The sequence below is a fragment of the Lentzea sp. NPDC102401 genome, from assembly GCF_044765805.1.
In the GTDB taxonomy this organism is placed as follows: domain Bacteria; phylum Actinomycetota; class Actinomycetes; order Mycobacteriales; family Pseudonocardiaceae; genus Lentzea; species Lentzea sokolovensis.
In genome coordinates this window covers 282503-327898 of record NZ_JBIWKS010000012.1, presented here as the reverse complement: position 1 = coordinate 327898, position 45396 = coordinate 282503, and the positions used below count along the sequence as shown (strand labels likewise).

Here is a 45396-nt window from a genome sequence, read left to right as displayed (position 1 = left end):
GCATCCGTATCGGGCTTGACCTGTCCAGGCCGCGGCATCCAGGCACCTCCTGAATGCTCAACTTACCGAACCAACCCTTAAGTCACCGGTATTGGGCCTAGCGGTCGTCCTGGTGGATGCGCCGATGCAGCGACTCCATCCGGTCGTCCAGTTGGGCCGCGATCATCGCCGTCGACATCAGCTCGCCCACGAAGTCCGCGGGCGGGCTGTCGTCGTACTTGTAGAACAGCTTGTGCTCCAGCGTGGCCCAGAAGTCCATCGCGATGGTCCGCAGCTGCACCTCGACCTTCACGTGCTCGACCCGGTCCGACAGGAACACCGGGATGCGCACGATCAGGTGCAGGCTGCGGTAGCCGTTCGGCTTCGGCGTGGCGATGTAGTCCTTGGTGCGCAGGATCTCCACGTCGTGCTGGCGCGCGAGCATCGCCTTGACCCGGTAGACGTCCGAGACGAACGGGCACACCACCCGCACGCCCGCGATGTCGTCGAGCCAGTCGCCGATCGCGTCGAGGTCGAGCGGGAAGCCCTTGCGCTGCAGCTTCTCCAGGATGCCTTCCGGCTTCTTCACGCGGTTGGTGATGTGCTCGATCGGGTCGTGCTGGTGGACCGAGTCGAACTCCTCGCTGAGGATGCGGAGCTTCGTCATGAGCTCCTCGATCGCGAACTTGTAGACGAGCAGACGTCGTTCGAGGTCGCGCAGCAGGCTCAGGTCGTCGGCCAGGTCGGTCACCACACCAGAGTACTGATCACCCCGGGTCAGAACTGGGCCACGGCCTCCGGCGCGTACCCGTAGAAGCCGGGAAGACCACCCGTGTGGAGGAACACGACCGGTACGTCGCTGTGCGGGGCGATCTCGCGGAACTTCACCGCGGCCTTGCCGGTGTAGACCGGGTCGAGGATCACGCCCTCCGTCCGCGCGAAGAGCTTCAGCACGCTCCACATCTCCGGCGTCGGCACGCCGTAACCAGCCCCGATGGTGTCGTCGGTGACCGTGACGCCGGCGAGCTCCGGGGCGGGTAGCCCGAGCAGGGCGGCGGCGTCGGTGGCGAGGTTCCGCAGTTCCTGCTCGGCGTCCTGAGCGGTGTGCGAGACGCTCGCGGCGTGAACGGTGCCGGGCCAGCCGAGCAGTTCGGTGCCGAGTGCGATCCCCGCCGCCGTGGCGCCGCTGCCGTCCGGCACGACGATGGTGGCGTTGCCGATGCCGCGCTCGTTCAGCTGGCCCACGAGTTCGATGGCCGCCGCGACGTAGCCGAGCGCGCCCAGCCCGTTCGAACCGCCCACGGGCAGCGTGACGGCCTTGTCGTGGTTGATCTTCTCGTACGCCTGGACGGTCTCGTCGGCGTCCGCGCAGACGTGCACGTTCGCCCCGAACATGTGGTCCAGGACGACGTTGCCGGACCTCTCGTACGCCTCGCCCTTCATCGGCACCTTGGCCGTGAGGACGAGCTCGCACCGGAGGCCGAGCTTCGCGCACGCCGCCGCCGTCTGCCGGCCGTGGTTGGTCTGCAGCGCGCCGAACGTGATGATCGTGTCCGCGCCCTGCTCGATGGCCTGGCCCAGCAGGAACTCGAGTTTGCGCAGCTTGTTGCCGCCCGCGCCGAGACCGTTCACGTCGTCGCGCTTGATCAGGACCGGCGGGCCGCCGAGCTCGGTCGCGAGCCTCGGGGCGTCCTCCAGCGGGGTCGGCCAGGTGCCCAGTGAGACTCGGGGGAACGCGCTCAGGTCCATGGTTCGAGCTTAATCGCCTCGGTTGTGGAGGGCTTCTGCCCGATTCCGTGCAGAACGTGGGCGAGGACCTCGATTCCGCGCACCACGCGCGGGCCCGGCCGGTTGAAGTACGACGGTCCATCCAGGACCCACGTCTCGGGCAGCGGCTGGTCCGGGAGCTCCTGGAGCGTCCGTTCGACCGGGAAGCCGCACGGCATCAGGAGGGCGATGTCCGGTCGCGCGTCGTGGACGGTCTGCCAGGTGATCGGCCTGGTGTGCTCGCCCTTCTCCGCGATGAGCGGGATGCCGCCCGCCGCCGCGATCTGCTCGGGCACCCAGTGGCCGGCGGGCCACACCGGGTCGAGCCATTCGATCGCGGCCACTCTTGGGTGCGCGAGATCTCCGGTCTGGCGCTCGAAGTTCTCGATGCGGTGTCGCAGCGCGGCGATCTTGTCCGTGCTGTCGACGCCGAGCACGTCGCCGACGGTCTTCAGACAGCCCAGCGCTTCGTCCAATGTGGAGGGTTCGAGGCTGAGCACTTTCGGGCCGACGTCCATCATCCGGACCGTGTCGGTGACCTTGCGGTACGAGATCGCGCAGACGTCGCAGAGGTCCTGAGTGAGGATCACGTCCGGCTTGAGGTCGTTCAGCAGGTCCGCGTCGAGCCCGTACAACGACGACCCGTGGTGGACGGTCGAGTTGATCTCCCGGCTGCTCAGGGTGTTCTGGTCGATCCCGGTGCTCGTGACGACGGGGACGCCCGCGGCCTCGGCCGGCCAGTCGCACTCGTGGGTGCGTCCCACCAGGTGCTCGACGAGTCCCAGTTCGGCGACGACGTCGGTGGCCGCGGGCAGCAGCGAGACGATCCGCATCAGACCTCCCGGCCGAACTCGGCGTACCGCGTGGAACCGCTCTCCAGGGCCGTGACGGCGAGGGTGAGCCGCCGGTGCAGTGAGGGGTAGACGCGGTGCCGTGCCTCGTCCAACGTCAGGTACAGCACGCCCTCCAGTTCGGGATCGCACGCCGCCGCGTCGTCCACGACGCCGCCGTCGAACACGAACTGGTGGCAGTCGCGCCAGACCCCGTTGCGCGGCGTCCAGTCGACCACCAGCAACGGCCCGAGCGTCAGCGACAGACCCAGTTCCTCGTGGATCTCCCGCAGCGCCGCCGCCTTCGGGGACTCGTCGTCCTCGGTCATGCCGCCGGGGATGTCCAGCACCGCCTTGTACGTCGGCACGACGAACAGCACGCGTCCGGTGGAATCGCGGATCAGCGCGCCGCCCGCGCACGTCTTGGTGGGGCGTCGTGACGCCACTCCCGGCACGTGCTCCAGCTCGGCCGGACCCTCTTCGAGAACATCGGCGGCGAATGAGGCGGGATTCCCCGCGTGCAGTGCGGACACCAGTTGATGATCACACCACCGGGTGAATCGCGCACGTGCTGTGCAGGGGTTTCCCGCCGGTGGGCGGATGTCCGGAAAATGACGGTCTGCAACCAAACGACCGAGGAGTACGCTTGGACCTGTAACTCCGTGCGATCAATCGCCGATGTCCACGACAACATCGGTGGAGGTGACGCCAATGGGGGCAACCGGTGCCGCCAAGCGCAGACACGAGGGTGGTTCCGCCCCGTGGTCGGTGGTCGGACTGACCGTCGTGTTCGTCGTGGTGGCCCAGGTCCAGTTCGCCATCGCTGTCGCGGAATCGGTCTGGTGGCCGGCCGTGCTCGGGATGTTGCTGCTGGTCGCGGCGGTCGTGTTCGTGAAGACGGCGCGCAGGCTGCGTTGGGAGGACAGCGACTCGTACGAGGCGCCGCCCGAGGTGGCCCAGCCGCTTCCGGCGCGGTACGAGAGCCACGTCGACGCCGACGGAAGCCTGGCACGCGCGGTCGGCGAAGTCGTCCACGCGTCCCGGCGCTGGCGGGCCTGACGGCCGCGTGGTGCGGAGACCGGGTCACACGTGGCCCGGTCATTTCGCCGTGTCGTCGACAATGGCGCCATGCCGACGTCTGCCGAGTGGCTCGAAGTGCGCGCCCACCTGCTCGAACACCGTCACGCGCTGGCCCTGAAGGCGGTCTCGGAGTACCCGGACGTGCCCAGGGTCGCGGGGACGCCACTGCTCACGTCGCCGGGCTGGACGCCGGCCGCGCCGATCCCGCTGGCCGATCTCTCGCTGGAACTGAAGGCCTCTGCCGAACTGCCCGAGGTGCCCGAGGTGCCGGCCTCCGTGCTGCCCGACGGGTTCGGAAGCTACTCGGCGGCGATGGCCGCGCTCGCGTCGCCCGCGGTGTTCCAGAACCGCGAGACCTATAGGCTGCTGGACTTCTCCGGCCGGCACCTGACGTTCGGCCTCGGCACCTACTTCGACGGCATCGACGTGGGCGAGGCCTGCGCGCACGAGTACGCGGCGCGGGAGCTCGGCCGGATCGGCGCGCTGCCATCGCGTTCGGCGGTCGGCGACCCGTGCGATCCCCGGCGCCGTCCGGTCAACGTCGCCATCAGCACCCTCACCCTGCGGCACGACGAGGCGTCCGGGGAGGCGACGTTCTTCCTGCACTGGCGCGACCCGAAGCGCGTCGGTCACGCGGGCGGCATGTTCCAGGTGCTGCCGGTCGGCGTGTTCCAGGGCTCGTCCGAGGACGACTTCTCGTTGTGGCACTGCATGATCCGCGAGTTCGCCGAGGAAATGCTGGGCGCGGAGGAGATCCACACCGTCGACTACGCGGCCTGGCCGTTCGCGCGGCGGCTGACCGCGGCCGCGCGGGTGTTCTACCTCGGCATGGGCGTGGATCCGCTGACGTTCGCCACCGACGTGCTGACGGTCGCGGTGATCGAGGCGGGGGAGTTCGACGAGTTGTTCGGCGATCTGGTGTCGCACAACGAGGAGGGCGAGGTGCTGCGCGGGCTGCCGTTCACGGCGGAGAACGTCGAGCGCTTCGTTCATCAAGAACCGACGCAGGCAGCCGGTGCCGCGCTGTTGACGCTGGCGTGGCGGCACCGTTCGGCGTTGCTCAGCGCCTGAACGGGTTGGGCAGGTAGGCCCACGCCTCGGTCTTCGGGTCGAGTCGCATCAACGTGAGCGGCTTGGCGGGCAGCGGGTCGTTGAGCAACGCGTGCCGGTCCGGCGTGTCCGGGACGGTCTTCGCCACCACGTCCCACAGGTCGGCGTCCGGGGCGTCGAGCGTGCCGACCAACCCGGTCAGCGCGGTCGCGAAGAACGTCGCGAACGTCTTGGCGCGCAAGGCTTCCGGGTCCGCGTGCAGTCGTGCCGGCAGACCTGCGCGCTGGCTGACGCGGATGTCGGCCAGGTCGCGGTAGATCACCCGGCTCGGTCTGCCGTTCACCAGGCCCACCAGCAGGTTCTGTTCGTGCGCCTCCAACGCGACGCCGCGCGCCAGCAGTGTCATCAACGGCGGCACGGTCAGTTCGGCGAACTCGGCGAGCCACTCGATCGGGTCGGGGATCCGCCAGGCGCTCAACGCGGCCAGGGGCAGCAGGGTCTCGCCCTCGCGTGGCACGGGCTTGTCGCGCAGGATCACGCCCAGCCGGCGGTCCGGTTCGCCGTTGGTCAGCACCGCGGCCGATGCCCGGTTGTGCTGCAGTTCGATGCCCTCGACGGTCGCGCTCAGGAAGTCGGAGACCGACGTCGCGGTCGCGATCGAGCCGCCGGAGATGTCCCGCACGGCCGAGGTGATCTGGGCGCTCAGCGTCGTTTTGACGTGCCAGGAACCGGTCGAGAGGGTGCGCAGCGCCATCAGCGGGCTCGCGTCCAGGGTGCCCTCCGTGGGCACGTTCAGCCGGTCCGCCTGCCACGGGTGCACCGGCAGGAGGATCCGCTCGCCGTCGCGAAGCTCGTCGGGCCAGTCGCCGAACACCACGTGACTCGGCGCGGAGTGCAGTCGCAGCCGGACGATCGGGCGGTGCTCGGGGCCGTACGCGAGGTGGTCCTGGGCGGTGAACCCGGTGCGGTTGCGGCAGCACGGGTGCAGCGGATGGCCGTCGACGACGCTCTGTTCGTGCTCCTCCAGCGACCTGCTCAAGAACGGGGTCGTGAGCGGGCTCGTCGTGCGGGACAGGGCCAGTCCGGCGACGCTGTGGGCGACCTCCGTGACCAGGCTCTCAGCGCGGCTCCAGCGCAGTGCGGTGAGGAGGTCAACCGGGTGTAGGTACTCGGCCGGATCCACGCTGACCTGCGGCAACGGCTCGATCGCGAACGCCCGGCGCAGGCGCGCGAGGATCGCCGCACGGGCTCCCGGCAGCGCCGCGATGAACCTTTCGGCACGTCTTTCGTCCAGCGCGGCGGCGAACTCGGACTCGACCGGTGTCTGCGTCAGAATGATCTGATCCTGACACATCCCCACAGGGAAGCGGACACCGGTGGACGCCAGCACTGACCCCGACGCCGTCACCACGACGGCCCTGCTGAACTGCCTGCGCCGCGAGGTGGGGGAGTGGGCGGACGGCACGCTCCGCCTGCCCCGCACCGGCGTTCTGCTGCGGGTGCGGGAGGGGCGCTGGCTGTCGGATCCCGAGGTGTTCAGCGGATCGTGGCAGCCGTTGTCGTGGCACGAACTCGCCGTGCTCATCACGAAGGAGCTCGGCGATCCGCCGGTCGGTTTCCTGGACGAGATCGCCGGCTCGCGGTCGGCCATCGCCGCCGTGCTGGACGCCCGCGCCGCCGCACCCGCCGACCTCTACCGGCGCTCCGAGCAGGCGTTGATCGCCGGCCACCGCTACCACCCCGCGCCGAAGGGCCGCGGTGGCCTGCCCGCCTCCCAGTGGCTGCCGTATTCGCCCGAGGTGCACGCGAGCTTTTCGCTGGCACACCTGGAAGGTGAGTTCATCGACGACGGCGAGGTGCCGCTGCCCGCCGGTGTGCTGCCCGCGCATCCGTGGCAACTTTCCTTGCTGGGCCTCACGGGTGCGGTGGCGGAGCACGAGGTGTGGCCGACGTCGTCGGTGCGCACTGTCTACGACCCACCCGCGGATCTGTTCTACAAGTTCAGCCTCGACGTGCAGATTACCAACGACGTGCGCCGGTTGTGGGAGCACGACCTGCGGTGGATCCCGCCGCTCGCGCGCCTGCTGAGACCGGTGTTCGCGGACATCGCGGCTGACTTCCCCGGCGCGGCCTTCCTGATCGACCGCGGCTACCGGACCTCCCCGGACTCGTTCGAGGGTCTGGCGGTCGTGGTGCGCGACGGCGTCCGGCAGCACGTCCTTCCCGGTGTGACCCCGCTGCTGGCGGCCGGGATCAGCGAGGGCTTCGACGGGAACCCGTTGGACGGACTGGATTCCGAGAGCGCGCTGCGCTGGTTCCGGCAGTACGTCTCGGTCGTCGTTCCTCCAGTGCTGCACGCGTTCTTCGCGCACGGCGTCGTGATGGAGTGCCATCTGCAGAACGTTCTGGTGGGCGTGGACTCCGCGGGCATGCCGGTGCAGGCGATCTACCGCGACCCCGAGGGCATGCGGCTGCTTCCTCGCCACGCCGACCTGCTGTCCTCAATGGACGGACTGGACGGGGCGCGGGGAGTCTCCGAGGCGAAGGGCTGGGAGCGGCTGCGGTACTGCCTGATCGTCAACCACCTGATCGAGATCGCCGGCGCGGTGCTGGTCCGGCACCCCGGCCTCGACGTGTGGGCCGAGGCACGGTCTGTTTTCGTTGCTTATGCAAGAGATCACGGATGTGAACAGGTCATGTCGTTGCTGGAGAACCGGTTCGTGCCCGCGAAGGCGAACCTGCTGCTGCGCTGGACGCGCGCGGAGGGCGCCGCGAGCCGGTACGTCGACTGCCCGAACCCGTTGTACCGGAACTAGCTCCTTTCGTTGACACCGTTTTCATCGCGCCCATACGTTCAGGGACATGACACGTCTGCCGGCGTTCCTGCTGCCGCTGCTTCTGCTCTCGGCGATGTTTGTGGGCACACCAGCGGCTTCGGCTTACGCGCCACCGGTGACACGCGCGCAGGTGAGCCTTGACGCGGGCTGGCGGTTCCTGCGCGCGGACGCCGCCGGGGCCGAGGCGCCGGGATTCAACGACGCGGCATGGTCGCAGGTCAGCGTCCCGCACACGTGGAACGCCACCGACGGTCAGGACGGCGGGTCGAACTACTACCGGGGAATCGGCTGGTACCGCAAGCACTTCACGCCGTCCGCCACGCTGGCCGGGCGTCGGCTGTGGCTGCAGTTCGACGGGGTGAACCAGGTCGCGGACGTCTGGGTCAACGGCGTCAAGCTGGGCCAGCACCGCGGCGGCTTCGCCGGGTTCCGGTTCGACGCGACGGCGGCGCTGAAACTGGGGCAGGACAACGTGATCGCGGTCAAGGCGGACAACGCCGCGAAGGCCGACATCGCCCCGATCTCCGCGGACTTCACGTTCTTCGGCGGCATCTACCGGGGTGTCTCGCTGACGGCGCTGGACCTGCTCGCCGCGCGCATGGGCGACTCCGGCGGCCCCGGTGTGTATCTGCGGCAACGGTCTCTGAGCGACGCGTCCGCGAGCGTCGAGGTGACCACCAAGGCCTGGAACAACCGCGCCTCCACGGCACGGGTCAAGATCCGCACGGTCGTCGCCGACCACGCCGGTGTCATCGTCGGCGAGACCACGTCCGCGACCCGTTCGGTCAACGCCTCCACCGGGTTCGACACCGTGCAGACTGTCACGATCGCGCGCCCGCACCGGTGGAACGGCAAGGCCGACCCGTACCTCTACCGCGCGAGCGTGGAGATCATCGACGCCGACACGAACGTGGTGAAGGACGTCGTCACCGAACCGCTCGGCCTGCGCACCACCGCCGTCGACGCCGACACCGGATTCTCGTTGAACGGCAGGCCTTTGCGCCTCAACGGCGTGAACGCCCACCAGGACCGGCTGAACGCGGGCTGGGCCGTGACGCCCGCGAACCAGCGCCAGGACTTCGACCTGATGGACGAGATGGGCGTCAACGCCCTGCGCACCGCCCACTACCAGCAGGCCGAGCAGGTCTACGACCTCGCCGACGAACGCGGGTACGTGGTGTGGACGGAGATCCCGCTGGTCAACGAGATCACCGACAGCGCGGCGTTCCGCGCGAACGCCCAGCAGCAGCTGCTGGAGATGATCCGGCAGAACTTCAACCACCCGTCCATCGCGTTCTGGGGCATCGGCAACGAGCAGAAGACCAGCAACACCGCCACCAACAACCTGCTGCGCGACCTCGCCGCCGCCGTCCGGGCCGAGGACTCCGGCCGGCACTCGACCTACGCGAGTCACATCGGCGATCTGGACCCGGTGTCGGGCCACGCGGAACTGGCCGCCTACAACAAGTACTTCGGCTGGTACGACACCAGCAGCACCGGCCCCGGCGGGTGGGCGGACCGCCTGCACGCCCGTGACCCGGCCCGCAAGATCGCCCTGAGCGAGTACGGCGCCGGCGGCAGCATCGCGCAGCACGAGGAGAACCCGCGCCCGCCCGTGACGACCTCGCGCCGGCACCCCGAGGAGTACCAGACGCTCGTGCACGAGAACCACTGGGCGGACATCAAGACGCGCTCGTACCTGTGGGGCACGTTCGTCTGGAACATGTTCGACTTCGCCGTCGACAGCCGCTCCGAGGGCGACACGCTGGGACGCAACGACAAGGGCCTGGTCACCTACGACCGCAACACCCGAAAAGACTCCTTCTACCTGTACAAGGCGAACTGGACGAACACCCCGTTCGTGCACCTGAACAGCGCCCGCTGGACCCAGAGAACGGTCGCGGCCACCACCGTTCGCGCCTACGGCACGACGGACAGCGTGCAGCTCACGGTGAACGGCGTGGCCGTCGGCGCACCGAAACCGCCGGCCTCCGACCACATCTTCACCTGGCCGATCACCCTGCGGCCGGGCGCCAACACGGTGACGATCACCGGCACGCGCGACGGACGGACTTACGCCGACACGGCAACCTGGACGCTCGCTGCCGCGTGAGTGTTCCGGAGGTGGCGCCGGGTGTTGCGTCTTCTGGGAGAAGTGAGCGCGGGAGCGGTGGACCTGGGGCCGCCCCGGCAGCGGTGCGTCCTGGCGGCGCTGGCGGTCGACGCGGGGAAGGTCGTGCCGGTCGATCGGCTGGTCGACCGGGTCTGGGGCGTCGACGCGGCGCCCCGGTCGCGGACGACGTTGCACAGCTACGTGTCGCGGCTGCGGCGCGCGGTGGCCGGGATCGGCGGGCTGGAGATCGCGCACCGGTCCGGCGGGTACGTCCTGACCGGTGACGCCATCGACCTGCTGCGGTTCCAGGACCTGCGGGCCCGTGCGCGGGACGGTGACGCGATCGGGAAGCTGTCCGAGGCGCTGGCGTTGTGGCGGGCGGAGGCGCTGACCGGCCTCGACGGCGAGTGGGTGCGCGAGGAACGCGACCGGCTGGAGCAGGAGCGGCTGGCGGCCTCGAACGAACTCGTCGACGCGCGGCTGGCCGCCGGCGAGGGCGGGGAACTGGTGGCCGAGCTGTCCGCACGGGTCGCACGGAATCCGTTGAACGAGCGCGTGGCGGGCCAGTACCTGGTGGCGCTGCACCGGTCCGGGCGTAGCATCGACGCGTTGGAGCACTACCGGCAGGTCCGTGAGCGGCTGCTGGCGGAGCTGGGCGCCGAGCCCTCCGCCGCGTTGCGCGAATTGCACCAGCGGATCCTCGTCGGCGATCCCCTGCCGGCCGCGGCCAGGACGATCCCGGTGGTGCCGCGGCAGTTGCCCTCGGAGCCCGCGACGTTCGTCGGGCGCCGGGACGAACTGGACCGCCTCGACGCCACCCGCACCACGGCCGTCTCGGCGATCGCGGGCACCGGGGGGATCGGCAAGACCAGTCTCGCGTTGCGATGGGCGCACCGGCACGCCGGCCGGTTCCCCGACGGTCAGCTGTTCGTCGACCTGCGCGGCTTCTCCCCGACCGAGGAGCCGATGACCGCGGGGGAGGCGCTGGGAGGCCTGCTGCACGCGCTGTCGGTCGAACCCGGCCGCATCCCCGCCTGCACCCAGGACCGCGCGGCGTTGTTCCGCTCGCTCGTCGCGGGCAGGCGGATGGTGCTGGTGCTCGACAACGCCGCCTGCACCGACCAGGTCGTGCCGCTGCTGCCGGGCAACGACCTGTGCGCCGTGATCATCACGAGCCGCAACCGGTTGCCCGGCCTGATCACCCGGCAGGCGGCCCAGCACCTGCTGCTCAGCGAGCTCACCGAGGCCGAGGCCCGTGCGCTGCTCACCGACCGGCTCGGCGCGGGCCGGCTGGAGGCCGAGCCGGTCGCCACCGACCGGCTGATCGCGGTGTGCGGCGGATTCCCGCTGGCGCTGAGCATCGTCGCCGCCCACGCCCAGATGAGGCAGGGCCTCCCGCTGGCGACTCTCGCCGCCGAACTGGACGAGGCCGTCATCGACGTGCTCGACAGCGAGGAACCGTCCGCCAGCCTGCCCGCCGTGCTGTCGTGGTCGTTGCGCGCTCTCTGCCCTCGGCTGCGCGACGCCTTCGCGCTGCTGGGCATCGCTCCCGGTCCCGACATCGGCCTGGCGGCGGCGGTGAACCTCCTCGGCGTCGCACCGGCACAGGCCAGGCAGGCGCTACGGGCGTTGGAAGAGGCTTCCCTGCTGCACCAGGACGTTCCGGGCCGATGGCGGATGCACGACCTGGTCCGCGCCTACGCCACGACGGTCGTCGCCCGCGCTGTGCCGGAACCGGTGCGGGAGGACGCTTCGCGGCGGGTGCTCGACCACTACGTGCAGGCCGCGCGGGTGGCGGAGGAGGTAATGGACCAGATCTGCTTCCCGTCGCCGCTCGACCACGTCACGCGCGACGTCCACCTCGACCCGGTGCCTGACGACGCGACGGCGCAGGCTTGGTTCGAGGCCGAGTTCGCATGCCTGGTCGCCGCCCAGCAAAGCGCACTCGACCAGCGGCGATACGCCGTCACGTGGCTGCTGGCGTGGCACCTGCACACGTTCACGGTCCGGCGAGGGCTCGTGCGGGCGAGGCTCACGACGTGGCGGCTGGCCGCCGAAGCCGCCGGGCACCTGGACGATCCGGCCGTGCTCGCGAACACCGAACGCATGACGGGTGTCGCCCACATCTCCCTGGGACACCACGAGATCGCCGTCGAGCACCTCCACCGGGCCCTCGCCCTGGCCGAGCACTGCGACGACACCGTGCACCTGGCCGGGGTGCACTACTCGCTCGGGGTCGCCTGGGGACAGCAGGACCCCCGGCAGGCGCTGACGCACGCCCGCCAGGCGCTCGAGCTCTACCGGGCCGTCGGGGAACCCCGGTGGGAGGCGCGTGCGCTCGCGCAGATGGGCTGGCACGCGGCCGCCCTGGGACGGCTCGACGCGGCGCGCGGCTACAGCCGCCTCGCGCTCACGGGGCACCGCCGGCACGGCTTCCGCACCGGCGAGGCGGCCGTGCTGACGTGCCTCGGTCTCATCGCCCACCGGCGCGGCCACTACGAGGAATCCGCCCGGTACTACGAGGAGTCCATCGCCGTGGTGCGGGAACTGGGACATCTCCTCGGGCTCGCGGACGGCCTCGAACGGCTGGGCCACACCCTCGTCGCCCTCGGCCGGCACTCGTGCGGCGAGGCCGTGTGGCGGGAAGCGCTCGGCATCTACCTTCATCGTGGAATGAAGGCGGAGGCCGAGCGCGTTCACCACCTGCTCGCCCGGTGAAGGAGAAGATCCCCAGCCGGCGCAACGCCTGCCGCGATCACAGGAGCCGCTTGATCTCTCCCCTCGCGCGGTAGAAGCCGCCGCTCGCCGACGTGTGGATCTCGGTCACCAGGTAGCGCGCGCCGGGGACGCGGATGTCCTTCGGGAACTGCACGGCGCGAGTGCGGTCGTACCCGTCCGAGATGACGTGCACGCGCAGACGCCCGCCGTCTTGCACGCACTCCACGACGACGCCACCGGCCGGAACCGCGCCGGCCACCACGGTCTCCACCGCGGCCGTGGCCTCGACGCGCTGCCAGTGGTCGGCCTTGATGTCGCTGCGCTGCGGCAGTTCTCCTTGCTCGGCGGCGTGAATCGCCGCGGGACTGGCGTCGATGCACGCCAGCGAACCATCGGTCGTGACGATGTACAGGCGCTCGTCGCGGTACTGCATGGAGTACGCGGAACCGCAGCCGGTGCCGAGCTTCCACAACCGCGTGCCGTCGGCCGCGAAGCAGTACACCGACGAGTGATTGTCGCCCGCGAACACGTAGTCACCGCCCGGCGAGGTGGCGCACGAGAAAACCGCTGCGTCACAACGGTAACGCGCCTTCTCGGCGCCGTTCGAGCGAGCTAACCGGTGCACCCAGCCGCGGCTGGTGCCCGCGAACACCTCGGTCGGCTCCTGCCAGCCGAACAGCACGGCGCCCACCGTCTCGGCGTGCCACACGGGATCACCGCTGCGCGCCGCGTAGTGCGTGACGCCGCGAGAATGCCCGTGGAACACCCCTTCCGGCGCGCACCGCACCATCCACGCGCTGTCGCCCGTGCTGCGGCGCGACCACTGGAACTCGTCCTCGTGGTCGACGATCGTGATGCCGCCCTGCCGGTCCGACACGCCGAGCACGCCGTCGTCGATGTCGAGCCAGTAGATGTCGACGTCGTTGGCGATCTCGTAGGCGACGCGCGGAACCTTGCCGCCCAGGTCGTACACGCGGCCGTCGTCGCAGCCCGCGTAGATCCAGAAGTCGTCGGCGACGATGCACTTCACGCCGTCCGGCAGGCCGTACCGCCCCGTCACCCGGCCGTCGTGCGCGAGGGTGAAGACGTCACCGCGTTCGTTGCCGACCCACGCCTCGTCCTCGCCGATGAAGATGCCGAAAGCCGGTGCGCCGGAGTGGAAGCGCCACAACACGGGCGCCTGCCGGGCACTCGACCGCACGCTCGTGATCTCGCGTCGCGTGATCGCCCGCCGCGCCCGCTGCCCCTTGACCGCGGGCGCGTACCCCTTGCGCACCTTCTCGCCGATCTTCTTCTCGGCCGCGCTCACCGCCTTCGCCTCGTCGGCGAACGTGGACTCGCGAGTGGACCCGCGCTCACCGATGCGGCCGAACGTGATGGTGACCGTCGTGCCGGCCACGACCACCTCGTAGAACTTGTGCGCACTTCCGCCGGACTCCGACAGCTCCAGGTACGTGGTGGCAGCGGCCACTGTCTTTCCCCCTCGCGTTGATCAGCTGAAACCGACCGTAGCAAGGGGGTCCGACAATTCCGGAGACCGCGATGATCAGCCGACGCGGCAGGAGACGCTCGGCCAGTTCCAGTTGCCGCCGTGCTGGATGGTGAAGCCGAACGTGTTGCCGTTGCCGTTGGGGCGCGCGGTCATCACGTCGGCCGAACCCCATGTCGCGCTGGTGTTCCAGGTGGCGATGATCCGCTGCGGCGAGCTGACGGTGACCGTGACGATCCAGTTGTCCGTGCCGGTCACGGTGACGTTGCCGTTGAAGCGGTCACTCCACTTCTCACCCTCGGAGTAGGTCGCCGTGCAGCCCCCGCCGCCGGGGTTGGACGACGTCGTGGTGGTCGTGGTGGTGGTGCTCGTCGGTCCGGGGTCCGTGCCGCTGTTCAGGGCACTGAGGACCGAGTTGTACGCCGCCTTCTTGTTGCCGTTGCCGTCGAACAGCAACGGGGTGCCGGAAGCACGCCACGAGTCCGAGTCGCGGATGCCCCACACGGTGATGCCGGTGCACCGCGAGACGGCGAGACAGGCCTGGGTGACGCCCTGGTACTGCTGGGCCTGCGAGCTGCCGGAGCCTTCGATGTCCAGTTCGGTGATCTGCACGTCCACGCCGAGGGCGGCGAAGTTCTGCAGGGTGGTGTGGTAGTTGGACGGCACCGGGTTGCCGCTGTTGAAGTGCGCCTGGAAGCCGACGCAGTCGATCGGCACGCCGCGGGACTTGAAGTCCTGCACCATCCGGTAGACGCCCTGGGTCTTGGCGTGCGACCAGTTGTCGGTGTTGTAGTCGTTGTAGCAGAGCTTCGCGTTCGGGTCCGCCGAACGGGCCGCGCGGAACGCCGCCTCGATCCAGTCGTTGCCGGTGCGCTGGAGGTTGGAGTCACGGCGCCCGCCGCCGCTGCCGTCGGCGAAGGCCTCGTTCACGACGTCCCAGGCGTAGATCTTGCCGCGGTAGTAGGTCGCGACCTGCGTGACGTGGTTCAGCATCGCGTTGCGCAGCGCGGAACCGGACATGTTCTGCATCCAGCCCGGCTGCTGCATGTGCCACGCCAGGGCGTGCCCGCGCATCCGCTTGCCCTGGTTGCGCGCCTGGTTCACGATCCGGTCGGCGTTGCCGTAGCTGAACTGGCCCTGGTTGGGCTCGGTCGCGTCCATCTTCATCTCGTTCTCGGCCGTGACCATGTCGAACTCGCGGTTCAGGATCCCGGTGTAGGTCGAGTCGCCCAGCTTGCCCGCGGCCACCGCGGTGCCGAAGTAGCGGCCGCTCTGCTGGGCCGCCGCGCCCAGTGTGGAGGCGGCACCACTGGCGGGCGACGCTCCGATGATCGCGGCACCCGCGACGGCGGTGAGAAGGGCTGACACGAGCGTGACTCGTGCGACTGACTTCGCTGTCAGCGTCATTTTCGGCGCTTTCTGAGAAGCACCCGCGAGAGGCGGGTGGAGTGGATCGGTCAACACACCGTTCGGTGCGAGCGGCAGGGATTGCGCCAAATCCACATACCGCCCGAATCGAACTTCCAGCAGTGTCGACCGGACCCCTCCAGCGGATCAATAGCCGTCGAACCCGTCGAATGCGCTGTCGAATTCGTCGAAACTCCAGGTGAACGCCCGGCCCGGCGTCGCGGTGAAGGACGTCGAACGGCAAAGTTTCGAAACCGCCATCGACTTCAGTTCACCGGACAGGGCGAGAACAACCTGCGGGTGCCGGGACCGCTGTAGGCGGCACGATCGGAGAACCGGCAACCGAAACCGGGCGCGGCGACCGCGTCACGATCGCCGATCGCGTCACCGGCGGGCTTGCGGCCGCGGTCGGTCCACGCCACGAGGTCGTCCCACGCCGCGCCTGCCTCCGCCGGCGAGAACTCGCAGTGGTCCACCGTGCGGATCGCCCGCTGCACCAGCAACTTCGACTGACCGTGGCGGGCGACGTCGGCCCGGTAGTCCTGTTCCATCGAGAACGGCACGAAGAGGTCGCCCAGGCCGTGCAACGAGAGCACCGGAACCTGTGGCCTGCCCGCGATGCCCGGCACCTCGGTGAGCGCGGGGGAGAGGCGGGTCCGCCAGTCGCGCGGCGCGACCCTCTGCACCGCGCGGTCGAGGTCGACCGGGGTGTTCGGCCGGTAGCGGGTGCCGAGGTTGGTCGCCAGCCGGCCGGGATCGAGCGCGAGCGGCGCGCTGTCGTTCGCCGGCGAGGCGAGGCTGAACAGGAAGTCCTTCCAGTACGCGAAAGCAGGCGTCGAGCCGGGCCGCGGTCCGCCGCTGAGCTCGACGACGTTCGCGCGGAACTGGGCGCCCCGGTCCGTGACGGTGTCCGGGCCGCCGGGCACGAGTCCGGTCAGCCCCAGCTTCTCCTGGATGCGCGGCACCACGGCCGTCGGGTAGTCGGCCGGGATCGGATGGGCGCGAATCCCGGCGAGCGCCTGCGACGTCAGCTGGTAGTCGAGGAAGAAGTCGAACAGCTCGTGGTCGCCCAGCACCCCGCACATGGGCAGAGCGCCGTCGTAGAAGCCCGGATACTGCTCCAGCGAACGGCCGATGACGTGCCCGCCCATCGACACACCCGCGACGAACACCTCTTTCGGCCTGGCGACCAGCGTGCCGAAGTGCTGGGCCAGGTCGTGCGTCGCCGTGACGCCGGCACGGACGTCGTAACCGTTGCTGTAGTAGGAGGACGCGGCCCAGGCGTAGCCCTGGCCGAGCATCCGGGTGCGCAGGCCGTACGCCGGCGGGTCCACGGTGAGCACGGTGCCGGTGCCGCGGTAGCCGTGCGCCCACATGGCCAGCCGGCCGTTCCACTTCGCGGGCACCTCGACGACGTACGCGGAGTGCCGGTGGACGCCCTGCAGCACCCTCGTCGGCCGCCCGTCGATCACCTCCGGCGCCAGCGGAGGGTTGACGATGGTGTAACCGGGCAACGGCTGGTCGCCGGGAACGTGCAGCGGTTCCGCCACCGCGGGCGCACCACCCGCGAGAAGCACGAGCCCCAGCAACGACACCACGAACCGTGTTCGCATGGCACACCTCCGTTGGCGACTCCGCCGGATCATTGGACCCCGGCGGAGCCGCCCCGGTCACCACTCAACGGCCCAATGAGGCCCCGGCAGGAGCTTCCTGCGGCAGGCGGCCGAGCTCGGCCGTGGGACGCTTGTACGTCTCGCGTCCCGTCGCGATCGCCGTCGCACTGAGCGCGCACACCCCGGCCGTGAAGATCGCGACGCCGATCCAGTCGTCACGCCCGGAGCCGATCGCCGCCACCACGCTCGGCGCGAAGCCCGCGATGGCGAACCCGATCTGCGTGCCGATCGCCATGCCGGACAGCCTGACCTCGGTGCTGAACATCTCGCCGTACAGGGACGGCCAGATGCCGTTGATCGCGGAGTAGCACACGCCGAACAGCAGGATGCCGAGCGCGAACACCAGTCCGTACGCGCCGATGGAGATCGACCACAGGTACGGGAAGATCAGGATCGCGCACGCGCCGCAGCCCGCGAGGAACACGGGTTTGCGGCCGATCCTGTCCGAAAGCCCTGCCAGCAACGGGATCGCGGCCAGCGCGACGACGTTGGCCAGCACGCCGACCCACAGCATGGGCGTGCGCTCCAGGCCGATCGTGTTCACCGCGTAGCTCAGGGCGTAGACGGTGAAGATCGTGCTGACCGAGGCGATCGTGGCCGCGAGGACGACCCGCAGAACGTCGGCCCAGTGCGTCCGGAACAACACCGCGACCGGGAGCTTGGCCGCCTTGGTGCGCTTGAACTCCGCGGTCTCGTCGATCTTGCGGCGGATGACGAAGCCGACCACCACGACGATCGCGCTGCACCAGAACGGCACGCGCCAGCCCCACGACAGCAGGTCCTCCTGCGGAAGTGCCGCCACGGGCAGGAAGATCGCCGTGGCGAGGATCTGGCCCGCCTGCGTGCCGCTCAGCGTGAAGCTGGTGAAGTACGCCCGCCGGTTGTCCGGGGCGTGCTCCAGCGACATCGAGTTCGCGCCCGCCTGCTCGCCCGAGGCCGAAAGTCCCTGCAGCAGGCGGAGAAGGACGAGCAGGATCGGTGCGAGGACACCTGCCGTGGCGTAGGTGGGCAGGCAGCCGACGGCGAACGTGGCCACGCCCATCAGCAGCAGCGTGAAGACGAGGACCTTCTTGCGGCCGAAGCGGTCCCCGACGTGGCCGAGGATGAACGCGCCGAGCGGTCTGGCCAGGTAGCCCACGCCGAACGTGCCGAGAGCGAGCAGGGTTCCCGTCGCCGGATCGGCGGCGGGGAAGAAGACCTTGTTGAAGACCAGCGCGGCGGCGGTGCCGTAGATGAAGAAGTCGTAGTACTCGAGGGCGCTGCCGATCCAGGCTGCCAGCGCAGTCTTGCGGGCCATCGATGTGGTCACGGCGTACTCCCATGTACGACCTAGTTAGTTAATACAAGGTCGGATATGTGACCCCCGTGTGTCAAGAGTGAGATTTCAGCTGGTCAGATAGTCGATCAGCATGTCACCGAGCATGCGTCGGTAGTGCTCGCGGCGGCCGGGGTCGAGCATGTCCCTGCCGAAGATGGCGGCGAACGTGTGCCGGTTCGCGAGCCGGAAGACGCAGAACGAGCTGATCACCATGTGCACGTCGAGCGGGTCGGCGTCGGCGCGGAACCGGCCGGAGGCGCGGCCCCGTTCGAGGATCTGCGTCAGGCCGTCGAGCGCCGGGTTCGCGAGTCCGGCGAGGACTTCCGAGCGGGCGATGTGCTCGGCGCGGTGGATGTTCTCGATGCTGACGAGCCGGATGAAGTCGGGGTGCGCCTCGTGGTGGTCGAAGGTCAGCTCCGCGAGCCTGCGGATGGCGTCCTCAGGTTCGAGGTGCTCGACGTCGAGTTCGGCCTCCAGCGCCCGGATCTCGAGGTAGGCCTGCTCCAGAACGGCGATGTAGAGCTGTTCCTTGCCGCCGAAGTAGTAGTAGATCATCCGCTTGGTCGTGCTGGTGCGCTCGGCGATCTCGTCGACCCGCGCCCCCGTGTAGCCCTTGTCCGCGAACTCCCGCGTGGCTACGTCCAGGATGTCGGCGCGGGTGCGGTCCTTGTCCCGCTGGCGCTCCTCGGATGACGGCGGTGCGGCCACCGAGCCCCCTTCGATCTGCGGATGACCAGCCAACTCTAGTCCAGCACTTCCTGCGGGCGACTCGGCGCGCTAGAGTGAACTCACTAGTTCGTACATTAAGTGGAGGCCGGGTGACCACCTACCAGATCGGGCTCATCGGCTCCGGCATCGGCCCGTCGCTGAGCCCGGCGCTGCACGAGCGCGAGGCCGCCGAGCTCGGACTGCGCTACTCCTACCGGTTGCTCGACCTCGACGTCATCGGCCTGCCGCTGAACGAGGTGCTGGCGCAGGCCAGGGCCGAGGGGTTCGACGGCCTCAACATCACCCATCCGGCGAAGCAGGCGATCCTGCCGCACCTCGACGAACTCGTCCCGCAGGCCGCCGCGCTCGGCGCCGTCAACACCGTGGTCTTCGAGAACGGCAGGGCGATCGGCCACAACACGGACGCGACGGGTTTCGCCCGCAGCCTGAGCCGGGGCCTGCCAGACGCCGGGATGCGCGACGTCGTCCTGCTCGGCGCGGGCGGGGCGGGCGCCGCCGTGGCCCACGCACTGCTCTCGCTCGGCATCGGACACCTCGGCGTCCACGACGTCGACCAGGAACGCGCCGCGAAGCTGGTGACGGCGCTGGAACGCAGCTTCGGCGCAGGCCGGGCCTCCACCTGCACCCCTGAGGCCGTGCGCACGGCGGACGGTCTCGTCCACGCGACCCCCACCGGCATGGCGGCACATCCCGGCCTGCCGCTCGACGAGTCGTTGCTGCGGGGCGAACTCTGGGTCGCCGACATCGTCTACCGGCCGCTGGAGACCGCACTCCTCGCCGCCGCGCGCGCACGAGGCTGCCGGTTGCTGCACGGCGGCGGGATGGTCGTGCTGCAGGCCGCAGAGTCGTTGCGGCTGTTCACCGGCGTCGAACCGGACGCGGACCGGATGCTCGCGCACTTCGAGGAGCTGGAAGGAGAGCCCGCTCATGCGTCCTGACCTGCGCACCGCGATCGCCACCGTGTGCCTGTCCGGCACGTTGGACGACAAGCTGACCGCGTCCGCCGAGGCGGGTTTCGACGGCGTCGAGCTCTTCGAGAACGACCTGCTCGCCGACCGCCGCGGTCCGGCGGAGATCCGGCGGCGCTGCGCCGACCTCGGCCTGAGCATCGACCTGTACCAGCCCTTCCGCGACTTCGAGGCCGTGCCGCCGGACGTGCTCGCCGCCAACCTCCGCCGCGCCGAGCAGAAGTTCGACGTCATGGCCGAACTGGGCGTGGACACCGTGCTGGTGTGTTCTTCCGTTTCGCCAGAAGCCATCGACGACGACGATCTCGCCGCGGAACAGCTGCACCTGCTCGCGACGCGCGCGGGCGAACGCGGCCTGCGCATCGCCTACGAGGCGCTCGCCTGGGGCAGGTACGTCAACGGCTACGAGCACGCGTGGCGGATCGTGCGCCGCGCCGGGCATCCGTCCCTCGGCGTCTGCCTCGACAGCTTCCACATCCTGTCCAAAGGGGACGATCCCAGGGCCATCCGCGCGATCCCGGGCGAGAAGATCTTCTTCCTGCAGCTCGCCGACGCGCCGACGCTGCCGATGGACGTCCTCCCGTGGAGCCGCCACCACCGGCTCTTCCCGGGACAGGGCGACTTCGACCTGACCACGTTCACCCGTGACGTCCTCGACGCCGGGTACCGCGGTCCGCTTTCTCTCGAAGTGTTCAACGACGTCTTCCGCCAGTCCGACCCGCACCGCGCCGCGGTCGACGCCATGCGGTCGCTCGTCGGTCTGCAGGACTCCTTGCGGCTGCTGGACGTTCCCGCCGCGCCCGTTCCGACCGGCTACGCCTTCGCCGAGGTCGTGGGGGAGTCGGACCTCGCCGTGCTGGGCTTCACACGGGCAGGCGTGCATCGCTCGAAGCCGGTGGAACTGTGGACGCAGGGCGAAGCGCGCGTGCTGGTCAACGCGGAGGGCGAACTCGGCGCGATCGGTGCGCTCGGCGTCTCCGTGCCGGACCCGGCCGCCGCCGCGGTGCGCGCGAAGGTCCTGCTCGCGCCCCCGCTGGCACGCGAGGCCGGTCCTGGCGAAGCGCCGCTGACGGCGATCGCCGCACCGGACGGCACCGAGATCTTCCTGTGCGCGGACGACGACTGGCTCGGCGACTTCGTGCCGACCGGTGAGTCGGCGCCGGAAGCCGGCATCACCGGCATCGACCACGTCGCGCTGACCCAGCCGTTCGACAACTTCGACGAGGCGGGCCTCTTCTACCGTTCGGTGCTGGGTCTGGAACCGGGGGTGACGGCGGAGTTCGCGGCGCCGTTCGGCCTGGTGCGCGGGCGCGGCGTGAGTGGCGGCGGCGTCCGGCTCACCCTGGACTGCGCGCTGGTCCGGCGCGGGGGCTGGGCGCCGGCGGTGGAAGAACCCCAGCACATCGCGTTCACCTGTACCGACGCGGTCGCGTGCGCGGAAGCGTTGCGGGAGTTGGGTGCACGGCTGCTCGACATCCCCGGCAACTACTACGACGACCTGATGGCGCGCACGAACCTGCCGGCCGACCGGGTCGGCGCGCTGCGGCGGAACTCGGTGCTCTACGACCGCGACGAGTTCGGTGAGTACCTGCACTTCTACACCGAACTGGCCGGCGCGAGGGTGTTCTTCGAGGTGGTCGAACGGATCGGTGGCTACCGCGGGTTCGGGGTGGTCAACGCGCCCGTCCGGATGGCCGCCCACCACGAGGCGCGGCGGTTCGCCCGCACCTGATCACCTCGGCACCGGCGGGTGCTCCCCGAAGATGAGCTCCCACTCCAGCTCCCGCTCGGGTGCCGGGCGCGGTTCGGGGATGTGGCCGTGCGTCGGGACGATCGAGCCGTTGAGGAACTGCCACACCTCGTCGCCGGCGCGCTGCTGCGCGGCGGCCTTCCTCGGCAGCGGAACGCCGGTCGGAATCGTTGCCACGAAACGGATTCCGCGGAACCCCTCGGCGTCGGTGGCCTCCAGCGTGCCGTGGTGCCTGGTGGCGATGCGCCGGGCGATCGCGAGCCCGAGACCGGCGCCGCCCGCGGCACGGGTGCGGGCCTCGTCGAGCCGGGTGAACCGGTCGAAGACGCGTTCCCGGTCCGCTTCGGGGATGCCGGGTCCGTCGTCGATGACCTCCAGCGTCGCGGAAGGCCCGCCGCGCAGCCGCACGACGACCGCGGTGCCCGCGTGGCGTTCGGCGTTGTCCAGCAGGTTGCCGAGCAGCCGGGACAGCTGGGCCTGCCGTCCGGGAACGAGGACCTGGTCGTCGGCCTCCAGGGTGACCGTCCCCCGGCGGGAGACCTCCCGCCGCACCACGGCGGTGAGGTCCACGGTGTCCTGCCTGTCCAGTGCGTCGGCGTCCAACCTGGCCAGCAGCAACAGATCCGTGGTCAGCTCCTGCAGCCGTTCGGTGTCCTCCAGCGCCGCTTTCACGACGGTGGTCCAGTCGGCCAGGTGCGGGTGGGAGAGCGCGATCTCCAGCTCGGCGCGCAACGCGGCCAGCGGGCTGCGCAGCTCGTGCGAGGCGTCCCCGACGAACCTGCGGGTGTCCTCGACGGCCCGGTGCATCCGGTCCAGGGTCTCGTTCAGCGTCTTGCCCAGCCGGGCGATCTCGTTGTCGGAGGACGGCACCGGGACGCGCCGAGTGAGGTTGTGCTCGTTGATCTCGGCCACCTCGGCCCGCATCGCCTCCACCGGCCGCAGCACCCGGCTGGTCGCGGCCAGCACCGTGACCGAAACCAGCGCGATGATCGAGGCGAGCACGCCGAACAGGACCAGCGTCGCGTTGTTCAGCTGCTGTTGCGCCTGGTCGACGATCGTCAGCGCCTCTTCTTCGTTGGGACGCCACCCTTCACCGATCACCTGGTACGGGGTCTCGCCGGGGCCGGTGAACGGCCAGATCGACAACTCCGGCCGCACCTCGGTGCTCGCGTACCGGACCAGCACCCCCGGTGTGGGCGCGGTCGTCCGCTCGCTCAGCCGGACGCAGTTCTCGGTGCTGGAGCACATGTAGTGCACGCGTGAGCTGTCCGCGGTCTGGTCGGCGATCTGCTGGCGCTGTGCCGTCAGCATCAGCGTTCCGACGAGCCCGATCAGCACCGCGGTGATCACCGTGGCCAGCACGGTCACCTTGACCTGCAAGGACTTCATCGGTCCACCAACCGGTAGCCGACGCCGCGCACGGTGGTGATGCTCCGCCGGTCGAACGGCGTGTCGATCTTGCGGCGGAGCGCGCTGATGTAGACCTCGACGAGGTTCGGGTCGGGGTCCTGCGCCGCGTCCCACACGCCGTCGATGATCTCCGACTTGGTGACGACCTCGCCCGCGTGCCGCAGCAGGAAGCTCAGCACCGAGAACTCCTTGGCCTTCAGGTCGATCCGCGCGGTGCCCCGGTGGCACTCCCTGCTGACCGGGTCGAGCACCAGGTCACCGGCCCGCAACAGCACCGGCTGGGAGGTGCGCGACCGCCGGGCCAGCGCCCTGAGCCTGGCCACCAGCACCACGTAGGAGAACGGCTTGGTCAGGTAGTCGTCCGCGCCGGTGTCCAGGCCCTCGGCCTCGTCGAACTCGCCGTCCTTCGCGGTGAGCATCAGGATCGGCGTCCAGACGCCCGCGTCCCGCAACTCCTGGCACACCCGGTAGCCGTTGAGACCGGGCAGCATGATGTCCAGGACGATCACGTCGTACGGGTGCTCCCGCGCCCGCCACAGCCCGTCCGTGCCGGTGCGCTCCACGTCGACGGCGAACCCTTCGGCGGTCAGGCCGCGGGTGAGCAGGTCGGCGAGACGGGGGTCATCCTCCACCACGAGCACGCGCATGGGAGCAGCGTGCCGCATCCCTCATGATCGCGTCCTGAAATCCGGTTCAGGTTCCTTCAGCGTCTCTTCAGGTTCACCCTGGCAGGCTCTGCCGCGTGGAGGAGGGGATCCACGATCGGGGGAGAAGGTGGCGGCGCAGCGGGGGGAGCGGCGCTGCCACCTTCTGGTCACCTCACGAGGTGAGCGGACAGGGGACCAGCGCCCACACGGACTTGCCGACCCTGCGCTGGACCACGCCCCACTGCTTGGCCAGCTGGTTCACGATCACCAGGCCGCGGCTGCGCACCGAGTCGGGCGAGACCGGCTGCAACACGGGCTTCGACGGGGAGGCGTCCTCGACCGCGATGGTGACCGTGCACGGCTCGTAGGACTTCCGCAGTTGGACGCGCGCCGGGAACCGGGCGTGGTCGTAGACGTTCGACACGAGTTCCGTGACGACCAGCAGCACGTCGACGAGCTCGTCCTGGTGCAGGCCGGCCAGGGCGGACTCGGTCCACCGGCGAATCCTGCCGAGGTCGGTGGCGTCGCGGTCGAGTTCCAGAACGTGCGCGGCATCCGAAGAGGTCCTGCCGTTCATCACTTCGCCCTCACTTCGCGATGTCACGCCGTGTACGCCGGTGATGGGATGCCCGCTCACCGAAGCGATCAACCGTTGCCCGGCTCACCTGAGCGAGTGACGGTCTTCAGCAGGGTGACGGCGACCTGGCGGAGCTTGACGTTCTCGCGCTGAGAGCGTTCGACCAGCATCGTGAAGGCTTCGTCCGCCGTGCACTCGTACGCGGCCATCAGCGCGCCTTTGGCCTGTTCGATGACGGCACGCGACTCGAGCGCCTGCTCCAGGTGCTGGATGTGCTTGCGGGAGCGCTGCCACCGTTGCGCGCTGGTGACCGTGGCGGAGGCCGCGGTGGTGAAGAGACGCATCAGGCTCTCGTCGAACGGGTCGAAAGCGTCCGCGGTGCGGCTGTAGATGTTGAGCGAGCCCACGTGCTGCGCCTCGGACCTCTCCGACGCCGGCAGCACCACTGGCACGGACAGGTAGGCGCGGATGCCGTGTGCCGCCGCGGCCGACTCGAACTCGGGCCATTCGTCGAGGTGTTCTCCGACCACCGCGCGGACGGCTGTCAGGGTGCGGGCGGCCTCCAGGCACGGGCCGCGGTCGGCGCTGTACTGCTTCTCGTCGACCTCGGCGAGAAGCTTGTCGGTCGCGGCCGCCGTGTGCGTCTGGTCCAGCTCGAGCACCGAGACCGTCACCGCGTCGGCGTCCACGATCGCCTTGACCGCTGTCTCCGCCAGCCGCTGCAGCGCCTCGTCCAGGTCCTCCTCGCCGGTCAGCGCGTCGCGCAGCACCGCGAGTGCTTCCGTCGTCTCGTCGAGACGTTCGACGGGATCAGGCCGATCGTCGGTCGAGGGAGCCGGTGACGGCGGGAACGTTCCTGGTTCGTCGGCCATGCCGCCGCGCTCCTTCTTCGCCTGGGGGAGTACACGGCGGCGCAGGCTGCTCGACGCTCGCCAGAGCATCGTAGGGCTGTTCACCGTGCCAGGTTCGGTCTCGCCTCGGTGAACTTGGGCGGATGCGGTCTGGGGCGCAGCGCGAGGACGCAGACGTCGTCGCGACCCTGTTCGGGAGCGACGGCGCTGATGACCGCCGGCACGAGCTCGTCGAGGCGTTCGGGCAGGTGCGGCGCCGTCACGGCGGCGCACAGCTTCTCGACACCCGTGTCGATGTCGTCGTGGCGATGTTCCACGAGCCCGTCCGTGTAGACGACCAGCACGTCGTCCGGGCGAAGGGACGTCTCGAACGCGAGGTACTCGGCGTGCTTCACGGCGCCCGTGATCAGCCCGTGCCGGTGCGCCATCGGACGGGCGACGCCGTCGCGGACCAGCAGCGGATGAGGGTGACCGGCGTTGGCGTAGCGGAGAGTGCCGTCCCACGGCGTGTAGACGCCGTAGAACACCGTCGTCATCGTCATGTCATTTCCGGAGTGAACGAGCAGGTTCAGGTCTCGCAGCACGCGCTCGGGAAGCGGGTCCAGCATCGCGTAGGCGCGGATGGCGCTGCGGACCCTGCCCATCGTGACCGCGGCCCTGATGTCGTGGCCGATCACGTCACCTACCGCGATCGCGAGCCTGCCGTCGGCCAGCGGGAAGGCGTCGTAGAAGTCGCCGCCCACACCGGCCGAGCTGTTCGCGGGCTGGTAGGCCACGGCCAGCTCGGTCGCCTCGACGGCCGGAATGCTCGGCGGGAGCAGGGCCCGTTGCAGCTGGAGCACGATCTCCCGCTCGTCCTTCAGCTGCGCCGTCATCTCGTCCGCTCGCACCACGGCCGCCCGCGCGTCGGCCTCGGCCGTGCGCCTGGCGGTGCGGTCGACGCACATGCCGCGCAGTGCGACCACGGTTCCGGTGGCGTCCGCGACCGCCTCGGCGATCGCGGAGATCACGACGACGCGGCCGTCGGGCGTGCACAGCCGGTATTCGATGTCGGGTGTGGGCGTGTGCAGGGTGAGGCCGGTGAAGGACGCCCTGGCCGGTTCGAGGTCCTCGGGATGCACGAGCGCGAGGACTTCCTCGAGCGTGTTCGGGGAGTGGGTGACACCGGCGATGCGGCAGAGGTTGGCCGACCACACGATCCTGCCGCTGCGCAGGTCGATCTCCCAGGAACCCGTGCCGCCCGCGCGTTGCGTCCGGTCCAGCCGGTCGGTCCACTCGGCCTCCACGCGCAGGCCTTCGAGCTCGGCGACCTCGTGGGACCTGGTGAGGTCCTGCACCGCCACCACGGCGGCGATCACCTCGTTCTCGTGATCACACAGCGGGAACAGGTTGAGCAGGAGCTGTTTCCTGGTGTTTCCGACGTCGGCACGGGTCTCGACGTCGCGGTGCACGGCACCGGCCCCGAGCACCTCGGCGACGTGGGGTTCCAGCGTGGCCTCGTACGCGGGGGAAACGACCTCGCTCATCGTCAGCCCGACGTGGTCACTGCCCGCCAGGCCGTGCATCGACACGAACTCCGGGTTGGCGTAGAGGAACCGCATCCGCTCGTCCACCACGGCGAAGCCCACCGGCGCCCGCTCGATCATCGCCGCGATCTCCGGCAGCGACCGGCCCGACCCGGCGAGGCCGCGGGCGAGGTCGATGGTGCCCGCCGACGCGCCGTTGAGGAACTCCGCGTTTTTCCCGTTCACGAACCACATGACTGGTCGTTCCTCCTGTCTCACCACACAGGCTCGGCTCCAAGTTCCTTGGCATGGCGCTACTTCCGGCAACCTTGATACCCGGCTATCGGAACGGATAAACACGGAATCAGCCTGATGAGGGCACGGCAGGTCCACAGAGGACGTGCGGGGTGAGCGCGCGGTGTTCGAGCCGGCGCGGGTTACAGGTCGGGCTGGATGATCATCAGCTGGAACGTCGCGGACGGCGATTCGCGCCCGCACGTCTGCAGCATGTGCCAGGCCAGGTTGCCGGGGCCGTTGCCGGCCTGCGGCAGCCGCTCCCTGCTGATCCCGAGGACGCCGTCCGGGCTCTCGTCGAGGATCTCCGGCGTGCCGACGAGCACCGCCAGGCCGAACGCGAGGACGTCGGCGCGCAGGCCGTCGTCCAGGTCGTCGGTGAGCCCGATCTTGCACTGCGGCTCGCCGTCCGGGCCGGAGCCGACGCCGACCAGGCCCGCGAGTCCCGCGCTGTGCGCCACGGGCACCTCGAACACGCGGACATCCGTACCCATCGCCAGCGCCATCATCCTGGCCAGCGGCGTGGTGAGCATGGGGTCGTCGATGACGGCGTCGCCGTTGCCCGCGGGGTCTTCCGTGCCTTCACCCATGATGCGCCGGATCATACCGCCGAACGCCCAGGTGGGACGTGGCCGAGCAGCCAGAGGACGGGTGCCCAGGGGGTGTCGGCGGCCACGAAGTAGCGGACTCGGGTGAAGTGGTTCCGCGCGGAGTTCACCAGGTCGACGCGGCCGTGGTCGAGCAGCCACTGCCTGATGGTCATCGAGTGATCTCCCGTGCCCGGCGCGTCGGTGCCGGTGAGGAGCACGGCCAGTGGAACCGCGGTTCCGCGCAGTTCGGTCAGCGCCTCGGTCACGCGGTCGAGCACTAGTTTCGGGTCGGGGGCGGCGAACGGATCGATGACGAGGATCACGCCGCCGGCCAGTCCGAGGGCGGTGGCGTGCTCGAACGTGTCGCCGACGGTGTCGTGGAGGTGTACCCGGCGCCGGGAGTTCTTTTCTCCCAGGAGAACGCCGTGCGGCGGGACGGCCTCGACGAAGGCCGACCGTCCCACCGCGCTACCCACGATCGCGAGGTGCACGGCGGGGACCGACTGGGCCAGCGGTGGCAACGGGGTGTGGCACCGGCCGCAGCTCGCGGGCAGGGAGTGCTTGCCGTTGAGCAGAAGCACCGGCAGGCGGTGGCCGCACAGGCAGGTTCGCTGGAGGACGCCCTGAGCGCCTGGGGTGAGGTCGTGGTGGACCCGTCCGCACGTGCACGTGTACGCGGGGCGGACCCGTTGCTCGCACGTGCCGCACTCCGTGGTGACGCCGCGCAGGGTCAGCGTGATGATCTCGAACCAGCGCAGGCAACCCGCCGTGGCTCGCACGGCCAGGACGATCGTGCCCGCCAGCACCGCGTGCAGTGCCGTGACGGCCGCGATCAGCAGCGTCACCGTCAGGAAACCCAGCGCGTACCCGCCTGCCAGGCCCGCGGGCGGGAGGATCAGCGGCCCGTCCAGGTTCCTGATCGACCGCCTGCGCCACATCCTGGCGAACATCGAGTCCGGGAACTCCTGATCCGGCAGTGCCACGAGCCGGCGGTAGGTCGCGTGCACGGCGGCGCGGCTCAGTCGCCCCACGTCCTGGAAAGCGGGGCCTGCCAGGTAGATCCGGTGTGCGGGATCCTCGCCGGCCCGGTGCGCCGGTTCCCGGCGTGCCGGGCTGCGGATCGCGGTCGCGATGCCGATCGCCGTGCTCGCCGCGAACGCCACGACGAACGACACGAGGGCGAGCGGCGCGAGTACGACGAACGCCACGACGGCGAAGACGCCCATGGCTCAGGCCCTCGTCGCGCGGAGCTGGGAGAGCAGCCACAGCAACGGTTCCGCCACCCGCTGTCCGTCCACGGCGGACAGTGCGAAGCAGCGATGACCGGACGGAGTCCCGATGCCGCCCCAGCGGGCCAGCCAGGCCTCGACCTCGTGGTGCACGTCGAGGCTGTCCGACTCCACGTGACCGCGGTCCTGCGGGCTGGGGCGCCGCAGCGGAGAGCCGTCGGTGAACATGTCCCGGATCAGGTCGAGCTTGCTCACCGTCATCGCTGTCGGGGCGTGGTGCGTCCACGGCAGTGGTCGCGGTAGCTGGGGTTCCAGGCCGAACAGCGTGCGAACGCCGGGGAGCCGTACCGGGTCGATCACCCGCACCACCCCCGCCGCGGTGGCCATGACGTCCGGCGGGCAGTCGTCCTCCGGCAGTTCGTACAGCGCGAGCACCGACGGCTTCGCGCTCACCGACCGGATGCTCATCAACAGCGGCTCCGTCGTCGGGGTGCCCAGATCCGCGTACCGGTTGCGGGAACTCTCGCCGAGCAGGTGCACGGACAGTCCCGCCAGCGCCGCTTCGCCGGTCTCGAACTGGCGGACGGCCGCCGAGATCCACGTGCTCTTGCCCGCTTCGCGTTCTCCCACCACGACGATCGCGCGGCCCGGCGCCTCGGCGTACTCGCGGGGAACGGCGCGTCCGCAGGCTGGGCAGACCCGCCGGGCGAGTGGAACGCGGCCGTGCGGGCATCGGTTGCGCCGCAAAGCTTTCACCGCGAACGGTGGTGCGGACGCGCACAGCGGACCGCAGCTCATCAGCAGTTGGTCCCCGGCGCACCGAGTCCGGCAGTACGGGCAGATCACGACGCTCCGATCACCGCACGACGAGGTCGCGCGGGTCGGGATGGCACACCCACATCGAGTCGTCGAGCGCGAACGCCCGCAGGTGCACCGGTCCGCGCAGTTCGGCGGGCACGGTGAACTCGGCCCGACCGGCCCGCTGCCCGCCCGGCACCGTCGCGAGCACGACACCGTCGTCGGGATCCAGCGGCCGCCGAGCCTCCTTCCCGAGAACGACGACGTCGGGAAGGTCCGCATCGCACTCGACCTCCACCGCGAACGTGCGCGCCCGTCCGTGCAGCCGGTAGCGCAGCTGGACCGGGCAAGGCGACTCGACCGTCGCAAGTGGACCGAGCTGCCCGTCGTCGAGGACGCACACCCCGAACCAGTGACTGCCCGCCTCGGCCGCGTTCAGTCGCGCCCCACGGGTCAGGTAGGCGGTTCTCGTGACGCGCCATCGGTGTGCCGCCGGGTCGTCCGGTCCGGCGAGCGGGCCGCCGTGCCGCCACACCACCAGCACCTCCCGCGCCCATGCGGGCCAGTGCCAGGAGAGCTGGACCTGGGGGCCGAGCCGCACCGCGCGCAGGCCGGTCACCTCCACGGACGAGATGTCGACGGTCGCCGGTGTGCCGATGGTGGCCACCGGTCCGGACACGGTCACCGGTACCAGCGTGCGCCCGCCCGCGAGGCCGGCGGCGGGCACCCGGACGCGTCCGCAGCGGCTCGTGGCGACGACCGGTCCCGCCAGTGCGGCCTGGTCGAGCCGGACCACGCCACCGGGCGCGGCCTCGGGAGCGGTGAGCAGCCGGATCTCGACCTCGTCGCCGTGCGGAGGTGTCCAGGTGAGGTCGACGACGTCGCCCGCCGCCACGGCCCGCAGGTCGGTGACGGCGTCCGGCTCGCCGAGGCAGACCACCCGGACGTCGACGCCGGGGCTGCGGAGCGTCGCGTACTCGACCAGCACCCGGTAGGTGTACGCGGTTCCGGGCTCCACGTCCCGATCGGTGAAACCGGTCTCGTCCGCGGGCACGCCGGAACCGGTGCGCCGGACGACCGCTCGCAACGCCCCCGGCGGCAGCGTCCACCGCCCGAAGACGACTCCCGGTTCGGTGACGAGCCTCAGATCCGTCACCTCGGACAGCACCGCGACCGGTTCGGCGGACGCGGCTCCTCCCGGCACGCCATCGCGCAACGCCGTCACGGTGTAGATCAGGGGCACGCCGACTGGCGCTTCGAGGTCGACGAGTGGTGCGGTCGCCTGCTCGGCCAGCAGCGTCGTCCCGCGGCTCACCCGGTAGCCGATGTTGCCCGCTGCGGACGGCGATGGCTGCCAGTCCACGACAACCGCGGCACCGTCCACAGTGGCCGAGACCGCGGCGGGAGCGGCTGCCGGGCAACGCAGGAGACCCTCGTCGACAGCCGGGTCCGTCAGCTCGCGGCCGATCGCCAGGTAGCGGGCGGCGGCGTCCTCCGGGTTCGCGGCCTCCGCCTCGTGAGCTTGGGCAAGACCTGCGAACAGACGGTCGAGCCGGACGCGCAGCCCGTCGCGGACGCGGGCCCACGAGTCGGGCAGCGGGCGTGACTCCAGCAGGTCCAGCGCGGCGGGGAGCCGGTGTGCGTCGACCGCCGCGAAGTAGGCCTCCGTCCACGCCGCCTCCTCACGGGCGCACCAGACGGCGTACGCCACGGCGTCGGGAGCGGCGGAAAGGGTTGCGGCGCAACGTTGTGGTGAGGTCAGGTCACGTACGGCCTGATAGCCGCACACCGTCGCGGCGGCGAGTTCGGCCAGCAGGTCGTGCGCGAGTGCGGCGGACAGGCCACCGGGCGCCGCCGCCCACAGCCGGACGAGTGCGAGAACGGCCCGTTCGGCGTCCGCGGCCCGGTCGCGCGAGACCCGCAAACGTTGTCGCCGCGTCTCCACCTCGGCCGGGGTGGTGTCCGCGCCGCGCAGTTCCGCGGTGCGGGACAGGTACTCCCACAACGAGTCGTGCGGAAGGTCGGCCAGGTGCTCGCGCAACGTCTGCCAGCGCTTCGGCCGGGGTGTGCGCGGCAGCGGCACGGGTTCGCGCACGGCGGCGCCGACGGTGTGCAGCGCGGCCACCACGTCGGGAGTGCTCCACCGGCCACCGGCGACGCGCACCACGGCGGCGACGTCGTCACGGGTCAGGGCCGGCGCTCCGTGCAATCGGTGGCGGACGACCTCGACGAGGGCGTGGTGCTCGCGTTCGACGAACTCCCGGTGCCGGGCGCGGGCGGCGGGGTCGCCGAGCACCGCGGTGGCTGTGGCGTGGCAGGCGTGCAGGCGTTCGCAGGCCACGGTGTGCAGGCGCAACTCGGGCGTTCCCCACCGTGCGGGCAGGTCGGCCAGTGCCGCGTCGACCTCCGCCTGACGAGGGTGTGCCGGCAGGCGGTACACCCGGAAGTAGTTGCGGTGCGGAGACCAGCCGGTCCGCACCGGCACGAGCACATCGTCCACGTAGGACTCTTCGCTGAAGGTCATGTCAGCGGCGGATTCCCGGCAGTGGCGCGCTCATCTCGATCTCGGTCATCGCCCCGGCCACCTCCGCGTCGAGCCGCAGCGACGCGCCGTTGCCCGCGCGGGCGTGGACCCGCAGGACGCCGTCGGCCTTCAGCTCGAAGCAGATCTCCACCGGCTCGCCCTTCGGCAGACCGGCGGGCAGTCCGGTGATCTCGCCCGCGACCAGGCTGACGTGGTCGGCCGGATCGTCCGCGAGGTCCCCGTGCACGAAACCGGTCGCCGACTCGTAGACCCGGATCGCCATGCGGCGCTGGTCGTCGCGGATCGTGCACACCTGATGCCGTTGCACCGCGGGGGCGTCCGCGCCGGGCGGGATCATCCACAGCACCCCGTGCCCGAGCGCGGGACGGGCCGCGTCGCGCACCACCGCCACCCCGTACCCCTTGGCGGTGACCGTGCTGATCTCGTCGGTGGTGTCGTGTCCCAGGGCGTGCCATGCCAGCCGGGCCGCGCCCTTGGCGACGGTGTGGTCGGCGTCGTGGGCCAGCCGGGCGGCGGGCAGTTCCGGCAGTTCCTCGGCGAGCCTGCGCGCCACGGCCGGGGTGCGGGACATGCCACCGGACAACAGCAGGTCGTCGATCTTCTCGACGCCATGCGGGCGTGCCTTCTCCAGCGCGTCACGGGTCAGTTCGACGGTGCGGCCGAGCAGGTCGGCGGTGGCCTCCTCGTACTCGTCGCGGGTGATCGTCACGACGTGCTCCGCACCGCCGGGAACGGTGATCAGCGCGGTGTGCCGCTCGACGCCGGTCAGGGCGATCTTGAGCTGTTCCACCTGCCGGACCAGCCCGCCCATCAGCTTCGGGTCGCCGCGCAGCGAGTCCGCGGCGGAGTTCAGCCTGCCGAGCAGGAGCTCGGTCAGCTGCCGGTCCCAGTCGGCCCCGCCGAGGCGGTGGTTGCCCTCGATGGCGACGACCTTCGCCGAGCCGTCCGGCCGAACCTGGATGACGGTCACGTCGAACGTCCCGCCGCCCAGGTCGTACACCATCGCGGTGCGCTCGCCGCCGCGGTGCAGGCCGTGGGCCACCGCGGCGGCAACGGGTTCGTTGACCAGGTCGAGCAGGTTGAGCCGTGCCAGCTGGGCCGCCTGGGCGGTGGCCTTGCGCTCGGCCGCGCCGAAGTAGGCGGGCACGGCGACCACCGCGTCGGCGACCGGCCCCGTCACGGGCATCGCACGGCCGAGGTGCCGCAACGCGTCCTGGACGACCTTGAGCAGGATCACCGCCGACACCTGCTGCGGGTGGTAGCGGCGCCCACCCGCGTCCACGGTGACGTCGGCCCTGCCCATCTCCCGTTTGATCAGCGAGACGACCCGGCCGGGTTCCTGGTCGCGCCGGGCCACGGCGGCGCTGCCGACCAGAGCCGTGCCGTCGTCGGCGAAGTAGACCACCGACGGCGTGATCGACTCGCCGTCGGCGTTGGGCAGCACGACCTCGCCACGCCGGTCGATCCCGGCCACGCACGTGTAGGTGGTGCCGAGATCGATGCCCAGCACCGGCCGTGCCTGTTCATTCGGGGGCACCGGTCTCGGTCCTTTCGTTCAGGGACGGCAGACCGGGGCTGATGTCGAACACGTCCAGCCCCTCGGTGGCGTCGAACGCGGGGATCGCGATCCGTTCCGACGGCTGCGAAGGGCCAAGCGGAAGGGCGGCGGGCATGCCACCCGTGAGGATGATTGGAGCGTGGGTGGCCTGGGACGCGATCGTGTCCAACTGAACGCGCCTGACGTGATCCAGACCCAGCCGCTCGATCAGCACGTCCAGCTGGGCGGAGAGCTTCGCCTTGTGCACCTCCAGCTGGGCGCGCTCGATGTCGTTGGCCACGTGCTGGTTGAGCAGCTCCTGCTCGAGCTGCCGGAACCGCTGCTGCAGCACCACGTACTCGCGGTACTCCTTGTTGAGCTCGTCGGAGGCGAAGCGGATCTCGCCGATCGTCGTCTCGCGGGCGTCGACCTGGACCTCGGCCAGCGCCTGGGTGATCTGGACCTTCAGCTTGCCGCGCAGGTCGGCGAGCTCGTGGAGGAACCTGTCGATCTCGCCGGCGCTGGCGCGTTCGTTGAAGTATCCCCTGACCTTCTCGCCGAGCACCCTGCCCACGAACCGCTTCACCGCCGTGGACTTGTGGTCGCCGACGTCGCCGTCCGCGTCCTCGCCGAACCGCTTGACCAGGAAGGGTGCGGCGTGCGGAGGGATGGACAGCGTCTGGGTCAGCTCCACCTCCAGCACGAAGCCCTGGATGGTCACCTTGAGCGGGCCCAGTTCCGAGTCGTAGCGGTCCTCGCCGCCGGACTTGGTGCCCCAGGTCAGGGTCAGCTCGCGGGTCGGGATGTGCACGACCCGCGCGAACAGGGGGTTGATCGCGTAGGTCGCGCCGCCCGGCAGGATGTCGGTCTGCGGCCCGCTGCGCCCGCCGTTCCAGAGGAACTCCCACGGTTTCTGGAAGTTGTTGTGCCCCTCCACCACGGGCGCGGGCGCGCGCAGGTCGTCGGGTGCCGGCGCGTCGGTGACGATGACGACACCGACGTCCTCGGCGTCCACGGAGACCAGCCGCAGGTCGTCCGCCTTCGCCGGGAAGTCCGCGGGCAGAGTGTCCACTGTGTACACGTCGAACACCTGCGGGTCGATCGCGTACGCCTCGCCACCGCGCAACAGTTCCGGCTGCACACCCTGCTCGCAGTCGCCTTTGAGGAACTTCGTGACGCTCTGGAAGCGCTCGCAGTCGACGTACTTGGACAGCCGGCGGCCCGCCGGCGCGTTGGCGCCGATCTTGGCCTTGACCAGTCCCACGGTGCCCGGAGGGATGCTGATGTAGTCGTACTCGTGGATGTCGTACAGCCACGACCACGGCGGGATCGTCTGCCCGCCGCGCACGATCCGCGTGCGCCGGAGCAGGAACTCCTCCCGCGACTGGTTCGGCGCGGGCAGGCCCCATCTGCGCGTGGCGACGGCGTATCTGTGCAAGGGGAGGTACCGCATCCTGCGCAGGATCGGCACCGCCGCGGCGATGAACGCGACGGCCAGCACGACGAGGACAACGATGACCACGATCATGAGAACTCACTCCGGATTCGCCCGTAGAGCGCGGAAACAGTGACGTTCCAGTTGTCGAACCAAGCGTCTGACGGGACTTCGTGGCGCAGGGTCGGGAAGAACCCGGGGCCCGCGCCGGTCACCCAGACCGGGTAGTCGGCGGGAATGCTCAGCGGGTCGCCCCAGCCGAACAGGTGGGCCAGGTCGGCGACCTCGGTCCCGGTGTGGTCCGTCATGAGCAGACGCTGTGCCTGAAAACCGTGCTTGCCGTCCGTGCCTTCGTGCCAGACGTGCGCGCAGTCCCGCAGTAGTCGTTCGCCGATGGACGCGACCTCGTCCAGCCCTGCCCAGCCGTGGTCCGCGCAGCCCGCCGCGGCCAGCAACACCGCCGTGGTGCGCAGATCCGCCGTCACCAGGTCGCCCTCGGCGAGTGCGGCGGCGATCTCGGCCACCGCGGGGTCGAGCGCTGCCGTGGCGTCGAGCGGTGCCGTGGGAAAGAACTCCGGGACCGGAACGGTGTCCCAGCCCATCGCGAGAACACGCAGGGCCCGCAACTGAGCGGCATCGGGCAGCGCGCCGGTGCGGGCGTCGAGGAAGACGTCCGGTTCGTGGTGGCCGCCGGCGAGCACCACGAGCACGGTCACCCCGCGCTGCCTCGCCGCGAGCCGCATGTCCCGCACCGCGGCGTCCGGCCGTTCGGACACGATCACGACCAGAACCCGTGCGTCGGCAAGGGAATCAGGGTCGGCCGACACCCGCACGGCCAGTCCGTTGTCGTGCAGCACGGCCAGCAGGTGTGCGGTGTGGCTTCGTCCGTTCCCGCCGCACAGCACCACTTCCGCGCCCACGGTGGCCAGCTCGTCCAGGATGTTCCGCACCGACGGGCGTTGTTCGGGACGCTTGTCGAGGGTGCGCGCGACCAGTTCGCGCACGACGCCCGGAACGCCGGTGAGGTCCGGGATCGGCTGGGTGAGCGTGGTCCCCGCGCTGGAGAAGGCGGCCCGGCCGGTGGCGGCGAAGTAGAGCAGGCAGCCCCAGGAGAACACGTCGGAGGCGGGCGAGGCCGGTGCCGCCCGGCGCGGGTCCACCAGTTCGGGCGCCAGGTAGGGCAGCGTCCCGACGACGTGGCCGGTGGTGGTCACGCGGACGAGGTCGGACAGGTCGGCCGCGATCCCGAAGTCGATCACGACCGCCCGTTCACCGGCCATCATCACGTTGGAGGGCTTGAGATCGCGGTGCACGATCTGGTGCGCGTGGATGTCCAGGAGCGCCTGCGCGGTGTCCCTCGCCACGGTCAGCAGGCGATCGGGGGCGAGGCCTTCTTCCAGGCCGGCGAGACTCGTGCCGCGCACCACCTCGGTCACCACGTACGGCTCGTCGGCCTCCAGTTCCGCGTCCAGCAGCCGCGGGACGTGCGGGGACCTGATCAATGTCGCGGTCCGGACCTCGCGTTCGAACCGGACGCGGTACTTCGGGACCTCCGCGTAGGACCGGTTGATCACCTTGATCGCGACCTGCCGATCGGTGCCGGGCCAGACGGCGAGGTACACGACGCCCATGCCGCCCGCGCCGAGCCTGCCGAGCAGCCGGTACGGTCCCAGTCGCCGCGGATCACCGGGCCCGAGGGCGGTCACCTCACTCATCGGTCTTCCTCGTGATGTCGCAACAGGTGCCGCCTGATGGGTGAATCGTAGGATCGAACGACTGTGAACTGGGCTTTTGTCCACTTGTTGGCCACTGGCTCATGGCCACCACCGGTGCACGTCGTGCAGTGCCGCCTCGAGCCACCCGGCCGCGTCGTCCCCGGCGAGGGCCTCGATCCTGGGCAGCGCCGCGGCCAGGATCGCCGTGCAGGTGACGCGGCCGCCGCGGCTCAGCGCGTGGCGGAGCAGGGCGACGAAGGTTTTGTCATCAGCCACGTCGCCGGCTCGCAGGAGCACCGCGCAGAGCAGATCCCGTTCCCCGTAGGGAGTTGCGGCCAGCGCGTCAACGAGCTGGGCCGATGTGGACAGGTGCGGCACCAGCTCTGTGAGTGCGCGGGACCGGGCGCGGTTGTCGGTGTCGGCGGCCGCTCGCGACAGGAGGGTGTCGAGATCGGTTCCTTGCGGGACAACGGGTTCCTGCCTTCTCCTCAGGTAGGCCGACATCGTCGTCAGGGTGTCCGGCCGGCTGCGGGTCGCGGTGAGACCCGGCCAGTCCAGGCCCGCGGGCAGGTCCCGCCCACCGTCGTCGGGAGCGGTGGCCGCGGCGAGCGCTTCGGCCAGTGCTTCTCGTCGTTGCGCGATGGGCAGCAGGGGTGCGAGTCGCGTCAACGCTTCGGCGCGGTCGTGTGGATCGGTGATCGCGTAGGCCGCTTCCCGCGCTTCCCGGACCGGTTTGCGATCGGGTGCCGGTGTTCTCGTGGTCAGCGCTGCCACGGCGGCGGCGCGGTGGTGTCCGGTGATGGTCTCGGCCACGGCCAGGGCTTCGGCCGACTCGGTGTCGGACAGGTGTGGCGCGAGGACGGCGAGCGCATCGGCCCGGTCCTCTTCGCTGCTGATCGCGCGCACCGCATCGAGGGCGCCGGTCCGGTCGCCGAGCGCGGTCAACGCCCGCGCTCGGGCGTGGGGGTTGGTGAGGTCTTCCGCCAGTGTCCGCGCGGCGCCGAGGTCGCTCAGCCAGGGAACCAGGTCCGCGATGGCGCCGGCCCGTTCGTGCTCACCGGCGACTTCCGTGATGGCCCGCAACGTCTCGGCGGCGAGGCTTGGACGGCAGGGGACCAGCTTGAGCAGCACCTCGGCGCGGGGGTACGGGGAGGTGACCTTGTCGGCCTGGGCGAGCGCCAGGTCCAGGACGTCCTGTGCGCCGGTTTCGGCCGCGAGCACGGCCAGCACGTGCGCTCGCGCGGTGGCTGTGGGCAATCTGAGTGCGTGGGTGACCGCACGCGCCTGTGTCCACACGCCGCCGGTGACGAGCGCGGCGACCAGTTCGGCGGGGATCGCGTTGGTACGGCTGACGACCGAAGCCGTGACCAGGTGGTAGTAGATCTCGTCGCACAGCGTCGGTACGGGCTGGTTCTCAGCGAGCGCCTGGTCGGTCGTCTGGGCGTTGAGGTCGCGCGCGACGGCGACGTCGGACAGAAAGCCGTCGACCGAGCCGGCTCGGTCGTGCGCGGCGAACCACGCGGGCCGTCCGCTCGGGTCGTCCGCGCGCAGCAGGCGGTGCAGGTCCTCGTCGCGGCCCGCGCCGACGAGATGTCGTGCCAGGTGCCTGAGCGGATAGCCGTCGTCGACCGTCCCGGTCAGGTAGTGCTCGGCGATCCGGTCGTGCGCGGCGATGGTGGCCGACCGCAGGAAGTCCCACCACTTCCAGTCCTGCTCCGGACTCTCGTCGCCGGGACGCACGCCGGCGAGGAACTCCCGCAGACTGGCGTGGTACAGCGCGAAACCGCGCCCGTCCTGCCCGTCGACGGCGCCGAGGAACGGCCGCAGCGTCCGGTGACAGTGTTCCCTCACCGCGTGTTCGTCCACATCGGACAGTGCGGCCAGGGTTCTGGCGTCGAGCGGTTCGCCCGCGACGCCCAGCGTCGCGAGGAGCGGCAGCAGCGCGTCCGTCCGGCACCGCTCCAGCGTGTCGGCGTAGTACCGCGCCAGGTCCCTCGGCAGCGGGTCGGCGGTCGTACGGGTGCCCTGCTGGAACTCGTTGAGGACGTACCGCAGATACACCCACACGCCGCTGCAGCGTTCGACGAGTTCGCCGGCGGCGTCGGGCCGGACCTTGGCCACGTGCTCTGCCAAGTCGGCGATGTTGCGAGGATCGGTCGCGGAGAGCCGCACCACCGCCGCGGGTGCTGTGGACCTCGGCGGCGGGCTGCCCGTCCGGTAGGTGCCCACCACGAAGACCCCTTGCGGCAGCTCCATCGGCAGTCCCCACGGCTGTGCGCCCGCCACCTGCTCTGCCTCGTCGGCGCCGTCCACGACCAGGACGAGCGGAGGGGTGATCTTGGCCAGCAGTGCCGGGAACCCTTCCGGCGTGCACCACCGTTCGGGCAGCAGACCTCCTGGCGCGAGACCGTGATCACGTGCGAGTTGCCCAGCCAGGTTGCGCAACGCGACCCGCGCGGAACCGCCGAGCGTCAGCCGCGAGAAGTGCCCGGCCCAGCCCCGTTCGCGGACGAGATGCGCCGCGAGCGCGGTCTTCCCGACGCCCGCGTCCCCTTCCACCCAGGCATAACCGCACGGCTGCTCGGCCACGAACCTGTCGATCTGCTCGATCAGCCACCGCCGCCCGGTGAACCCGCCCGCTAGCACGTCGGCGAACAACGGATCGAGATCGCGCACCGCCTCGTCGACCGGCACGTCCCCGGAAGCGTCGAATCGCACGGTCTGCACGTACCCCGCCTGCAACACCCTGTCGGCGGTCCCCTTGAAGACGTTCCGGTACTCAGCCACCGGCCACCACCGCGTTCCGGAGCCGGAGCGCCTCGACGATCGACTCCGGCGGCGGCCAGAACAGCCGCGTCTCCTCCCCGTGGTCGGCCACCTGCGCGGTGATGTCGTGCAGCGCCAACGGATCCACCGCGTCGAGGTCGGCGCGGAACCGCTCGACGGCCTTGCCGCCGATCCGCCGCGCCGACACGAGCTCGCGCACCTGCCGGTCCCGGCACCGCACGGCGTCGAAGGCCGTGGCGTGCCGCACCAGCTCCCGCTGCCAGCTGGTGCCGAGCAGCAACGCGGCGCTGTTCCCGACGGTGGCGGCGACCTTGGCCCGGACCCGGTGCGGCACGTGCCATGCCACCACGAACCGCCCCTCGAACCGTCCGCGCAGCCCGGCCACCACGGACAGCACGTGATGCCCGTCGTCCGGCAACTCGTCGACGGGCATCAGCAGCAGCACGCACGCCTTGGAATGCGTCTTGATGTCCAAAGCGGACGCGGATTCCGCCGTCAGTCCGTTGCGCCCCAGGACAGAGCACAGCGCAGGGCCTCGCTCCGCGCCTGATCCGTCGACCACGACGACGTCCGGCCCGCGCCGCCGCATCAGCGGCCGCCGCCGAGCAGGAACAGCTCGACCTTGGCGTCACCGGGCGCGCCGTCCGAACCGAGGTAGGCGCGCATGTCGTTCATGGTGCGCAGCTGCGGCAGGCCCGCCGGCACCACCAGGTCCTTGAGCTGTTGCGAGACCAGGGTTCCCTGCGTCGGCACGGACGGGTCGCGGGACTTCCCGAACACCAGGACCAGCCCGACACGCGCGTCCGGCCCGACCTCGTCGAGAAGCCTGCGGCGGAACTCGTCCACCACGCCCGCGCCGGACCCGTCCACGGACATGATGAACGACCTCGTGGTCAGCGACAGGCCTTCCGGCGAGGCCGTGGCGCTCGTGGCCGGGGCGGGTGACGCGGGCGGGGTGGCCGGCTGGGCCGCCGCCGGCACGTGATCGTCCGACCCGAGGGCGACGATCATCAGCACCAGGGCCAGTTCCGCGAACAGCCAGCCGGCGATGCCGAGGGCGTTGACCGGTTGCCTGCGCGCCATCACGCCACCTGACCCGGAGGTGAGGCCTGGTCGGGCGGCGTCGGCCAGCCGGTGGGGCCCGCCTGGTCGCCGTGGCCGGGTGAGCCGGTGTGACCTGACTGGTCGCCGTGGCTGGGCGGCTCGGCGTGGCCTGGCGGGTCCGTGTGGCGGGGCTGGGCGTGGTCCGGGTGTTCGGTGGGATGGCGCAGACCGTCGGACACCATCGCGAGCCAGTTCACCTCGCGGATCGTCTCCCGCAGCTTGCCGGTGGTCTCCTGCAGTGCGGACACGGTGGCCTGGAAGCGATCCGCCGCCCCCGCGACCGAGTCGGCGGCCGCGGAGAACGGTTTCTGCGCCTCCTCCAGCAGGTCGCGGTGCGCGGCGTTGCGGGTGGAGAGGTCGTGGGCCAGCGAGGTCTGCACGGTCGCCGCGCGCACCACCTCCCCAGAGGTGACCGAGGCCTCGCGCGCCAGGGCCGCCGCGACGCCGACATCGGCCACCACGGTCTCGAGCGGCGCCACCGCGGCGACGATCTCGCGGGCCTGGTCGCCGAACCGTTGCTGCACCGCGGAGAACGCGTCCACCTGGCGGGCGAGGTCGGGCAGGGCGGCCACGAGTTCCCTGGCCACCGCGCCCAGGCGGTCCACCACCTCGGAGGCGGCGGCCAGGCGGGAGGAGGCCTCGCCGAGGCGTTGTGCGGCACCGGCCAGGGTGGCGGCCGCCTCGCGCGTCTGCTGTTCCGGCGACGACGTGCCCAGTTGGGCGCGCAGGACGGCGAGCGGCGGGAGCAGGTCCACCTCGAGCTGGTGTGCGACGCGGTCGATCGTGTCGGCGCGGCGATGCGACGACCAGGTGCGGCGGTGGTTGAGCATGATCCACAGCACCGTCACGACGATCACCAGCGACAGCATCACCGGGCCGAGGTACCAGGGCTGGGAGAGCCAGTCCGCGAAGAACGACGGGCGGGCACCGGGATCGCTCGACGTGTACTGCTCGACGTAGCGCCATTCCGCGACGCCGAGCGCGGACCAGGTGAGGACGACCGGGAGCAGCACCAGTGCGTTGCCGGGGTGTGCGGGCGGGTGTTCGCAGATCGCCCGCAGGTAGCCGGGTTCGCGCAGCCGCCACAGGTCGGCGTCGCGGTCGGCGGCCGCCGGGTTCGTCTCGACCTGCTTGGCCTGCTGCACCGCGATCTCCAGGACGCCGTGCAGCTGGGCGAGGTGCGGAGGACGGTTGCGGGCGGACACCCCGGCCGTCCTGTCCATGGTGGACATTGCTGCCTTGGTCAGCGCGGCCACCTGCCGGGCCGCGGACAACGGTTCGGTCATCACTACCCCAATCGACCGAGCACGGCGCTCACCAGCAGGAAGAGCACGACCACCACCGATGTCGCCACCAGCGCGGACACGGCCCACCACGAGCCCTGTCCGTCGTCGTCCCGGTCATCCTCCGGGACGGCCTCGGGGACGAACGCGAGCGACCGGGCCGGTTCGTCACGCACCGGCCAGCCGTCGTCCTGCCGTGGCACCGGTGAGGGCGCTCTCCTGGCAGGTGCCTTGGGACGCAACAGAACCCCCGCGTCCCGCAGCACCACCTGTGCGACGGGTTCCTTCTCCGACAGCACGCTCCAGTACTCCAGCACCGACGCCAGGAACGTGGCGGGCAGCGGCCCGGCCTTCTCGAGGTGCTGGGTCCCGGCGATGACCGCCGCCTCCTTCACCCGGCTCGACCCGGTCGTCGTCATGAGTTTGACGAGCCACGCCGCGGCTTCCGACTCGCGGAACGTGTTGTGCGCGAGCACGGTCCTGAGCACCTGGACCCTGCCCTCGGAGTTGTCCGGCACCGCCATCAGCACGGCGGCGCCCGCCGGGGTCACGTCGTTCATGCGGTGCACGACCGACCTGATCGCCTCGGCCGGGTCGCCCGAGGCCCGCAGGAACTGCTGGTGCGCGTCGGAGATCCGGCCGTTCTGCATCAGAGCAGCCGCGATGTCCTTGACGGGCAACGGGAAGATGGACGGGTCGTTCGGCGAGACGCCGAGTTTCACCAGCCAGTTCCGCCAGTCCTGCACGAGATCGGCTGTGCCGAGCGGCTTTCCGGGCGCGACCACGTGGTCGCGCACGAACCGTTGGAGCTCCTCCTGCTGGCGGTAACGCGCACGAAGGAGTTCGGCGAGCCGCCCGTGCCAGCTGCCGCTGACGGCGTGCGCTGGTGGGAAGAGCGCCGGATTCTGCCCGCGCCCGGCGTGCAGCTGCGCGTGCATCAGCCCGTCGAACAGCAGCGCCTCCAGCCACTGCGGCGGTGTCCGGAGCAGTTCACTGATCGCGGAGCCGGGCTGCTGGGCCGCCCACCGCAGCACCATGTCCGGGTTGGTGCCGTTGCGCAGCCGCTGGTCGTGCGCGTGCACCAGGCTCGCGATGTCCGCCTCGGTGATGCCCAGTTCCTCGGCGATGATCAGGTCCAGCAACGTCCGCAACGACGCCGAGCGGCGGTGGGCGGGGTTGCGGCGCCCGGCCGCGGCGAGCTGCGCCAGCCACGCGAGCGCCTCGTCCGCGCGGCGGGGCAGGGACTCCGGCAGCTCGTCGGGATCGGGCTCCAGCCAGCGCGCGACCCGCCGGGCGCTGAGGGTGTCCGACTGCTCGGCCGGCCACCGTCCGGTGACGCTGGGACGCTTGTCCAGCACCGGCGTGCTCAGCGGGAACGTCATCCAGATGTGCTCGGCCACCACCGCGCTCGGCAACGCCGTGACGAGGCAGCCGATCACGGCGGCGACCTCGGCGGGAGAGCCCGCCACCGCGACGCGTCTGCGACGTTCGGCCAGCGCTGTGAGCGGCCCCAGCAGCAGAGACGGGTCCACGCCGTGCGGCGGGACCTGGTGCGGTTCGTGACCGAGCTTGCCGTCCCTGCCGACCAGTGCGACGCCGTGCGCCCACACCTCGGCGGGATCCGCGGCGACGGGCGCGAACAGGAACTGGCAGCTGCCCGCCCGCCCGAACGCGCCGCCCCGGCCCTGCACGGTGAAGCACCAGTGCGGACCGTGGTCCTCGACGTCGACCTTCTGCAGTCCCCACACCGGGAACCGGTCGTTGTCGCGCGCGTCCTCCGGCGGCTGAGGCACGATCTCGTCCTGCAGGTCGTTCGCCGCCCGCACGAACGCGGGCGCGGGCGCCTCACCCCGCCGCGGATCGGCGTACGGCGCGAAGCCGCTGCCGGCGTGGTCACCCCACTCAACGACGACGTGTTCGGTCACGGCCGCATCCTCCGGAGCAGGCAGAGCAGCAACTGGGACAGTGCCGCTGATCTCTCGTCGACATCGGGGAAGACCGCGCTCGCGTCCTGCGGCTCGATCAGTTCGCTCGTCGCGGCAACCCGGACGGGCGCGTGCTCCAGTGGAGAGCACAGGAAGAACCGGACGTCGCGCCATCTCTGCCCGAGCATCGACTCGACGCGTTGCTCGAACCCGAGGGCGAACGCGATGCCGCACCCCAGCGCGGACATCACCAGGTCCCTGGTGCGCAGCACCGCCGACTGGTGTGGCGTGAGCGCGCCCGCGATGTGCGAGTCCAGCGACGGCAACAGGATCCGGCTCGCGGGCAGCACCGACGAGTGCTCGCCCTCGCGCACCTCGATCACCGCGCCACCACCGACGTGCACCAGGTTCCACCACGCGTCCGGGTTCGCGTGGTGCTCCACGATCGCCGTGGCGAACTGCCGCACGGTCGCCTCGAACAGGTTCGGCTCGTGCCGCGTCCGGTCGATCGGGTCGACGATCGAGTGCAGGGCCGCGTCCTCGACCATCCTGCGGTTCGGTCCGCTGAACCGGACCGCGAGCTCCGCCAGGTACCGCGCGGCGCCCTTGACGATCGCGCCGGGCGCACCGAGTTCGTCGAGCCTCTTTCCCCGGCGCAACCCGAGATGGACGAGGTCCATCTTGGTGATGCACACCAGCACGTGTTGCCGTGCCCCGATGTTGGAGGCGAGCGGGCTCGACTCCTGCGCCAGAGTGCCCGCGACCCGGCGCTGCATCGCGTTGCGCTGGTTCAGCACGCCGCGCAGGTCGTTGTTCACGCTCTCACCCGGCCGGACGCTGGCCGCGATCGTCTCCTCGGCGGTGTCCTCGGGGATGAACGCGGCGAACGGTTTCGCGATCGCCGGGTCGATCACCCAGGTGAGGGTGCCGTAGTTGCGCAGCAGCCGCTGGTGGTAGTCGTCCTCCAGCGCCGACTTCGCGAACTGCTCACCCGCGAGGTCGGCGATCGCGACGAGCACCCGCCTGCCGCCGATCTGGTACCGGCACAGGATCGGCTGACGGATCCGCCGTCCCCAGGACGACCGGTCGAGGTGCCCCTCGCCGCCGAGCTTTTCCTGCAGCTCAAGGAGAGCGGGCACGACGTCGGGGGAGATGTTGGCGCTGAGGAAGTGGAACGGCACCGTGGTGCGCAGCACCGTCGGCCCGAGCGGGAGCCCCTTCTCCTCGGTCTCGCGGTAGTTCTGCAGCAGCACCTGCAGCGGCGTGTCCTCCAGCCAGTCCACGGTGTGGCTGTTGACCTGCATCGGCCGGTCCGGCGAGGTGATGTGCGGCAGGCCGCTCACCGACAGCTGCTGGTGCAGCGTGCGCAGGACCAGATAGCTCTTGCCGGCCGCGACGCCACCGATCGTGGCGGCCACGTCGAAGTCGTCGACCGTCCACTCCGTACCGACGCTCT

Annotated in this window: 35 protein-coding genes (1 of these 35 running past the window's edge); 7 read left to right on the top strand and 28 right to left on the bottom strand. The window is 70.7% G+C overall.

Going from position 1 to position 45396, the window contains the following annotated elements:
• Positions 1–97: 97 nt before the first annotated feature.
• From ACIRG5_RS35910 to ACIRG5_RS35895, 4 genes are read right to left on the bottom strand one after another with little or no spacing between them, the layout of a single operon-like run.
• A complete protein-coding gene (locus ACIRG5_RS35910) occupies positions 98–730 on the bottom strand; it encodes a GTP pyrophosphokinase family protein (RefSeq protein WP_402913319.1) in 633 nt (210 codons plus the stop codon).
• A 26-nt stretch (positions 731–756) separates the two neighbouring features.
• Positions 757–1728 (bottom strand): D-cysteine desulfhydrase family protein, encoded by a 972-nt coding sequence (locus ACIRG5_RS35905; RefSeq protein WP_402913316.1) that lies wholly within the window; start codon positions 1726–1728, stop codon positions 757–759.
• Positions 1719–2579 (bottom strand): cobalamin-binding protein, encoded by an 861-nt coding sequence (locus tag ACIRG5_RS35900; protein WP_402913313.1) that lies wholly within the window; start codon positions 2577–2579, stop codon positions 1719–1721. The genes ACIRG5_RS35905 and ACIRG5_RS35900 overlap by 10 nt, the downstream gene beginning before the upstream one ends.
• Positions 2579–3109: an NUDIX domain-containing protein gene (locus ACIRG5_RS35895; RefSeq protein WP_402913310.1), complete on the bottom strand. Its 531-nt coding sequence runs from the start codon at positions 3107–3109 to the stop codon at positions 2579–2581. Before ACIRG5_RS35895 ends, ACIRG5_RS35900 begins: the two co-directional genes overlap by 1 nt.
• Positions 3110–3287: 178 nt before the next feature.
• Here ACIRG5_RS35895 and ACIRG5_RS35890 point away from each other — a divergent pair, with 178 nt between their 5' ends.
• Both ACIRG5_RS35890 and ACIRG5_RS35885 read left to right on the top strand, forming a co-directional pair.
• Positions 3288–3635, top strand: a complete 348-nt coding sequence (locus ACIRG5_RS35890) for a hypothetical protein (protein WP_402913307.1) — start codon at positions 3288–3290, stop codon at positions 3633–3635.
• A 69-nt stretch (positions 3636–3704) separates the two neighbouring features.
• On the top strand, positions 3705–4727 hold the full coding sequence (locus ACIRG5_RS35885) for a hypothetical protein (protein WP_402913304.1): 1023 nt from the start codon (positions 3705–3707) through the stop codon (positions 4725–4727).
• Here the strand turns inward: ACIRG5_RS35885 and ACIRG5_RS35880 are convergent.
• Positions 4717–6060: an IucA/IucC family protein gene (locus ACIRG5_RS35880; RefSeq protein ID WP_402913301.1), complete on the bottom strand. Its 1344-nt coding sequence runs from the start codon at positions 6058–6060 to the stop codon at positions 4717–4719. The two genes, ACIRG5_RS35885 and ACIRG5_RS35880, sit on opposite strands and share 11 nt — an antisense overlap.
• Positions 6061–6082: 22 nt before the next feature.
• Between ACIRG5_RS35880 and ACIRG5_RS35875 the strand changes: the two genes are divergently transcribed.
• The 3 genes from ACIRG5_RS35875 to ACIRG5_RS35865 are packed head-to-tail and all read left to right on the top strand — an operon-like array spanning position 6083 to position 12374.
• Positions 6083–7522 carry an IucA/IucC family protein gene (locus tag ACIRG5_RS35875; protein ID WP_402913298.1) on the top strand — a complete coding sequence of 480 codons (1440 nt, stop codon included), beginning with the start codon at positions 6083–6085 and terminating at the stop codon, positions 7520–7522.
• Positions 7523–7568: 46 nt separating this feature from the next.
• Complete coding sequence (locus ACIRG5_RS35870; RefSeq protein WP_402913295.1) at positions 7569–9656, top strand: glycoside hydrolase family 2 protein; 2088 nt, start codon at positions 7569–7571, stop codon at positions 9654–9656.
• 21 nt (positions 9657–9677) lie between these two features.
• Positions 9678–12374 carry a BTAD domain-containing putative transcriptional regulator gene (locus tag ACIRG5_RS35865; RefSeq protein ID WP_402913292.1) on the top strand — a complete coding sequence of 899 codons (2697 nt, stop codon included), beginning with the start codon at positions 9678–9680 and terminating at the stop codon, positions 12372–12374.
• A gap of 37 nt (positions 12375–12411) precedes the next feature.
• On the opposite strand, the gene ACIRG5_RS35860 is transcribed toward ACIRG5_RS35865, so the two are convergent.
• The 5 genes from ACIRG5_RS35860 to ACIRG5_RS35840 form a co-directional block, all read right to left on the bottom strand.
• Complete coding sequence (locus ACIRG5_RS35860) at positions 12412–13845, bottom strand: WGR domain-containing protein (protein WP_402913289.1); 1434 nt, start codon at positions 13843–13845, stop codon at positions 12412–12414.
• Between the two features lie 75 nt (positions 13846–13920).
• Positions 13921–15270 (bottom strand): endo-1,4-beta-xylanase, encoded by a 1350-nt coding sequence (locus ACIRG5_RS35855; RefSeq protein ID WP_402913286.1) that lies wholly within the window; start codon positions 15268–15270, stop codon positions 13921–13923.
• Positions 15271–15536: 266 nt separating this feature from the next.
• The gene (locus ACIRG5_RS35850) at positions 15537–16883 is read right to left on the bottom strand and encodes a hypothetical protein (RefSeq protein WP_402913283.1); all 1347 of its coding nucleotides are present in this window, start codon (positions 16881–16883) and stop codon (positions 15537–15539) included.
• 64 nt (positions 16884–16947) lie between these two features.
• Entirely contained in the window at positions 16948–18252 is a 1305-nt protein-coding gene (locus ACIRG5_RS35845; RefSeq protein WP_402913280.1) for an MFS transporter, read from the bottom strand.
• 75 nt (positions 18253–18327) lie between these two features.
• The gene (locus ACIRG5_RS35840; RefSeq protein WP_402913277.1) at positions 18328–18969 is read right to left on the bottom strand and encodes a TetR/AcrR family transcriptional regulator; all 642 of its coding nucleotides are present in this window, start codon (positions 18967–18969) and stop codon (positions 18328–18330) included.
• A 110-nt stretch (positions 18970–19079) separates the two neighbouring features.
• On the opposite strand from ACIRG5_RS35840, the gene ACIRG5_RS35835 reads away from it, so the two are divergent.
• Entirely contained in the window at positions 19080–19928 is an 849-nt protein-coding gene (locus ACIRG5_RS35835; RefSeq protein WP_402913275.1) for a shikimate dehydrogenase, read from the top strand.
• Positions 19918–21690, top strand: coding sequence for a TIM barrel protein (locus ACIRG5_RS35830; RefSeq protein ID WP_402913273.1), 1773 nt, complete (start codon positions 19918–19920; stop codon positions 21688–21690). The genes ACIRG5_RS35835 and ACIRG5_RS35830 overlap by 11 nt, the downstream gene beginning before the upstream one ends.
• On the opposite strand, the gene ACIRG5_RS35825 is transcribed toward ACIRG5_RS35830, so the two are convergent.
• From ACIRG5_RS35825 to ACIRG5_RS35740, 18 genes are all read right to left on the bottom strand, one after another.
• Positions 21691–23097: a sensor histidine kinase gene (locus tag ACIRG5_RS35825; protein WP_402913270.1), complete on the bottom strand. Its 1407-nt coding sequence runs from the start codon at positions 23095–23097 to the stop codon at positions 21691–21693.
• Positions 23094–23765, bottom strand: coding sequence for a response regulator (locus tag ACIRG5_RS35820; protein ID WP_402913267.1), 672 nt, complete (start codon positions 23763–23765; stop codon positions 23094–23096). Before ACIRG5_RS35820 ends, ACIRG5_RS35825 begins: the two co-directional genes overlap by 4 nt.
• 172 nt (positions 23766–23937) lie before the next feature.
• Positions 23938–24342 (bottom strand): ATP-binding protein, encoded by a 405-nt coding sequence (locus ACIRG5_RS35815; protein WP_402913265.1) that lies wholly within the window; start codon positions 24340–24342, stop codon positions 23938–23940.
• A 68-nt stretch (positions 24343–24410) separates the two neighbouring features.
• A complete protein-coding gene (locus ACIRG5_RS35810; RefSeq protein ID WP_402913263.1) occupies positions 24411–25298 on the bottom strand; it encodes an ANTAR domain-containing protein in 888 nt (295 codons plus the stop codon).
• Positions 25295–26944: a SpoIIE family protein phosphatase gene (locus ACIRG5_RS35805; protein ID WP_402913261.1), complete on the bottom strand. Its 1650-nt coding sequence runs from the start codon at positions 26942–26944 to the stop codon at positions 25295–25297. The genes ACIRG5_RS35810 and ACIRG5_RS35805 overlap by 4 nt, the downstream gene beginning before the upstream one ends.
• Before the next feature lie 191 nt (positions 26945–27135).
• On the bottom strand, positions 27136–27582 hold the full coding sequence (locus ACIRG5_RS35800) for a hypothetical protein (protein ID WP_402913258.1): 447 nt from the start codon (positions 27580–27582) through the stop codon (positions 27136–27138).
• A gap of 11 nt (positions 27583–27593) precedes the next feature.
• Positions 27594–28808 (bottom strand): hypothetical protein, encoded by a 1215-nt coding sequence (locus tag ACIRG5_RS35795; protein ID WP_402913232.1) that lies wholly within the window; start codon positions 28806–28808, stop codon positions 27594–27596.
• Between the two features lie 3 nt (positions 28809–28811).
• Positions 28812–29609, bottom strand: a complete 798-nt coding sequence (locus ACIRG5_RS35790) for a hypothetical protein (protein WP_402913229.1) — start codon at positions 29607–29609, stop codon at positions 28812–28814.
• Between the two features lie 58 nt (positions 29610–29667).
• On the bottom strand, positions 29668–32133 hold the full coding sequence (locus ACIRG5_RS35785) for a hypothetical protein (RefSeq protein WP_402913227.1): 2466 nt from the start codon (positions 32131–32133) through the stop codon (positions 29668–29670).
• Position 32134: 1 nt separating this feature from the next.
• Positions 32135–33691 (bottom strand): Hsp70 family protein, encoded by a 1557-nt coding sequence (locus ACIRG5_RS35780; RefSeq protein ID WP_402913225.1) that lies wholly within the window; start codon positions 33689–33691, stop codon positions 32135–32137.
• Entirely contained in the window at positions 33678–35219 is a 1542-nt protein-coding gene (locus ACIRG5_RS35775) for an SPFH domain-containing protein (RefSeq protein WP_402913223.1), read from the bottom strand. Before ACIRG5_RS35775 ends, ACIRG5_RS35780 begins: the two co-directional genes overlap by 14 nt.
• A complete protein-coding gene (locus ACIRG5_RS35770) occupies positions 35216–36841 on the bottom strand; it encodes a protein kinase (protein ID WP_402913221.1) in 1626 nt (541 codons plus the stop codon). The genes ACIRG5_RS35775 and ACIRG5_RS35770 overlap by 4 nt, the downstream gene beginning before the upstream one ends.
• A 99-nt stretch (positions 36842–36940) precedes the next feature.
• Positions 36941–39628 (bottom strand): NACHT domain-containing protein, encoded by a 2688-nt coding sequence (locus ACIRG5_RS35765; protein ID WP_402913218.1) that lies wholly within the window; start codon positions 39626–39628, stop codon positions 36941–36943.
• Positions 39621–40217, bottom strand: coding sequence for a hypothetical protein (locus ACIRG5_RS35760; RefSeq protein WP_402913217.1), 597 nt, complete (start codon positions 40215–40217; stop codon positions 39621–39623). Before ACIRG5_RS35760 ends, ACIRG5_RS35765 begins: the two co-directional genes overlap by 8 nt.
• Positions 40217–40711 (bottom strand): hypothetical protein, encoded by a 495-nt coding sequence (locus ACIRG5_RS35755; protein ID WP_402913215.1) that lies wholly within the window; start codon positions 40709–40711, stop codon positions 40217–40219. Before ACIRG5_RS35755 ends, ACIRG5_RS35760 begins: the two co-directional genes overlap by 1 nt.
• Positions 40711–42018, bottom strand: coding sequence for a hypothetical protein (locus tag ACIRG5_RS35750; protein ID WP_402913213.1), 1308 nt, complete (start codon positions 42016–42018; stop codon positions 40711–40713). Before ACIRG5_RS35750 ends, ACIRG5_RS35755 begins: the two co-directional genes overlap by 1 nt.
• Positions 42019–42020: 2 nt before the next feature.
• Positions 42021–43940, bottom strand: coding sequence for a hypothetical protein (locus ACIRG5_RS35745; RefSeq protein WP_402913211.1), 1920 nt, complete (start codon positions 43938–43940; stop codon positions 42021–42023).
• Positions 43937–45396, bottom strand: partial view of a hypothetical protein gene (locus ACIRG5_RS35740; RefSeq protein WP_402913208.1) — the 3' portion only. It continues 280 nt past the right edge of the window; 1460 of the gene's 1740 nt are visible here — the last part of the coding sequence; its start codon lies beyond the right edge, outside the window; its stop codon occupies positions 43937–43939. The genes ACIRG5_RS35745 and ACIRG5_RS35740 overlap by 4 nt, the downstream gene beginning before the upstream one ends.

Excerpts from the sequence above, each read along its gene's own strand:
- ACIRG5_RS35905 (WP_402913316.1), bottom strand. The coding sequence starts at position 1,728 with ATGGACCTGAGCGCGTTCCCCCGAGTCTCACTGGGCACCTGGCCGACC.
- ACIRG5_RS35900 (WP_402913313.1), bottom strand. The coding sequence starts at position 2,579 with ATGCGGATCGTCTCGCTGCTGCCCGCGGCCACCGACGTCGTCGCCGAA.
- ACIRG5_RS35890 (WP_402913307.1), top strand. The coding sequence starts at position 3,288 with ATGGGGGCAACCGGTGCCGCCAAGCGCAGACACGAGGGTGGTTCCGCC.
- ACIRG5_RS35885 (WP_402913304.1), top strand. The coding sequence starts at position 3,705 with ATGCCGACGTCTGCCGAGTGGCTCGAAGTGCGCGCCCACCTGCTCGAA.
- ACIRG5_RS35880 (WP_402913301.1), bottom strand. The coding sequence starts at position 6,060 with ATGTGTCAGGATCAGATCATTCTGACGCAGACACCGGTCGAGTCCGAG.
- ACIRG5_RS35870 (WP_402913295.1), top strand. The coding sequence starts at position 7,569 with ATGACACGTCTGCCGGCGTTCCTGCTGCCGCTGCTTCTGCTCTCGGCG.
- ACIRG5_RS35855 (WP_402913286.1), bottom strand. The coding sequence starts at position 15,270 with ATGACGCTGACAGCGAAGTCAGTCGCACGAGTCACGCTCGTGTCAGCC.
- ACIRG5_RS35850 (WP_402913283.1), bottom strand. The coding sequence starts at position 16,883 with ATGCGAACACGGTTCGTGGTGTCGTTGCTGGGGCTCGTGCTTCTCGCG.
- ACIRG5_RS35830 (WP_402913273.1), top strand. The coding sequence starts at position 19,918 with ATGCGTCCTGACCTGCGCACCGCGATCGCCACCGTGTGCCTGTCCGGC.
- ACIRG5_RS35825 (WP_402913270.1), bottom strand. The coding sequence starts at position 23,097 with ATGAAGTCCTTGCAGGTCAAGGTGACCGTGCTGGCCACGGTGATCACC.
- ACIRG5_RS35820 (WP_402913267.1), bottom strand. The coding sequence starts at position 23,765 with ATGCGCGTGCTCGTGGTGGAGGATGACCCCCGTCTCGCCGACCTGCTC.
- ACIRG5_RS35815 (WP_402913265.1), bottom strand. The coding sequence starts at position 24,342 with ATGAACGGCAGGACCTCTTCGGATGCCGCGCACGTTCTGGAACTCGAC.
- ACIRG5_RS35800 (WP_402913258.1), bottom strand. The coding sequence starts at position 27,582 with ATGGGTGAAGGCACGGAAGACCCCGCGGGCAACGGCGACGCCGTCATC.
- ACIRG5_RS35795 (WP_402913232.1), bottom strand. The coding sequence starts at position 28,808 with ATGGGCGTCTTCGCCGTCGTGGCGTTCGTCGTACTCGCGCCGCTCGCC.
- ACIRG5_RS35790 (WP_402913229.1), bottom strand. The coding sequence starts at position 29,609 with ATGAGCTGCGGTCCGCTGTGCGCGTCCGCACCACCGTTCGCGGTGAAA.
- ACIRG5_RS35785 (WP_402913227.1), bottom strand. The coding sequence starts at position 32,133 with ATGACCTTCAGCGAAGAGTCCTACGTGGACGATGTGCTCGTGCCGGTG.
- ACIRG5_RS35775 (WP_402913223.1), bottom strand. The coding sequence starts at position 35,219 with ATGATCGTGGTCATCGTTGTCCTCGTCGTGCTGGCCGTCGCGTTCATC.
- ACIRG5_RS35770 (WP_402913221.1), bottom strand. The coding sequence starts at position 36,841 with ATGAGTGAGGTGACCGCCCTCGGGCCCGGTGATCCGCGGCGACTGGGA.
- ACIRG5_RS35760 (WP_402913217.1), bottom strand. The coding sequence starts at position 40,217 with ATGCGGCGGCGCGGGCCGGACGTCGTCGTGGTCGACGGATCAGGCGCG.
- ACIRG5_RS35755 (WP_402913215.1), bottom strand. The coding sequence starts at position 40,711 with ATGGCGCGCAGGCAACCGGTCAACGCCCTCGGCATCGCCGGCTGGCTG.
- ACIRG5_RS35750 (WP_402913213.1), bottom strand. The coding sequence starts at position 42,018 with ATGACCGAACCGTTGTCCGCGGCCCGGCAGGTGGCCGCGCTGACCAAG.